The 57,671-nt window shown below is 73.6% G+C and carries 44 protein-coding genes and 1 riboswitch (2 of these 45 running past the window's edge); of the genes, 20 read left to right on the top strand and 24 right to left on the bottom strand.

Annotated features, from left to right (window positions below; translation table 11 throughout):
* From AC07DW_RS01290 to AC07DW_RS01280, 3 genes are all read right to left on the bottom strand, one after another.
* Positions 1-1,687: the 5' portion of a DUF5682 family protein gene (locus AC07DW_RS01290; protein WP_478855525.1), read on the bottom strand. 686 nt of this gene lie to the left of the window's left edge; only the first 1,687 of its 2,373 coding nucleotides appear in the window; it begins with the start codon at positions 1,685-1,687; the stop codon falls past the left edge of the window.
* Complete coding sequence (locus AC07DW_RS01285; protein ID WP_478855713.1) at positions 1,684-2,817, bottom strand: ATP-binding protein; 1,134 nt, start codon at positions 2,815-2,817, stop codon at positions 1,684-1,686. Before AC07DW_RS01285 ends, AC07DW_RS01290 begins: the two co-directional genes overlap by 4 nt.
* A 165-nt stretch (positions 2,818-2,982) precedes the next feature.
* Positions 2,983-3,405, bottom strand: coding sequence for an MmpS family transport accessory protein (locus AC07DW_RS01280; RefSeq protein ID WP_478855524.1), 423 nt, complete (start codon positions 3,403-3,405; stop codon positions 2,983-2,985).
* Positions 3,406-3,536: 131 nt separating this feature from the next.
* On the opposite strand from AC07DW_RS01280, the gene AC07DW_RS01275 reads away from it, so the two are divergent.
* Positions 3,537-4,889 carry an SWIM zinc finger family protein gene (locus AC07DW_RS01275; RefSeq protein ID WP_478855523.1) on the top strand — a complete coding sequence of 451 codons (1,353 nt, stop codon included), beginning with the start codon at positions 3,537-3,539 and terminating at the stop codon, positions 4,887-4,889.
* A 16-nt stretch (positions 4,890-4,905) separates the two neighbouring features.
* Positions 4,906-6,531 carry a DUF5691 domain-containing protein gene (locus tag AC07DW_RS01270; RefSeq protein ID WP_478855522.1) on the top strand — a complete coding sequence of 542 codons (1,626 nt, stop codon included), beginning with the start codon at positions 4,906-4,908 and terminating at the stop codon, positions 6,529-6,531.
* A 379-nt stretch (positions 6,532-6,910) separates the two neighbouring features.
* Here the strand turns inward: AC07DW_RS01270 and AC07DW_RS01265 are convergent, their stop codons facing one another.
* Positions 6,911-7,324: a coenzyme B12-dependent isobutyryl CoA mutase small subunit gene (locus tag AC07DW_RS01265; RefSeq protein ID WP_064069885.1), complete on the bottom strand. Its 414-nt coding sequence runs from the start codon at positions 7,322-7,324 to the stop codon at positions 6,911-6,913.
* Positions 7,325-7,665: 341 nt separating this feature from the next.
* Between AC07DW_RS01265 and AC07DW_RS01260 the strand changes: the two genes are divergently transcribed.
* Both AC07DW_RS01260 and AC07DW_RS01255 read left to right on the top strand, forming a co-directional pair.
* On the top strand, positions 7,666-8,451 hold the full coding sequence (locus tag AC07DW_RS01260) for an esterase/lipase family protein (RefSeq protein ID WP_478855712.1): 786 nt from the start codon (positions 7,666-7,668) through the stop codon (positions 8,449-8,451).
* A 227-nt stretch (positions 8,452-8,678) separates the two neighbouring features.
* Complete coding sequence (locus AC07DW_RS01255) at positions 8,679-10,103, top strand: M23 family metallopeptidase (RefSeq protein ID WP_478855521.1); 1,425 nt, start codon at positions 8,679-8,681, stop codon at positions 10,101-10,103.
* Positions 10,104-10,109: 6 nt separating this feature from the next.
* Here AC07DW_RS01255 and pcrA read toward each other — a convergent pair whose 3' ends face one another.
* Entirely contained in the window at positions 10,110-12,572 is a 2,463-nt protein-coding gene (gene pcrA, locus AC07DW_RS01250) for a DNA helicase PcrA (protein WP_478855520.1), read from the bottom strand.
* A gap of 221 nt (positions 12,573-12,793) precedes the next feature.
* Positions 12,794-12,954: riboswitch (cyclic di-AMP (ydaO/yuaA leader) on the top strand.
* On the opposite strand from pcrA, the gene AC07DW_RS01245 reads away from it, so the two are divergent.
* Positions 12,953-14,098, top strand: a complete 1,146-nt coding sequence (locus AC07DW_RS01245) for a C40 family peptidase (RefSeq protein ID WP_478855519.1) — start codon at positions 12,953-12,955, stop codon at positions 14,096-14,098. It overlaps the preceding riboswitch by 2 nt.
* Positions 14,099-14,153: 55 nt before the next feature.
* Here the strand turns inward: AC07DW_RS01245 and AC07DW_RS01240 are convergent, their stop codons facing one another.
* The gene (locus AC07DW_RS01240) at positions 14,154-14,507 is read right to left on the bottom strand and encodes a hypothetical protein (protein ID WP_478855518.1); all 354 of its coding nucleotides are present in this window, start codon (positions 14,505-14,507) and stop codon (positions 14,154-14,156) included.
* 232 nt (positions 14,508-14,739) lie between these two features.
* Here AC07DW_RS01240 and AC07DW_RS01235 point away from each other — a divergent pair, with 232 nt between their 5' ends.
* Entirely contained in the window at positions 14,740-15,792 is a 1,053-nt protein-coding gene (locus AC07DW_RS01235) for a C40 family peptidase (protein WP_478855517.1), read from the top strand.
* A gap of 173 nt (positions 15,793-15,965) precedes the next feature.
* Here the strand turns inward: AC07DW_RS01235 and AC07DW_RS01230 are convergent, their stop codons facing one another.
* From AC07DW_RS01230 to AC07DW_RS01220, 3 genes are all read right to left on the bottom strand, one after another.
* Complete coding sequence (locus tag AC07DW_RS01230) at positions 15,966-17,273, bottom strand: alpha/beta hydrolase (protein ID WP_478855516.1); 1,308 nt, start codon at positions 17,271-17,273, stop codon at positions 15,966-15,968.
* Positions 17,274-17,483: 210 nt separating this feature from the next.
* On the bottom strand, positions 17,484-18,179 hold the full coding sequence (locus AC07DW_RS01225) for a LuxR C-terminal-related transcriptional regulator (RefSeq protein ID WP_478855515.1): 696 nt from the start codon (positions 18,177-18,179) through the stop codon (positions 17,484-17,486).
* A complete protein-coding gene (locus tag AC07DW_RS01220; protein ID WP_478855514.1) occupies positions 18,176-19,447 on the bottom strand; it encodes a PspC domain-containing protein in 1,272 nt (423 codons plus the stop codon). The genes AC07DW_RS01225 and AC07DW_RS01220 overlap by 4 nt, the downstream gene beginning before the upstream one ends.
* A gap of 150 nt (positions 19,448-19,597) precedes the next feature.
* Between AC07DW_RS01220 and AC07DW_RS01215 the strand changes: the two genes are divergently transcribed.
* Together AC07DW_RS01215 and AC07DW_RS01210 are read left to right on the top strand one after the other, a co-directional pair.
* Positions 19,598-20,902, top strand: a complete 1,305-nt coding sequence (locus tag AC07DW_RS01215; protein WP_478855513.1) for a PspC domain-containing protein — start codon at positions 19,598-19,600, stop codon at positions 20,900-20,902.
* Positions 20,889-21,212, top strand: a complete 324-nt coding sequence (locus AC07DW_RS01210) for a hypothetical protein (RefSeq protein WP_478855512.1) — start codon at positions 20,889-20,891, stop codon at positions 21,210-21,212. The genes AC07DW_RS01215 and AC07DW_RS01210 overlap by 14 nt, the downstream gene beginning before the upstream one ends.
* Here AC07DW_RS01210 and AC07DW_RS01205 read toward each other — a convergent pair.
* Positions 21,119-21,637, bottom strand: a complete 519-nt coding sequence (locus AC07DW_RS01205; RefSeq protein WP_478855511.1) for a DoxX family membrane protein — start codon at positions 21,635-21,637, stop codon at positions 21,119-21,121. The genes AC07DW_RS01210 and AC07DW_RS01205 overlap by 94 nt on opposite strands.
* A 149-nt stretch (positions 21,638-21,786) precedes the next feature.
* On the opposite strand from AC07DW_RS01205, the gene AC07DW_RS01200 reads away from it, so the two are divergent.
* Positions 21,787-22,254, top strand: coding sequence for a cupin domain-containing protein (locus AC07DW_RS01200; RefSeq protein ID WP_478855510.1), 468 nt, complete (start codon positions 21,787-21,789; stop codon positions 22,252-22,254).
* 109 nt (positions 22,255-22,363) lie between these two features.
* On the opposite strand, the gene guaA is transcribed toward AC07DW_RS01200, so the two are convergent.
* Positions 22,364-23,947, bottom strand: a complete 1,584-nt coding sequence (guaA, locus tag AC07DW_RS01195) for a glutamine-hydrolyzing GMP synthase (RefSeq protein ID WP_478855509.1) — start codon at positions 23,945-23,947, stop codon at positions 22,364-22,366.
* Positions 23,948-24,254: 307 nt separating this feature from the next.
* On the opposite strand from guaA, the gene AC07DW_RS01190 reads away from it, so the two are divergent.
* A complete protein-coding gene (locus AC07DW_RS01190; RefSeq protein WP_478855508.1) occupies positions 24,255-24,557 on the top strand; it encodes a chorismate mutase in 303 nt (100 codons plus the stop codon).
* A gap of 487 nt (positions 24,558-25,044) precedes the next feature.
* On the opposite strand, the gene AC07DW_RS01185 is transcribed toward AC07DW_RS01190, so the two are convergent.
* On the bottom strand, positions 25,045-26,739 hold the full coding sequence (locus tag AC07DW_RS01185; protein WP_478855507.1) for a COG1361 family protein: 1,695 nt from the start codon (positions 26,737-26,739) through the stop codon (positions 25,045-25,047).
* A 291-nt stretch (positions 26,740-27,030) separates the two neighbouring features.
* Between AC07DW_RS01185 and AC07DW_RS01180 the strand changes: the two genes are divergently transcribed.
* Positions 27,031-28,170: an LPXTG cell wall anchor domain-containing protein gene (locus AC07DW_RS01180; RefSeq protein WP_478855506.1), complete on the top strand. Its 1,140-nt coding sequence runs from the start codon at positions 27,031-27,033 to the stop codon at positions 28,168-28,170.
* A gap of 78 nt (positions 28,171-28,248) precedes the next feature.
* On the opposite strand, the gene AC07DW_RS01175 is transcribed toward AC07DW_RS01180, so the two are convergent.
* The 6 genes from AC07DW_RS01175 to AC07DW_RS01150 all read right to left on the bottom strand — a co-directional run bounded on the left by AC07DW_RS01175 (position 28,249) and on the right by AC07DW_RS01150 (position 41,310).
* Complete coding sequence (locus tag AC07DW_RS01175; RefSeq protein ID WP_478855505.1) at positions 28,249-30,057, bottom strand: GMC oxidoreductase; 1,809 nt, start codon at positions 30,055-30,057, stop codon at positions 28,249-28,251.
* 48 nt (positions 30,058-30,105) lie between these two features.
* Entirely contained in the window at positions 30,106-31,749 is a 1,644-nt protein-coding gene (locus AC07DW_RS01170) for a succinic semialdehyde dehydrogenase (protein WP_478855504.1), read from the bottom strand.
* Between the two features lie 114 nt (positions 31,750-31,863).
* Positions 31,864-33,837, bottom strand: a complete 1,974-nt coding sequence (locus AC07DW_RS01165) for a serine/threonine-protein kinase (protein ID WP_478855503.1) — start codon at positions 33,835-33,837, stop codon at positions 31,864-31,866.
* A 29-nt stretch (positions 33,838-33,866) separates the two neighbouring features.
* Positions 33,867-35,702, bottom strand: coding sequence for a serine/threonine-protein kinase (locus tag AC07DW_RS01160; RefSeq protein WP_478855502.1), 1,836 nt, complete (start codon positions 35,700-35,702; stop codon positions 33,867-33,869).
* Positions 35,703-35,901: 199 nt separating this feature from the next.
* Positions 35,902-38,523 carry a protein kinase gene (locus AC07DW_RS01155; protein WP_478855501.1) on the bottom strand — a complete coding sequence of 874 codons (2,622 nt, stop codon included), beginning with the start codon at positions 38,521-38,523 and terminating at the stop codon, positions 35,902-35,904.
* A 138-nt stretch (positions 38,524-38,661) separates the two neighbouring features.
* A complete protein-coding gene (locus tag AC07DW_RS01150; protein ID WP_478855500.1) occupies positions 38,662-41,310 on the bottom strand; it encodes a serine/threonine-protein kinase in 2,649 nt (882 codons plus the stop codon).
* A gap of 158 nt (positions 41,311-41,468) precedes the next feature.
* Here AC07DW_RS01150 and AC07DW_RS01145 point away from each other — a divergent pair, with 158 nt between their 5' ends.
* On the top strand, positions 41,469-42,644 hold the full coding sequence (locus AC07DW_RS01145; RefSeq protein ID WP_478855499.1) for a serine hydrolase domain-containing protein: 1,176 nt from the start codon (positions 41,469-41,471) through the stop codon (positions 42,642-42,644).
* 69 nt (positions 42,645-42,713) lie between these two features.
* Here AC07DW_RS01145 and AC07DW_RS01140 read toward each other — a convergent pair whose 3' ends face one another.
* On the bottom strand, positions 42,714-44,420 hold the full coding sequence (locus tag AC07DW_RS01140; protein WP_478855498.1) for a glycerol-3-phosphate dehydrogenase/oxidase: 1,707 nt from the start codon (positions 44,418-44,420) through the stop codon (positions 42,714-42,716).
* A 255-nt stretch (positions 44,421-44,675) separates the two neighbouring features.
* On the opposite strand from AC07DW_RS01140, the gene AC07DW_RS01135 reads away from it, so the two are divergent.
* Positions 44,676-45,917: a nucleotide sugar dehydrogenase gene (locus tag AC07DW_RS01135; protein WP_478855497.1), complete on the top strand. Its 1,242-nt coding sequence runs from the start codon at positions 44,676-44,678 to the stop codon at positions 45,915-45,917.
* A gap of 144 nt (positions 45,918-46,061) precedes the next feature.
* Positions 46,062-46,553: a hypothetical protein gene (locus AC07DW_RS01130; protein ID WP_478855496.1), complete on the top strand. Its 492-nt coding sequence runs from the start codon at positions 46,062-46,064 to the stop codon at positions 46,551-46,553.
* Positions 46,554-46,633: 80 nt separating this feature from the next.
* Here the strand turns inward: AC07DW_RS01130 and AC07DW_RS01125 are convergent, their stop codons facing one another.
* From AC07DW_RS01125 to AC07DW_RS01110, 4 genes are all read right to left on the bottom strand, one after another.
* On the bottom strand, positions 46,634-47,758 hold the full coding sequence (locus tag AC07DW_RS01125) for a GuaB3 family IMP dehydrogenase-related protein (RefSeq protein ID WP_478855495.1): 1,125 nt from the start codon (positions 47,756-47,758) through the stop codon (positions 46,634-46,636).
* 116 nt (positions 47,759-47,874) lie between these two features.
* Complete coding sequence (gene guaB / locus AC07DW_RS01120; protein ID WP_478855494.1) at positions 47,875-49,377, bottom strand: IMP dehydrogenase; 1,503 nt, start codon at positions 49,375-49,377, stop codon at positions 47,875-47,877.
* Between the two features lie 295 nt (positions 49,378-49,672).
* Positions 49,673-50,260 carry a sigma-70 family RNA polymerase sigma factor gene (locus AC07DW_RS01115; RefSeq protein WP_064069910.1) on the bottom strand — a complete coding sequence of 196 codons (588 nt, stop codon included), beginning with the start codon at positions 50,258-50,260 and terminating at the stop codon, positions 49,673-49,675.
* Between the two features lie 232 nt (positions 50,261-50,492).
* Positions 50,493-51,104, bottom strand: a complete 612-nt coding sequence (locus tag AC07DW_RS01110; RefSeq protein ID WP_003948568.1) for a response regulator transcription factor — start codon at positions 51,102-51,104, stop codon at positions 50,493-50,495.
* A gap of 390 nt (positions 51,105-51,494) precedes the next feature.
* Here AC07DW_RS01110 and AC07DW_RS01105 point away from each other — a divergent pair, with 390 nt between their 5' ends.
* Entirely contained in the window at positions 51,495-51,815 is a 321-nt protein-coding gene (locus AC07DW_RS01105; RefSeq protein ID WP_478855493.1) for a WhiB family transcriptional regulator, read from the top strand.
* 144 nt (positions 51,816-51,959) lie between these two features.
* Here AC07DW_RS01105 and AC07DW_RS01100 read toward each other — a convergent pair whose 3' ends face one another.
* On the bottom strand, positions 51,960-52,853 hold the full coding sequence (locus tag AC07DW_RS01100; RefSeq protein WP_478855492.1) for a LysR family transcriptional regulator: 894 nt from the start codon (positions 52,851-52,853) through the stop codon (positions 51,960-51,962).
* A gap of 81 nt (positions 52,854-52,934) precedes the next feature.
* On the opposite strand from AC07DW_RS01100, the gene AC07DW_RS01095 reads away from it, so the two are divergent.
* The 5 genes from AC07DW_RS01095 to AC07DW_RS01075 all read left to right on the top strand — a co-directional run.
* Positions 52,935-53,606, top strand: coding sequence for an MOSC domain-containing protein (locus tag AC07DW_RS01095; protein ID WP_478855491.1), 672 nt, complete (start codon positions 52,935-52,937; stop codon positions 53,604-53,606).
* Positions 53,607-53,760: 154 nt separating this feature from the next.
* A complete protein-coding gene (locus AC07DW_RS01090; protein WP_478855490.1) occupies positions 53,761-54,534 on the top strand; it encodes an SDR family NAD(P)-dependent oxidoreductase in 774 nt (257 codons plus the stop codon).
* A 190-nt stretch (positions 54,535-54,724) separates the two neighbouring features.
* Positions 54,725-55,903 (top strand): substrate-binding domain-containing protein, encoded by a 1,179-nt coding sequence (locus AC07DW_RS01085; protein WP_478855489.1) that lies wholly within the window; start codon positions 54,725-54,727, stop codon positions 55,901-55,903.
* Positions 55,904-56,006: 103 nt separating this feature from the next.
* Entirely contained in the window at positions 56,007-57,356 is a 1,350-nt protein-coding gene (locus AC07DW_RS01080; RefSeq protein ID WP_478855488.1) for an ABC transporter substrate-binding protein, read from the top strand.
* A gap of 5 nt (positions 57,357-57,361) precedes the next feature.
* On the top strand, positions 57,362-57,671 hold the beginning of the coding sequence (locus tag AC07DW_RS01075) for a carbohydrate ABC transporter permease (protein WP_478855487.1). The gene runs 659 nt beyond the window's last position; 310 of the gene's 969 nt are visible here — the first part of the coding sequence; its start codon is at positions 57,362-57,364; the stop codon falls past the right edge of the window.

Raw genomic sequence — 57,671 nt, 5'->3', positions numbered from 1 at the left:
TGGCGACCCCGCCGAGCGCGGCGGTGTCCGTGGACCGCACGTCGCCGTACCGGAGGGACCGGGCCAGGGCCGGCAGGGCCTGGGCGAGGTGACCGACGTCCGCGTCCAGCGCGGCACGGTCGGCGAGGGCCCGCATCACCACGGGCAGGGCGCCGGACAACCCGGCCAGGAGGCACCGCTCCGCGAGGGCCGTGACCTCGGCGAGCGCGGTGGCCGAGCCGGCGTCCGCCTCCGCCCTGGCGGTGGCGGCGGAGAGCACGGTGGTGCCCCACACCCCGGCCTCGGCGACCCGGACGTGCAGCTCCGGCTCCCAGCACAACCGCCAGCTCTCCCGGAAGGTGCCGGTGCCGGCGCGCCCCGCGGCCGGTTCGCCCCAGCCGACGCCGAGGAGCCGCAGCCGGTGCAGCAGCAGGCTGCGCGCCGCGTCGGTCTCCTTGCGCAGGTCCAGGTCGAGGTCCCGCTCGAAGGCCTCGGGCTTGAGACGCAGGGTGCGCTGGAGCCGGGTGAGGTCGCGTTGCAGGGGGACGGCGGGGGCGTCGTCGGGGACTTGGCCGAGCGCGTCACCGATGATCAGGCGGTCCCTGATGAGCCCGAGCGGCACGTCGGAGCCGTCGCACATCACCGCCCGTACGGCGTCGATCGTCTCGGTCAGCCCGGCGAGGGGGCGCCCGCGCATGACGGCGAGCGTGCCGGCGAGCCGTACGGCCTCGATGACATGGGCGGAGGAGACGATCCGGTCCTCGTCGCGCAGCAGTCCGGCGACCTTGGTCAGCCAGCGCTCGACCGGCCGGTCGGGCGCGCCGAACAGGTGCCCGTACCAGCCGGGCGAGTCGACGCCGGCGCCGTAGCCGCTGTGCCGGGCGAGCCTGCGGTGTGTCCAGGGCACCCAGGTGATCTCGGTCTTCACCTTGGGCAGCCCCTTGAGCAGGGCGCGGTCGGCGGTGACGGTGGTCGTGGCGGCGAGGGCGGGCACGTGCCAGGCACCGCAGACGACGGCCACGCCGTCCCCGTGCGCCTTGCGCGCGGCGCGGAGCTGGAGGCGCATGTGGGCCTCGCGGACAAGGTCGCGGTCGTGTCCGCCGTGTCCGTAGGTCTCGCGCAGGGCGGTCATGGCGTCGGCGAGTCCGGCGAAGACCGCGATCGGGTCGTGGCTTGCGCCGGGTGGTGGCCCGTTGGGTGCCGCTCCGGTGCCCCGGTGCTCGATGACGTCCTCCCACCAGCGCTCCGGGTCGTCGTACCCGGCGGTCCCGGCGAGCACGGCGAGGGGGTCGACACGCAGTCCGTGCCGCTGTTCGCCGACGCCGTCGCCGGTCATCCCCTCGCCCTCGCCGTCCCTCCAGGTGGGGTCCCCGGCCATGGCGAGGGTGTGGGCGGCGGGCAGGTCGATGAAGCGGACGTACGCCCCGTGGTCGAGCGCCCAGCGGATGGCGACCCACTCGGGGGAGAACTCGGCCATCGGCCAGAACGACGCGCGCCCGGGGTCGTCGACGGCGTGCGCGAGGAGCGCGACCGGTGGGCGCATCCGCTCGTCGGCCGCCAGCGGCAGCAGGGCGTCCCCCTCGGGCGGGCCCTCGATCAGCACGGCCGGGGGCTTGGCGGCGTCCAGAGCGGCCCGCACCGCACGGGCCGATCCGGGCCCGTGGTGGCGCACTCCGAGCAGCAGGGGTCCGGTGGATCCGGCCGTCATGCGGACACCTCGCGGCACGCCCGGTAGAAGTCCTTCCAGCCGTCCCGCTCGCGCACGACGGTCTCCAGGTACTCCTGCCAGACGACACGGTCGGCCGCCGGGTCGCGGACGACCGCGCCGAGAATGCCGGCGGCCACGTCGCCGGGGCGCAGCACCCCGTCGCCGAAGTGCGCGGCGAGGGCCAGGCCGTTGGTGACGACGGAGATCGCCTCGGCTGTGGACAGCGTCCCGGAGGGGGACTTCAGCTTGGTGCGGCCGTCGGTGGTCACGCCGTCGCGCAGTTCGCGGAAGACGGTGACGACCCTGCGGATCTCGTCGACGCCCTCGGGGGCCGTGGGCAGGTCGAGGGAGCGTCCCAACTGGTCGACGCGCCGGGAGACGATCTCGACCTCGGCGTCCGCCGTGGCGGGCAGCGGGAGGACGACGGTGTTGAAGCGGCGGCGCAGCGCGCTGGACAGGTCGTTGACGCCGCGGTCGCGGTCGTTGGCGGTGGCGATGAGGTTGAAGCCCCGTACCGCCTGCACCTCCTGGCCGAGTTCGGGGATCGGCAGTGTCTTCTCGGAGAGGATCGTGATCAGGGTGTCCTGCACGTCGGCGGGTATGCGGGTGAGCTCCTCGACGCGCGCGGTCATGCCGTCGGACATGGCCCGCATGACCGGGCTGGGCACGAGGGCGTCACGGCTGGGCCCGTGGGCGAGCAGCTGCGCGTAGTTCCACCCGTAGCGGATGGCTTCCTCGGGGGTGCCGGCTGTGCCCTGGACCAGCAGCGTGGAGTCGCCGCTGACGGCGGCGGCGAGGTGCTCCGACACCCAGGTCTTGGCGGTGCCCGGGACGCCGAGCAGCAGCAGGGCGCGGTCGGTGGCGAGGGTGGTGACGGCGACTTCGACGATCCGGCGCGGTCCGACGTACTTCGGCGTGATCACGGTGCCGTCGGGCAGGGTTCCACCGAGCAGGTAGGTGGCGACGGCCCACGGCGACAGGCGCCAACGGGCCGGGCGGGGACGGTCGTCGGCCGCGGCCAGTGCCTTCAGCTCGTGTGCGAACGCGTCCTCGGCGTGCGGGCGCAGGACCTCGGTGCCGGGTGCTCCGACGGCTTCTCGGGTGGCTTCGGTGGGTGCGGGCACGGTGATGGATCCCCCTCCAGATCATGTGCGACCGGGTGTGGGATCCACCGTGCACCATGCCACTGACAATCCACCGTTTCCGCTGATCACGGTGGCCCGAAGGTGCTTCGGGGGCCGCTCGTGGGGCGGAACGCGTGGTGGCCGGGGCGCGGTCGGGGGTCGCCGGGCGGGTCAGCCGGCGACCGGGGAGACCGCGATGCAGCCGGTCGCGGCGGCCATCCCCTTGGCCGTCTGCTCCTTGATGACCTTGCCCTGGTAGATGATCTTGCACGACATCTCGACGCCCGCCGGGTCGACGGCGACCGGGAGCACGCCGGGCGGCAGGAGGCCCCGGAGCTTCACCGTCTTCTTCCACGGCAGCGCGGGCTTCTGCACCGACTCGACCTTGGGGTTCGTCACGTCGCCGCCGTCGACGTGGTAGTCGATCGAGTCGATGCCCTTGCCGGTGATCTCGTACGTCACCTCGTACTGCTCGTTGACTTCCTTGTCGACCTGCTTGGCGGCCTCGTCGGCGATCTCGGAGCAGGCGCCGAGGCCGAGGACGAGTCCACCGGTGACGAGCGCCGACGCGATGGTGCGGGCGGTGCGGTTCATGCGGTCCCCCGGATGAGTTGACGGTGTCACAGGCAGAAAACAGTAAAGGCAAAGCAAAGTCAACTCCTCTCCATCCGGGCGAAATCGCTGGTCAGAGCCGATTGTCAGTGGGGTCACCTACCGTCGTTCCCATGAATCAGCAGGGGGTGCGCTGGACGGCGGAACAGGTGCTGGCTCTGGCTCCTGACGACGCCTCACGCAGGGCGGGCGCCAAGCTCGGCACGGCCGGGCCGTGGTCGGGCGGCGGAAGCGACGGCTCGGGGGCGGTCTGGGGGCTGTGCAAGGGCAGTGGCAGCAAGCCGTACCGGACGATCGTCGACACCACGGGCCCGGCCTACTCGTGCAGTTGCCCGAGCCGGAAGTTCCCGTGCAAACACGCGCTGGCGCTGCTGCTGCTCTGGGCGGCGGACGGGGATGCCGTGCGCGACGGCGACGCGCCGGACTGGGCCGAGCCGTGGCTGGCGGGGCGACGCGCCCGCGCGGCGGGAGGACGAGGACAGGACCCGGGGGACGGCGGGCCCGCGAGGAGCGGCGACCCGGAGGCGGCACGGCGCCGCGCCGAGCAGCGGGCCGCCCGGATCACGGCCGGCGCCGAGGAGCTGGAGCAGCGGCTCGCCGACCTGCTGCGCGGCGGGCTGGCCGCCGCCGACCGGTCGGGGTACGGGCTGTGGGAGGAGACCGCGGCCCGCATGGTCGACGCCCAGGCCCCGGGCCTGGCCGGCCGGGTCAGGGAGCTGGGGGCGATACCGGGCTCGGGGCCGGGCTGGCCGGTGCGGCTGCTGGAGGAATGCGCGCTGACTCACCTGCTCGACCGCGCGTGGCTGGACATCGGACGGCTGCCGGAGCCGCTGGCCGCCACGGTCCGCACGAGAGTCGGCCTCACCGCGTCCGCCGACGGCCCGGCCGTGCGCGACCACTGGTCGGTGCTCGCCCAGTACGACACCTCCGACGGCAAACTGACGACACGTCGCGTCTGGCTGCACGGACGGAGCAGCGGACGGACGGCGCTGCTGCTCTCCTTCGGCGCCGCCGGACGGGCGCCCGCACTCGCCCTGCCCGTGGGGGTGGTCATCGACGCCGAGGTCAGGCCGTACCCGGGCGCCGGGCGGCTCCGGGCCGAACTCGGTGAACAGTTCTCGACACCGGTGCCGGACACCGGACACCCACCGGGCGGGGACGTGGCCGATGCCCTGGCGGCGTACGGCACGGCGCTGCGGGACGACCCGTGGCTGGACTCGTGGCCGGTGACCCTGACCGGCGTGATACCCGCGCCGTCCCAGGACGGCGGCTGGCAACTGGCCGACGCGGACGGCGGCTCCGCGCTGCCGGTCGCGACGGCCGCGCTCGGCGGCCCCGGCCTGTGGCGGCTGGCCGCACTGTCCGGCGGCAGACCGGTCACGGTGTTCGGCGAGTGCGGGCACCGCGGCTTCACCCCGTTGACCGCCTGGTCCTCGGAGACGCCCGAGACGGTCCCGCTGACCTGACGTACGGAGGACACCGATGACCACCACCTGGGAAGACCTCGTCACTTCGGCGTTGCTCGGCACCGACCGCCGCGCCCCGGCCGACGACGTCCTGGCGCGGTCCCCCGGCAAGGACGCGCCGGTCGCGCTGCTGGACGCCGCCGCGCTGCACACCGTGCGGCGCCGGGCGGGACTGCTGCCGGGACCTGCCGCCGGTCTGCCGGAGCCCGCGCCGCACGACGGGCGGCCACCCCTGCCCGATCCGGCCCGGCGCCGGCTCGCCCACCTGCTCGCCGACCGTTCCGGCACCTCCTCCGGCGGCGGCCGCCGGGGCACGGCGCCCGACCTGACGGAGCTGCTGCCGCAGTGGCTGGCCGCCGCGAACGCGCACGGCTACCGGGCGCCGGCGTCCGTGCTGCCCGCGCTGCTGGACGCGGCACGGGCGCGTACCGACCTGCGGCCGGCCGCACTGACGTTCGCCGGACCGCTCGGGCTGTGGCTGGCCCGGCTCAACCCGGAGTGGCGGTTCGCCCTGCGCGGCGCCTCGGGAGGGACCGCGCTGCCGGACCCCGCCGACCCGGACGCCGTGCGGCGCCTGTGGGAGGAGGGCCTGTTCGCCGAGCGGGTCGCGCTGCTCGGTGCCGTACGGGCACACGACCCGGCCGCCGCGGCGGCCCTGCTCGCCTCGACCTGGCCGGCCGAGCGCGCCGAGGACCGGCTGATGTTCCTCGACTCGCTGCGCACCGGACTGTCCGACGCCGACGAGCCGTTCCTGGAGCAAGCGCTCTCCGACCGCAGCCGCAACGTCCGGTCCACCGCCGCCGAACTGCTCTCCGCGCTGCCCCGCTCGGCGCTCGCCCGCCGCATGGCGGTGCGCGCCTCCAGCTGCGTGCACCTGGACCGTACGGGCGCGGAGGCGACGATCACGGTCGAGGCCCCGCACGAGTGCGACGCCGACATGCGGCGGGACGGCGTCCAGCCCGACCCGCCGACAGGCCGGGGCGAACGGTCCTGGTGGCTGGGCCAGCTGGTCGAGTCGGCTCCGCTGACCGTATGGACGGCACGGCTTGGCCGCCGCACACCCACGGAGATCGTCGCCCTGCCGGTCGCCGACGACTGGGCCGACGAGCTGCACGCCGCCTGGTGCCGCGCGGCGGTCCGGCAGCGCGACCCCGCCTGGGCCCGTGCGCTGCTCGGCCCGCCGACGACACCCCCGGCGACCGGCCCGGGCACGTCCTCGCTGGCCGAGCGGTCCAAGCTGCTGACCATCCTCCCCGACGGCGAACGCGGCCTGTGGGTCGCCGACTTCATCGCTGCGCACGGCCTGTCGGAGGCGTTCCAGCTGCTGGGGGTCTGCGCGGTGCCCTGGGCCGGACCCCTCGGCCGCGCGGTGGTCGACGCGCTGGACATCGCCCGTGACGCGGGAAGCTACCCATGGAGCTTCAGCGGGGTGATGGGGCTGGCGGAGCGCTGCCTCGACCCCGGCCAGGCGGACCGCCTGGAGATCCTGACCGCCGTCCCGGACGAACCGGAGGGCGCTTCCCCCGGCGCGGGGGGCTACTGGTCGGAGGCGTTCCAGCGCCTGGTCGCCACGCTGCGGCTGCGCGCGGCGATGCGGGCGGAACTGCTGCCGGTGGCTTCGCCCCCGGGCCCCCGGGGCTGAACCGCTCCGACCCCGCACGGTGGTGCGGTGGCGGGTGCGGGGGTCCCGCCGCCCCGGTGCCGGGGGCCCGCGGCGGCGCGGGGGCGCACGTCGGCTCGCGCCGGTGGTGCGGGGCGGTGGTGCGGGGCGGACGCCGGGGCCCGCGGCGGGGGGCGCTCGGACTGTCGCTTCGCTCCTATTACGTCCCAGCACCCCCGCCTGACCCCGCCACCCTCACGCCGGCGGAACCACCCCGGGCCCGCCTCGAAGGGGGACGCGGAGAGCCCGGGACACCCCTCACGGAGCGGCTCCCAACGGCAACCGGCCACAGGTGGGCAACCCGCATCACGGCAGTCGGCCGCGCGCGGGCCGCCCGCCTGGCCGCGGCCTCGCGCGGGGGCTACGCCTCGGCGGACACGCGGACGTTGGCGTTGACCCAGTCCACGATCGAGGCCGTCGTCGCGCCGGGCGTGAAGATCTCCGCCACGCCCTTCTCCTTCAGCGGCGGGATGTCGGCGTCCGGGATGATCCCGCCGCCGAACACCTTGATGTCCTCCGCGTCGCGCTCCTTCAGCAGCTCGATCACCTTGGCGAACAACGTGTTGTGGGCGCCCGACAGGATCGACAGACCGATCGCGTCCGCGTCCTCCTGGATCGCCGTGTCCACGATCTGTTCCGGCGTCTGGTGCAGGCCCGTGTAGATGACCTCCATACCGGCATCACGAAGCGCCCGCGCGATCACCTTCGCGCCGCGATCGTGGCCGTCGAGACCCGGCTTGGCCACCACCACGCGGATCGGACCGGTCACACCCATCACTGCCTCCACATGCGTCCCCCGTACCTAAATGCCGGGGAGGTGAACGAACGTTATCTACAGCATCCCGCAACCGGCCGTTTCGCGGTGGACAGGGAGGGGGAAATCACACGTGGGACAAGTTCGCCAGGCGTCGTACCCGTATCGGGTGGCCCATCGACCCCAGAGAACCCGGGACGATCGCCAAGGGAGCCGCAGCGAGGTCGCCGTATCACCGCGCCGCCAGCCGCACGGCGCGGGGTACGACCACATCGCACCCCCTCCGGGACGGCACCCCGATTCGGAGGTCGGCCGTGAAGGTCCTGCTGCCCTGGAAACTGCTGCCGCTCATCCCCTTACGGATGTCCACCGCCCTGTTCAGGGCCACCGCCCTCGAACTGGCGATCCTGGCCGGTCACCTGGTCCTCTATCCCACCGGCATCGCGCCCGAACGGCGCCCGCGCCCCGCCGGGCCGCCGCCTGCCCCGTCCCTCCCGTCCGGCGCAGCGCCGCAGCCGCCGACCGTGCTGCTGCACGGCTTCGCGGACAACCGCTCCGTCTTCGTACTGCTGCGGCGGTCCCTCCTGCGGCACGGGCGGCGCCATGTGGAATCCCTCAACCACTCCCTGCTCACCTGCGACATCCGCGCCGCCGCCGAGCTGCTCGGGCGCCACATCGAGGAGATCTGCGAGCGTACGGGCCATCGCGAGGTCGACATCGTCGGGCACAGTCTCGGCGGTCTGATCGCCCGCTACTACGTCCAGCGGCTCGGCGGCGACCGTCGCGTGCGCACCCTGGTCACCCTCGGCACCCCGCACTCCGGGACGGCCGTCGCACCGCTCGCCGGCGCACACCCGCTGGTCCGCCAGATGCGCCCCGGCTCGTCCGTGCTCCGGGAGCTCGCCGAGCCGGCGCCCGGCTGCCGTACGCGCTTCGTCGGCTTCTGGAGCGACCTGGACCAGTGGATGGTTCCGGTGGAGACGGCACGCGTCGAGCATCCGGACCTGATCACGCGGAACGTACGCGTCACCGGAATCGGCCATCTCGCGCTGCCCGTGCACCCCGCGGTCGCCGCCGGCGTCCGCGAGGTGCTGGAGTCCGACGGGGCGGCGACCGCCGGAACATCCGATTCCGCGTCCGTGGCCTGACGTCACCCGGCCGGCTGTCGAACATCTATCGAACGTAGGGCCAAGGCTCTGCCCGCACTCCGCCGAAAGGCGGCCGAATGCCCGTTTCCCCAGGGCCTAAAACCCGCGGAAGATTGTCGGTTGCGCGTACCGCCGGGTACAGTCGCGCCCACTGCTTTCCCTCTGGGGCCCCTGTCACCGGGGGCCACCCCAGACCTGGTCCTGCTGCCGAGGCGAGAGAGAAGTTGGTGAACGACCAGCACCCCCACGCCGGGTACGTCGGAGACGACGCTTATTCCACGGGCAGCCTCGAGTCCGGCAGCCAGGAAACCGGCAGTTTCGCCACCGATCCTCTCTTCGGAGCCCTCCCCGGCACCTACGGGGACACCTACGGAACCCCCTACGAAAGCAGCGACGGCGCCGGCGGTTACTACGCCGACCACAGTGGCCAGTACGACGCCACGCAGTGGACCGCCGCCACCGCCACCCAGCAGTGGGCCACCACGGACACCACCGGGTACGCCGAGCAGTCCGGGCACACCGGACAGTGGGACTCCACCGCCTGGACCGGCGCGGGTACCTACGACGCCACCGGCCAGTGGAACGTGGCCGCCGCCGCGCTCGACACCGGCGCCTACGACGCCACCGCCTGGAACCAGGCCGCCGCGCCGACAGAGACGTTCCCCCTCCCCGAGCAGTACGACTACGCGGCCGCCGACCAACTTGCCACGCCGGAACCGCACATGGAGCCGCACCCGGAGCCCGAGGCGGCGCCCGAGTCCGCGGCCGAACCGGAACCGGAACCGGAAGCGGCGTACGAGCCGGAGCCCGAGGGCCTGCACGAGAGCCTCACCCAGACCGCGATCACCCCCGTCGCCCCCCGGGCCAGCCGCCGCGCGGGCGCGACGGGCGGTGGCGGCGGCCGGGGCCGGCGCCGTACCCCGGCCAAGCGTTCCGCGCTCCTCACCGTCGCTGTCCCCTCGGCCTGCGTGATGGGCGTCGCCGGTATCGCCGCCGCCTCGGTCAGCGGCCTCACGGGCAGTGGCCCGGCCGAGGCGAAGGCCGACGAGAAGGCGGTGACCGCCGCCGACCCCGTCTCGGTGCAGCCGGTCGTCGCCAACAGCGAACTCGACACCCAGCTGGCCGCGCTCAGCGCCGACGCCCGCGACTTCGGCGACCGCGCCAGCCGCACCCAGGAGCGCATCGACCTCAGGGCGCGCCAGGAGGCGGATCGCAAGAAGCGTGAGGAGGAGGCGGCCCGCCGCGAGGCGCTGCGCCCCAAGTTCGCCCTCCCCGTCGCCCTGCACCAGCTCAGCGCGCGGTACGGGCAGGCGGGCGTCAACTGGATGTCCCTGCACACCGGTATCGACTTCCCCGTCCAGTACGGGACCCCGGTCATGGCCGCGACCGACGGCACCGTGCGCACCCAGTGGAACAGCGCGTACGGCAACATGGCGATCGTGACCGCCGAGGACGGCACCGAGACCTGGTACTGCCATCTCAGCAGCACCAAGATCAGGTCCGGCGAGGTCAAGGCCGGCGAAGTGATCGCGTACTCCGGCAACTCGGGCAACTCCACCGGACCGCACCTGCACTTCGAGGTACGGCCCGGCGGCGGCGCCGCGATCGACCCGCTGCCGTGGCTGCGCAGCCACGGCCTCGACCCGACCTAGGTCCCGCTACAGCTTCTCGACCGGCGCGTACCGCAGCAGCAGCCGCTTGGGCTTCTCGTCACCGAAGTCGATCGTCGCCTGCGCGTCCGCGCCCACGCCCGTCACCGCCATCACCGTGCCGAGCCCGAACTGGTCGTGCGTCACCCGGTCACCGACCGCCAGCGAGATCACCGGCTTGTCGGTGGTGCGCCGGGTGGCGAAGCCGGACGGGCCGCCGGACCGCGACCGGGCCGCCAGCGACGAGGACAGCGACGACGCGATCCCGGACGTCGGCCCGGCGGGCTTGGCCATGGCGCCCGTGCGCTTCCACTCCAGGTACGCGCCCGGGATCTCCTCCAGGAACCGCGACGGCGGGTTGTACGAGGGCTGCCCCCACGCGCTGCGCAGCGTCGACCGCGTCAGGTAGAGCCGCTCGCGGGCGCGGGTGATGCCCACGTACGCCAGGCGCCGCTCCTCCTCCAGTTCCTTGGTCTGGCCGAGGGCCCGCATGTGCGGGAAGACGCCGTCCTCCATGCCGGTCAGGAACACCACCGGGAACTCCAGGCCCTTGGCGGTGTGCAGGGTCATCAGCGTGACGACGCCGGAGCCCTCCTGGTCCTCGTCCGGGATCTGGTCGGAGTCGGCGACGAGCGCGACCCGCTCGAGGAACTCCGCCAGCGTGCCGGGCTCCTCGCCGCCGCGCTCCTGCTCGAACTCGAGGGCGACCGCGGCGAGCTCCTGGAGGTTCTCGATCCGGGTCTCGTCCTGCGGGTCGGTGGAGGCCTGGAGCTCGGCGAGGTATCCCGTCCGCTCCAGCACGGCCTCCAGCACCACCGCGGGGCCGGCTCCCGAGTCCACGATGGTGCGGAGCTCCTCCATCAGCGTGTTGAACCGCTTCACGGCGTTCGCCGACCGGGCCGCCATGCCGTACGCCTCGTCGACCCGGCGGAGCGCCTGCGGGAAGGTGATCTTCTCGCGCAGCGCCAGCGCGTCGATCATCGCCTCGGCGCGGTCGCCGATGCCCCGCTTGGGGACATTGAGGATGCGGCGCAGCGGGACGTTGTCCTCGGGGTTGGCCAGCACGCGCAGGTACGCGAGGACGTCGCGGACCTCCTTGCGCTCGTAGAAGCGGACGCCGCCGACGACCTTGTACGGCAGGCCGACGCGGATGAGGATCTCCTCGAAGACACGGGACTGGGCGTTCGTCCGGTAGAAGACGGCGACGTCGCCGGCCTTGGCCTCGCCCGCGTCCGTCAGCCGGTCGATCTCGTCGGCGACGAACTGCGCCTCGTCGTGCTCGGTGTCCGCGACGTACCCGATGATCCGGGCGCCCTCGCCCGCGTTGGTCCACAGGTTCTTGGGGCGGCGGCTCTCGTTGCGCTCGATGACCGCGTTGGCGGCGGACAGGATGGTCTGTGTGGAGCGGTAGTTCTGCTCCAGCAGGATGGTCGTCGCGTCCGGGTAGTCCTCCTCGAACTGGAGGATGTTGCGGATGGTCGCGCCGCGGAAGGCGTAGATCGACTGGTCGGCGTCACCGACGACGCACAGCTCGGCCGGGTCCAGGTCCTCGTATCCGGTGCCCACCAGCTCGCGGACCAGGGTGTACTGGGCGTGGTTGGTGTCCTGGTACTCGTCGACGAGGACGTGGCGGAAGCGGCGGCGGTAGTGCTCGGCGACGTCGGGGAACGCCTGGAGGAGGTGGACCGTCGTCATGATGATGTCGTCGAAGTCCAGGGCGTTGGCCTCGCGCAGCCGCGCCTGGTACATCCGGTACGCCTCGGCCAGGGTCTTCTCGAAGCCGTCGGCGGCCTGGTCGGCGAAGGTCTCCTCGTCGATCAGCTCGTTCTTCAGGTTCGAGATCTTGGCGCTGAACGACTTCGGCGGGAACTTCTTCGGGTCCAGGTCCAGGTCGCGGCAGACCAGCGCCATCAGCCGCTTGGAGTCGGCGGCGTCGTAGATCGAGAACGACGACGTGAAGCCGAGCTTCTTCGACTCGCGGCGCAGGATGCGGACGCACGCGCTGTGGAAGGTCATGACCCACATGGCGTTGGCGCGCGGGCCGACGAGCTGCTCCACGCGCTCCTTCATCTCGCCGGCGGCCTTGTTGGTGAAGGTGATGGCCAGTATCTGACCGGGGTGGACGTGGCGCGTCCCCAGCAGGTGGGCGATGCGGTGGGTCAGCACCCGGGTCTTGCCGGAGCCGGCGCCGGCGACGATGAGCAGCGGCGAGCCAGTATGCACCACGGCGGCGCGCTGCTGGTCGTTCAGCCCCTCCAGCAGCGCGGCGGGGTCGACGACGGTGCGCGGGGCGCCGTCGCGGTGGTAGGCGTCCCGGGCCGGGGGCACGTCGAAGCGGTCGCCGAAGAGGTCGTGCGGGACCTCCTCCGCGGCCGGGGCGTGCCCGGGGCCCTCGGAGTCCTCGGGCGGCGGGGGCTCCTCGGTGTGGTTCCGGAGGTCCGCCAGGAAGCTGTCGTCAAAGAGGCTGCTCATCGCCTATCGAGTCTAGGCCGCCCCACTGACAGCCGTGGACGAACCGGAAACAGGTCCGACTCGTCACCCTCCGTACCGATTCGACGACATCACGCCAAGGTCACGAATACGTATCGGGCATATCGAACATCATCCTTCACAGCACCACCACAGGTTGGCTAGCGTGCTCGCCCAGGCGGTCCGTTCCCGCATCGGCGAACCACGCCGATCGGACCGCCCACGCCGAATCCGTGCCGCCTCCACGGCGGTATGGAACCGGGGACCACACGCACGACCGAGGTGAATCGGCCCGCAGCCCCTGAGGGCGCGCTACGGCCGTAGGGCACCTTCCGTTCCGCCCGAACCCGACGGCTGACCCGGTAGGCGGTCCATGGAAGGAGATGCCGACCTTGGCGTCGCATCGCAAGCCGCGCGCATCGCGCACCTTGCAGACCCTGCATGCCCACTCCCCCGCCGTCGGGGTCACGACGGCAGCCGCCCTGGCCTCGGTCACGCTCCTGTCGTCACAGAGCGCGACCGCCGCGACCGGTGCGTCGGGCGACCAGGAGCGCACGCCGACGGTCGAGGAGGTACAGAGAAAGGTCGACGACCTCTACCGGCAGGCGGGCACGGCGCGTCGGACCCAGCAGTACGGCAAGGCCGGGGAAGCCGCGCCGCAGCGGCGACGCGAGGCCGGCGGGACGGCCGGCGACGCCGCCCGGCGTACGGAGGCCCCGGACGGGCCGCGCCGGGCCCTCGCCGGGCGGGCGGCGGCCCCGTACCGCTCCGAGGGACCGGGCCCGGTCGCGGCGCCGGTGTTCGCGCCCGGCCCCCACGCGCCCGTGGAGCCGGTGCCGCCGGGAGACCTCGCGCCGCTGGGGGACCTCTCGCCGCTGATGGCACCCGAGCCGCTGACGACCCCTGAGCCGCCGGCGGGCCCGTCCACCGGCCGGTCCGGGGGGACGGTCACCGACCTCGGGACGTGGCGGGCGGAGGCGGCGCGCGAGCCGGAGGCGCTCAGCGTCTCGCAGGCCTCCCTCCGCGCCACCAAGCAGACCGTGCAGCGCAAGCTCGGCGGGGCGCGGGTCCTGCTGGAGGACGCCCGCCGCCGGGCGGAGGCGGTGGAGCACCGGCCGCGGGAACACCAGCCGCCGGAGTACGACCCGTACCGGCCGGGCGGCGACGACAGCCGCTCCACCGCCAAGGCCCGAGAGGTCCTGGCCTTCGCCGAGGCCCAGATAGGCAAGCCGTACGTTTGGGGCGCGACCGGCCCGAGCTCGTACGACTGCGCCGGGCTCACCCAGGCGGCGTGGCGGGCGGCGGGGGTCGACCTCCCCCGTACCGCCCGGGAGCAGGCGCACGCCGGCACGCCGGTCGCGACGGAGGACCTGCTCCCGGGCGACCTGGTGTTCTTCCACGGCGACAGCGGTCACGTGGGCATCTACAAGGGCGAGGGGAAGATGATCCACGCGCCCCGGCCCGGCGAGGGCGTCCGTGAGGAGTCCCTCTCGCACCTGTCCGTCCACAGCGGCGTGCGCCCGGCATGACGTGACCGCCGCGCGCGTGGGCCGGGCCGAGCCAGATCGTTCAGGTCAGGTCGGGTCAGGTCCAGAGCGTGGCGATGAAGATGTTCGCCATGGTCAGGCCGCCGACGGCTCCGAAAGCCGCCTTGTCGACCCGCTCCTCGTCCCGCTTGACGTAGACCAGGCCGAGGACGACGACCAGGATCGCCAGCTTCACACCGATCTTGACGTTGTTCACGGTCTGGTCGTCGGCCTGGTTGAGGCCGACCAGGGCCACCCCGGTGACCAGCATGGTCAGCGCGCCGTGCAGCATCGCGGGGCCGAAGCGCGCCGTACCCTCGCCCATCGCCTTCATCTGGGTCAGGAAACCGCCCAGCAGGGCGGCGATACCGATGACGTGCAGGGCGACGAAGACATTGATGAGTACGTCCATGTCGCGGAGCCTAGCCGGGCCGATATCACCGGACGCCGGTCAGGGTCGCCTCATCCGTCGCATCGGTCGCAGCCGCTACGGAATGCGGGATTTCGGGGGCATCACGCTCTCCGAATGCGTTCCGGAACCCTCACCTGCGGCCAATAGCGGTCATGGTGCCGCCCGGCCGTGACCCCCGCGTTTAGCGTCCTGCCCCAGGCCCCACCCCCGCCGAAGGGAAGTGACCGCCCTCGTGGCAGCGCACCGGAAACCCAAGCAGCATCCGCCGAGCGGCCGCGCGGCGCTCACCCTGGCGCTCGCCGGGGCGGCCGCCGCCACCGTCTTGGAGGGTTCCGGGCACGCCGAACCCCGCCGCGGCCCCGCCCAGGTCAGGGCGGAGGCCGACCGGCTGTACCGGGAGGCCGAAGAGGCCACCGAGAAGTACAACGGCGCCAAGGAGGCGGTGCAGGAGGCCCAGGCGGAACTGGACGCGCTGCGCGACGAGGCCGCCCGCCGGACCGCCCGGCTCAACGCCGCCCGCAACGCCCTGGGCGCCGTCGCCACCGACCAGTACCGCAGTGGCGGCTTCGGACCCGCCGCCCGGCTCGCGTTCTCCAGCGACCCCGACGCCTACCTCATGGGGGCCGCCCTGGCGGACCGGGTCGGCGACCGGCAGGCCACGGCGGTGGGCGCCGCCCGGAGCCAGGCCGCCGAACTCGCCCGGCTGCGCGCCGAGGCGGGCGGCCGGCTGCGCGACCTGACGGCCCGGCAGGCGGAGCTGGCCCGCCACAAGGCGGCCGTCCAGGGCCGGATCGCCGCCGCCGAGAAGCTCCTCGCCCGGCTCACCGCCGCCCAGCGCGCCGCGTACGACGGGACCCCGTCCGGCTCGGGCGCCTCCGGGCACGGCGCCGCGGCAGGCGGCCCCGCCCCGGGGGGCGCCTCCGTCGGAGCGCCCGGCCCGCGTGCCGCGCAGGCGGTCGCGTACGCGTACGGGGCCCTGGGCAGGCCGTACGTGTGGGGCGCCACCGGCCCGTCGGCCTTCGACTGCTCGGGGCTCACCCAGGCCGCCTGGCGCTCGGCCGGCGTGTCGCTGCCGCGCACGACGTACACCCAGATCGGCACCGGCCGGCGGGTGTCCCGCTCCGAGCTGGCCCCGGGCGACCTGGTGTTCTTCTACCCGGGCGTCAGCCACGTCGGCCTGTACATCGGCGGCGGCAGGATGATCCACGCCCCGCGGCCGGGCGCCCCGGTACGGATCGCGCCGATCGACGAGATGCCCTGGGCGGGCGCCACGCGCGTGGCGTAGGCGGGTGGCGCCTACCTCGCGGCACGCGCGCGTGGTGGGCGGGTGGCGCCTACCGCGCGGCACACGCGCGTGGTGGGCGGCAGGTGGCACGGGCGCGGGGGCGACCCGTGTGGTGCGGCCCGCGCGCGCGGGCGGGTCCGGCCCGTGGGGCGGGAGCGCCTGCCGCGCGGGCGCTACGGGCGGCCGCCCACGGAGAGGGCTCCGCCGCCCGAACCGGTCGCCGGTTCCCCGCCGCCGGCACCCGCTGCCGTCCCGGCGCCCGAGCCCGCTCCCGGCGGCCCGCCCCGGCCCTGCTCCTGGCCCCTCCCGTGACCCCGGCCCCCGTCGGCGGTGTCCGCCCCCGGTGCCGTGCCCGCGCCGCCCCATCCAGGGCCGTCGGGGGACTGCCCGGCGGCCGCCGCCTCCGCGCGGAACCGCTGCGTGAGCCACCGGAAGACCGACGGCACCTCCCGCACCCACGTGCTGATGCGGTGGCCGCCGTAGACCTGCTGGACGTCGACGCGCGTCGGTGCCCGGGACGCCTCGCGCAGTGCGACGCCCTGCTGGTAGCCGTCGCCCCCGTCGCCGGTGAGGAGCAGCGTGACGCGGGGCGGCACCGCGGCGGCCCTGAGCATGTTGACCGGGTTGTGGGCGCGCCGGAGCTCGGGATCCCGGCCGGTGAGGGAGGTCGGTTCGGCGGCCGGGTCGTTGTAGCCGGACAGGCTGACGCCGAACCGGTAACGGTCGGGATGGGCGATGGCCAGTTTGGTGGCGCAGTGCGCGCCCGAGGAGAAGCCCGCGACCGCCCAGCCGTCGGCCGTGTCCGCGGCCCGGAAGTTGTCGACGACCATCTTGCGTACGTCGACACTGAGCCACGTGTCGGCGTTGATCCTGCCGGGCACGTTGGCGCAGCCCGTGTCGGTGCGGCCCAGGAGGTGGCTGCGCGGCGCGACGAGGATGAACGGCTCGACGGTGCCGTTCCGCATCAGCGGTTCCAGCTGCTGGTTGGCGCGCATGCCGACGAACCAGGACTTCGGCGAGCCGGGGAACCCGGAGAGCAGCTCCACGACCGGGAACCTCTTGTCCTTGTGGGCCGGATCGTCGTACTGCGGCGGCAGCCAGACGTACACCTCGGCCTTCACCCCGGAGATGCCGCCGTGCAGGACGGTCCTGCGGACGCCGGGCCCCATGGTGGGGTCGTCGACGCGCGTGAAGGTCTGCGTGATCCTCGGCAGGTCGGCGACGCGCCTGCCGCCCAGCCCGTCGGGGCCCAGGTCGATGGCGGAGTCGACGTGGTCGCTGGTGCCCAGGAGGTCGTCCCAGCTGTCGTAGAGGCCGTTGACGTTGTTCACCGCGACGAAGACCACGACGATCGCGGTGAGCTGCGCGAAGCCGACCATGCCCAACCGCGTCGCGGCCCGGACGACGGCGGGGCCGCGCACGCGGCTCCACAGCGCCAGCGGCAGCAGGACGGCGATCACGGCCATGACGACCGCGGTCACGAGGAAGGGAGTACCTGTCAGGCTCATCACGGGGAGTAGGAGGGGCCGTTCGCCCTACGGGTTGCCGCGCCTATGTACCGTTTACCTCACAAATACTCCGCCCCGCCCCGACGGACCGCCCCCTCACCGGTCGGGCCGAACCCTCCCCGGTCGGGCCGATCCCCTCCCCGGTCGGGCCGATCCCTCCCCACCGGGTCCGGCCCCTCCGGGTCACACCAGGCGGCGGGCCGTCGCCCAGCGGGTCAGCTCGTGGCGGTTGGAGAGCTGGAGCTTGCGCAGCACCGCCGAGACGTGCGACTCGACGGTCTTCACGGAGATGAACAGCTGCTTGGCGATCTCCTTGTACGCGTATCCGCGCGCGATCAGCCGCAGCACCTCCCGCTCCCGCTGGGTGAGCCGGTCCAGGTCCTCGTCGACCGGCGGGGCGTCCGTCGAGGCGAACGCGTCCAGTACGAAACCCGCCAGTCGGGGCGAGAACACCGCGTCGCCCTCCTGGACCCGGAAGACGGAGTCGACGAGATCCGTCCCGGTGATCGTCTTCGTGACGTAACCGCGCGCCCCGCCCCGGATCACCCCGATGACGTCCTCGGCGGCGTCCGATACGGACAGCGCCAGGAACCGCACCGGGTTCTCCGGGGCCGTCATCAGGCTCGCGCAGCGGCGCAGCACCTCCACGCCGCCGCCACCCGGGAGGTGGACGTCGAGCAGGACCACCTCGGGGCGGGTCGCGGTGATCACCGCGACCGCCTGGTCGACGTCGGCGGCCTCGCCGACCACCTCGACGCCGGTCGTCTCGGTCCGGCCGATCTCGGCCTGCACCCCGGTACGGAACATCCGGTGGTCGTCCACCAGCACGACCCGTACCCGCCGCTCCGTGCCCGCAGCCGCCGTCGTGTCCTCGGTCATCCGTCCGCCCTCTCCATCTCCAGCTCCACCTCGGTGCCGTCGCCCGGCGCCGACCGCAGCCGCGCGGTGCCGCCGTTGCGCTGCATCCGCCCGATGATCGATTCTCGTACGCCCATCCGGTCGGCGGGTACGGCGTCGAGGTCGAAGCCCGGCCCCCGGTCCCGTACGGACACGAAGACCGTGCGGCCCTCCACCTCCGCGTACACCTGCACCGCCCCTCCCCCGCCACCGTACTTGGCGGCGTTGACCATGGCCTCGCGCGCGGCCTGCATCTGGGCGGCCAGTCCTTCGTCGAGCGGGCAGTCCCCGACGACCACCACCTCCAGGGGCACACCGTGCGCGTCCTCGACCTCGGCGGCGGTCTTCTTGACCGCCTCGGCCAGGGTGTCCGGCTCCTGGTCCTCGTCCTTGCCGGTGCCCTCCGGCCGATACAGCCAGTTGCGCAGTTCGCGCTCCTGCGCGCGGGCGAGCCGGCGGACCTCGCCGGGGTCCTCGGCGTGGCGCTGGATCAGGGTGAGGGTGTGCAGGACCGAGTCGTGGACGTGGGCCGCGACCTCGGCCCGCTCCTGGGCGCGGATGCGCATGGTGCGCTCCTCGGAGAGGTCCTGCGACATGCGCACCAGCCACGGCCCGGCCAGCAGGGCCATCCCGGCGAGCACGGCTATCGCGGCGGTGAGCGCGGTACCGAGCTGGGCCGCCGAGCCGCGCACCACCATGAAGACCGTCAGCCCCATGCCGACCAGCGCGACGCCGGCCAGGCCCCGCACGAGCTGGAAGAGCCGCTTGCGGCCTCCCGGCTCCGTCCAGCTGGCCCGCCGCGCGTTGTCCACCTGCCGCCACACCAGGACGACGCCGACGCCCACGAGCAGCGTCGGCCACACGTACCGGTTGGCCTCGCCGCCGAGGTCGACGCTGGTGACGAAGCCGATCGCGCCGAAGGTGAGCGCGATGAGCGCCACGACCTGGCCCTTGTCGGGCTTGCGCAGCCGGCGCCGCCCGTCGGGCGTGGTCGCGAAGACGGAGCGCGGCCCGGAGCGGCCGCCGACGCCCAGGGGGACGACGATCCAGAAAACGGCGTACACCAGCACGCCGAGGCCGTCCGCGACGAAGAGGGCCAGGAAGACCAGCCGCACCCAGATGACGGGGAGCCCGAGGTGCCCCGCCAGGCCGCGCGCGACGCCGCCGAGCATCCGCCCGTCGGCGCTGCGGTAGAGCTTGCGCACGGGCGGATCGTCGATCGTCTCGGGCGGGCGGGCGGCGACTGGCATGCCCCGATCGTCACACGCCGGCCGGCGGCGGACATCAGGGCCGTCCCTCATCCGACCCTGAGTATCGGCGGCACCCCGCGGGGCAATATCAGGGGCGGTCCAGGGTCGCGGAAGGTGCCGCCACGGCTCACGGGCCGTCACCATGGACGTATGACGCGTACGACCCCCGCTCCCGCCGAGGCCGGTGGAGCACCGCCTCGTCCGCCCCTGCGGCGCTCCGCGCGCCGGAAGGTGGTGGCCGGGGTGTGCGGCGGGCTGGGGCGGTACTTCGACCTCGACCCGGTGATCTTCCGGGTCGCGATCGGCGTGCTCTCCGTGACCGGGGGCCTCGGCCTGGTCTTCTACGGCTTCGCCTGGCTCCTCGTCACGGCGGAGGGTGACGACGAGAACGAGGCGCGGCGGCTGGTGTCGGGCCGGGTCGACGGCGCCTCGCTGATCGCGCTGCTGATGGCCCTGGTCGGCTGCGGCCTGTTCCTGTCGATGCTGGGCAACGGCAGCACCGTCTCGTTCTCGCTGCTGCTGATCATCGCCGTCAGCGGTGCCGCCGTCTGGTCGCGGCGGCGCCGGCTGGCCGACGGCCCCGAGGCGGTGGCGGACCCCGTGACGGCGCACACGGTGGCGGAGGCACCGCCGGAGACCAAGGCGCCGCCGCCGCCCGAGTCGCCGTCGTGGTGGCGGGAGCCGATCGTCAAGGACGGCACGACGGGGCCGGTCCCGCTCGGTTACCTGTGGGGCCCGGCGGACGGTGTGGGGGTGGAGGCCGCGCTGCTGGGCCGACCCGAGAGGAGCGCCGGGGCGGGGGCGGCGGCCGTCGCCACGCGCGGCCCGCGGTCCATCGGCGGGATGGTCTTCCCGCTCGCCCTGGTGGCGGGCGGGCTCGGCACGGGCCTGTCGTGGGGTTCGCAGCCGCTCGGCGCGTGCGTGCAGATCGGGCTGGCGTGCGCGCTGGCGGTGTTCGCGCTGGGGCTCGTCGCCGCCGCGTTCCTGGGGCGGACGGGCGCGGGCACGGTGTTCATGACGGTGCTCACGGCCCTGCTGCTGGCGGGCGCGGCGCTGATACCCCGGCAGATCGACACGGAGTGGATACGTACGGACTGGCGGCCGGCGACCGCCGCGGAGCTGCGGCCCCGCTACGAGCTGGGCACCGGTGTCGGCACCCTGGACCTGTCCCGGCTGACCGTCCCGCCCGGGGGCAGGGCGCGCACCGCCGCCGAGGTCGGGGCGGGCCGTCTCCACGTCGTCGTGCCGAGGGACGTGACCGTGAAGGTGCGCGCCGAGGTGGGGCTGGGCGACCTGCGCCTGCCGGCCGACCCGCCCGACGACATCGACGTCGCCCCGGACCGCGAGGCGACCCGCACGATCGCCCCGCCCAAGGGCACCGCCCCGGCGGGCACGCTCGACCTCACGCTGGAGGTCGCGCTCGGACAGGTGGAGGTCACCCGTGCCGCGTCCTGACCCGTACGCGTACGAGCACGGCCACGAGCCGGAGCGCGGAGACGGCGTATGGCGCCACGAGTTCTGGCCGGGCCGGCTGGTCCTGGGCCTCACCGGCCTGGGCATCGCGGCCCTCTACGCGGGCGACGCGACCGGCGCCTGGATCACGCCCTGGTACGCGGTACTGCCCCTGCTGGGCGCCGGGCTGGTGCTGGCGGGCGTCACCGGCCGGCTCGGTCACCGCGCCCGGCGCCGCCGCGCCGCCAGGGCCGCGTCGAGCGACAGCAGCGGGGCACCGGCCAGCACCAGCGGCAGCCAGGCCATCAGGTAGGCGAGGTCGTTGCCGTAGTAGTAGGGGTCGGACTGCCAGCTGACGGTGAGCCACAGGCTCAGGGAGATCAGCGCGCCGCCCAGCGCGGCGAGCCGCGCCAGCAGCCCGGCCAGGGTGCCGATCCCGACGGCCAGCTCGCCGAGGGCGATGCCGTACCCGAACGCCTCCGGATTGTTCAGGGCCAGGTCGACGAGCCAGGGCACCGCGGAGGAGTCCCGGACGGCGCGCATCGTGTCGCCGATCGACCCGGTCCCGGACGCCGCCAGGAACCGGTCGTCGGTGATCTTGTCGAGTCCGGCGTAGACGAAGGTGACGCCGAGGAAGATGCGCAGCGGCAGCAGCGCGTACCGTCCCGCGGTCGCCCTGAGGCCGGGCGGTCCGCCGCCGTTCCCGTAGGTCGTTGTCGTCCGGTGGCTGTGCGTCATGCGCCGGCCTGCCTCTCCACACGGCTGTCACCGAAGCCGATTCTCCTCGGCGTTCCCGCCCTTGGATACGCGACGGACGGCACGCCGGTTCAGGGGCGGCGCGGCCGTCACACCCTCCACCGGCCGCCCACTGGAGCACAATGCACCGCATGACCGACGACGACACCTCCGCCCCGCCGTCCCCCCTGGTCGGTCTGCTGGAACTGGAGCCCCACATCGAGGGCGGCTGGTTCCGGGAGACCTGGAGGACGACCGGCACGACCGCGCCCGACGGGTATCCCGGCCTCCGCACCTACGCGACCGGCATCTACTTCCTGCTGCATCCGGGCGAACGGTCGCGCTGGCACCGCGTGCGCTCCGACGAGCTGTGGCTCTGGCACCGCGGCGGGCCGCTCCGCCTCTCCCTGGGCGGCGAGGGCGACAGCCCGTCCGAGCCCTGGGACCTGGTGCTGGGCCCGTCCGTCGAGACCGGGGAGCAGCCGCAGCTCCTCGTCCCGGCGGGCACCTGGCAGGCGGCCGAGCCGGCGGGCGACGAGCCGGTCCTCGTCACCTGCGTGGTCGCGCCGGGCTTCCACTTCGACGACTTCACGCTCGAAGCCGCCGCCCACAGGAAGTAGGCGACGGCTCCGGCCGGGCGCGAAAGCGGCGTCGGTCCCGCTCGGGAGACGCATGGGCGGGGCGCCCCGGTCCGGGGCTGCCCGGTCCGGGGGACTCAGCCCGCGGGGATCACTCCCACTCGATGGTGCCCGGCGGCTTCGACGTCACGTCGAGAACGACCCGGTTGACGTCCTTCACCTCGTTGGTGATCCGCGTCGAGATCTTCGCCAGCACGTCGTACGGCATCCGCGTCCAGTCCGCCGTCATGGCGTCCTCGGACGAGACGGGCCGCAGCACGATCGGGTGCCCGTACGTACGGCCGTCACCCTGCACGCCCACCGACCGGACGTCGGCGAGCAGGACGACCGGGCACTGCCAGATGTCGCGGTCGAGACCGGCGGCCGTCAGTTCCTCGCGGGCGATCGCGTCGGCCTCCCGCAGCAGGTCCAGGCGCTCCTTGGTGACCTCGCCGACGATGCGGATGCCGAGGCCGGGGCCCGGGAACGGCTGGCGCTGGACGATCTCCTCGGGCAGGCCCAGCTCGGCGCCGACCATCCGGACCTCGTCCTTGAACAACTGGCGCAGCGGCTCGATCAACTTGAACTCGAGGTCCTCGGGCAGCCCGCCCACGTTGTGGTGCGACTTGATGTTGGCCGTGCCCGTACCGCCGCCGGACTCGACGACGTCCGGGTAGAGGGTGCCCTGGACCAGGAACTCGACCGGGTGGTCGTCCGGCGCCTCGGCGACGATCTCGGCCTGGGCCTGCTCGAAGACCCGGATGAACTCACGGCCGATGATCTTCCGCTTCTCCTCGGGGTCGGAGACCCCGGCGAGCGCCTTCAGGAACCGCTCCTGCGCGTCGACGACCTTCAGCCGGACGCCGGTGGCGGCCACGAAGTCCTTCTCGACCTGCTCGGTCTCGCCCTTGCGCATCAGGCCGTGGTCGACGTACACGCAGGTCAGCTGGGAGCCGATGGCCTTCTGCACGAGGGCAGCGGCCACCGCCGAGTCCACGCCGCCGGACAGGCCGCAGATGGCGCGCTTCTCGCCGACCTGCGCGCGGATCGCCTCGATCTGCTCCTCGATGACGTTGCCGGTGGTCCAGTCGGGACGCAGGCCGGCGCCGCGGTAGAGGAAGTGCTCCAGGATCTGCTGGCCGTGCGTGGAGTGCATCACCTCGGGGTGGTACTGCACGCCGTACAGCTTCTTCTCGTCGTTCTCGAAGGCCGCGACCGGCACGACGTCCGTGGACGCGGTGACGGTGAACCCGTCCGGCGCGGCGGAGCAGGCGTCGCCGTGCGACATCCACACCGGCTGCTCGGCCGGGGTGCCCTCGAAGAGCGTGGAGGAGGTCCGGGAGACGTGCAGCGGCGTACGGCCGTACTCGCGCGCGCCGGTGTTGTCGACGGTGCCGCCGAGGGCGGTGGCCATCAGCTGGAAGCCGTAGCACATACCGAAGACGGGGACGCCGGCCTCGAAGATCTCGCGGTCGAGCTGGGGGGCGCCCTCCTCGTACACGGAGGACGGGCCGCCGGACAGGATGATCGCCTTGGGGTTCTTGGCCAGCATCTCGGCCACCGGCATGGTGGACGGGACGATCTCGCTGTAGACCCGGGCCTCACGGACGCGGCGGGCGATGAGCTGGGCGTACTGCGCGCCGAAGTCGACGACCAGTACGGCGTCGGGCGCGGCAGCGGGATTCGCTGATGACACTACGGCGGCCTTCCGGCGGGGAGGAGTCTGTATGTCGATTCTACCGGCGTGGCCGGAGGAGCCTTTGTCTCACCATCCGAACCCGCACCCTCCCGCTCGGCCGATGGTCCATACTGGCGGCATGCGCAAGCTCTCGACCTTCGTCTTTACCTATGGCACCGGGCCCGTCCGGCTGCCATGGTCGTGCTGCTTGAGCCACTGACAAGCGACTTCCCCAGGCGCCCCGGGCCGACAAGGTCCGGGGCGTCTGTCGTTCGTCCGGACCCCGTCACCGCCCGGGCGCCCCTTCATCCGAGGAGCCCCCGCCATGACCGCAGTGCACACCGGCCGTCCGCACACCGACCGGACCGGCGCCCGCACCGACGAGGCCGCGCACGTGATCACGGGCGCGCGTGAACGCATCGACGCGCTCGACGACCGGATCATCGGTCTCATCCAGGAACGGATGGCCGTCTCGGCCGTCATCCAGGAGGCCCGCCTCTCCTCCGGCGGCCGGCGTGTGAACCTGGCCCGCGAGATGGAGGTGCTCGCCCACTACCGCGACGCCCTGGGCAAGCCGGGCACGTCACTGGCGATGACCATGCTGGAGCTGTGCCGCGGCCGGATCTGAGTTCGGTCGCGCTCTCACCCGTACGGCGCGTGACCGCTTCCGTACGGCTTCGTTGGTCCCGGTGTCCGTGCCAGCCAGGGGCGGGCCGAAGAAACCACGCGTGGCTCCGCCGGGGCGTGTGGCGTTCCCCGTGGGGGCGCCATGGGACCTCGCTCCGGCGCGCGTGACCGGACGGCAGGGGACAGCAGCCCGGTCACCCGAAAAGGCGGTCGGCTCCGGGGACGCCCGGAGCCGACCGCATCCGGTCCCGACGGTCGCGTCGCCCACGGCCGTCCGCACGAGGCACCACGAGTCCGGTCCCCCGCACCCGTACACCTCCGCCCCGGACCGCCGAAGGTCCGCCCCCCGTCCAGGCCCCTCCCACGACCACTGACCAGCGGCGTCACCCCCGGCGCCGCCTCCTTCGGCACCGACGCCGCCCTGACGCCGGTGCCGAGGCCGAGGGCCCCGCGGAAGCGATTCCGACGGGGCCCTCGGTCCGTGCGTGTCACGAGGCGTCGGCGCGCCGCCGGGCGACGGTGAAGGTCGCGGCGCCCGCCGCGATGAGCGCCGCGGCGCCGGCGGCCACCGGGAGGGCGAGCGCGCCGGTGCTCGCGAGGCCGCCGGCGGTGCCGGTGGTGGTGGTCGAGCCGCCCGTGGTGCCGCCCGCCGTCGTGCCGGTGGTGGTCGTGCCGCCCGTGGTTGCCGGCCCGGTGGTCGTACCGCCCGTGGCGGTGGCGCCATCGGTCGTCGTACCGCCGGTCGTCGTACCGCCCGTGGTGGTCGAGCCGCCGGTGGTGGTGGTACCGCCCGTGGTGCCGGTGTCCTCGGGGTTCAGCACCAGCCAGGCCGTGTTGTCCGCGGCATCCGGGTCGAAGGCGAGGTCCGGGTGGGCCGGGGCCTGGCCGCGCACGGTCACGGTTCCCTCGGCGCCCGGGACGACCCGGTCGATCCTCAGCGCGAAGGGCAGCGCGAAGTCCTCGTCCTCGAACACCCGGATCGGCGTGTCGCAGAAGTAGCGGGGCGCGCCGAGGGGTTCCTCGCGGTACCCGCCCGTGGCGGTGCGCGGCTCGCAGCGGGCCGGCTTCCCGGTGACGGTGGCACCCGCCGGGACGGTCACGTCCACGGTGGCGACGGGGTCGCCGGAGCGGAGGTTCGCGATCCAGGCCGGGCCGCTGTTGCGGAAGCCGACCGTCGCCTCCACCGTCCGGCCCGCCGCCGCGACGAGCGTGTCGCCGTACGCGGCGAAGCCGGCGGTGTTCGCGGCGCGGAGGTCGAACTCCTGCTGGTTGTCCAGCGGGTCGAGGTCGGCCGCGCGTGGCGTGGTCGGCGCCTTCTTCAGGGTGAGCTCCGGGCCGGCGCCCTTCGGCGCCTTGCGGACGCCGCCGCGCTCCTCGACGCGGTGCGTGAAGATCTCGCGGTAGGCGTGGCCGGTGGCCTTCAGCCCGATCGGCTCGGCCAGTGTGTAGGTGCCACCGGCCTCGAACGTGCCGGGGAAGTCGCAGACCGCCCGGGTCCGGTCCCTGGTCCCGGTGTAGTCGCAGTTGGCGTACCGCCGCGTGTAGGCGAGCCCGTGCGAGGTGGTGAGCGTGAGGCGTACGCCGTCGGCGTCGGCCGTCCCGGCGTTGGTGAAGGTGAGCGGGGCGTCCTGCACCCGGCCCGGTTCGACCTCGTGCTTCAGGGCGAGGGGGTGCATCACGAGGTCGGGACCGCCGACGGTCACCCCGGCCGTGTACGAGGTGAAGGTAGCGCCCTCGGCCCTGCCGGTGACCTCGATCTCTCCGGTGGCGCCGGGCGCGCTGCCCTCGGCGGCGGTGATCACCAGTTCGGCGACGCCGTCGCCGCCGGGCGGGATGCCGAACGCGTCGGTGCAGATGCCCGTCGTACCGGTGATCGCGCAGTGCGAGCTGCCGGTCTCGCCGAAGCGGACGTCGGCGACGCCCGCGACGCCGCTCAGGTCGAAGGTGACGGTGTACGTGCCGTCGAAGCCGCCGCTCCCCCGGCCCACGCCCGGGTTGTGGACCGTGACGCCGATCGTGGCGCTCCGCGGCTCACCGGTGGCCGGGTGGGGGCGCAGGCCGACCTCGGCCGGGCCGTCGATGGTGAAGACCGGTTCCCCGACGGCGTACGCGCCGGGCGCGGCGCTCAGGGCGGCGCCGGCGAGCAGCAGCCCGGCGGTGACGGAGGAGGAAAGGCGTCTCATCAAGGAACCCCTGCGTGCGGCGTGCGACATGGATGCTCGGGCACGGGTTCGACCGGGTGGCGCACCGGATGGTTGCGCCGCCGAAGATCACGGAACGGCCACGGGGAGGAACACCAGCGGAACCTGTGATGCAGCACACATAAGTTTTCTGTCAGGTGGCGTGCAACCATCCCCGCCGGTCGCGGGTCATGCATGCGAAACAACGGCCACATCCGTGACACCCCACACCGGGTCGGCCCCCACGACACCGTGCCGCGACGTGCGGCACGCCTGGACTTCCCTGAGGTCTTCATGAAGCTTCGCCGCGCCATGGCGGTCGCCGCCGCGACCGCCGTCATAGCCCCTGCCGCTTTCCTGGCGGCTCCGGCCGCGTACGCGACGGACGGCACCACCAGCACGACCTCCGGCACCACGGGCGGTACGGAGACCGGCACCACCGACGGCGCCACGGCGACCGACGAGGGCACCAAGACCGACGACGCGGCCACCACCGAAGACGGCACGAAGACCGAGGACGGTACGAAGACGGACGACGGCGCCGCGTCGACCGAGGACGGCACGAAGACGGACGACGGCGCCACGACGGACGAGGGCTCGAAGACCGAGGACGACACGGTCACGGGCGGCACGGAGACCGGCACCGACAAGCCGGGCACCGAGCCGGGCGCCGGCAAGCCGGGCGCCGAGACCGGCAAGGACGAGGAAGAGGCCGGCGAGGACGAGATCGGCGAGGACGAGGAGATCATCGAGGAGGAGGTCTGCGCGCAGGCCGCCGTCGACGTCTCCCTCTCCAACCTCCCGGGCACGATCGTCGCGGGCAGCGGCTGGAAGAACTTCCAGCTGAACGTGAAGAACAACAGCAAGGAAGCCCTCGACGAGGTAGTCGTGGGCGCCTGGGCCTCCTACGCCAAGGACCTGGAGGAGGACGCCGACACCGACCGCCTGGTCGAGAAGTACGCCAAGATCGAGTACAAGCTGCCCAACGGGCAGTGGGACAGCGGCGCCAACCTCTCCGGCCAGAACATCGGCTTCTTCTTCGACGTCGTCAAGCTGAAGAAGGACGAGAACCGCACCATCCAGCTGCGCATCTCGATCGACAAGTCCGCGCCCGCCGGTGCCGCCCTCGGCTTCGCCGCCACGGGCTACGACAAGAACGACGAGTGCTACGAGGACTACGCGTCCTACGAGTTCCAGGTCCTGGCCGCCGGCAGCAACGGTGGTGGCGGTGGCGAGGCCAAGCCGTCCGACCAGAAGCCGGCCGACCTGAAGCCGCAGGGCGGCTCGACCCCGATCACGGTCGAGGGTGAGCTCGCCGAGACCGGTTCCTCCTCGATGCTGCCGGCCATCGGTATCGCCGGTGGCATCACCGTCGTCGCCGGTGCCGGTGTCGTCTTCGCACTGCGCCGTCGCAACGGTGGCGCCGCCGCGTAACGGGCGCACCACGGAGCAAGAGAGGCGCTGCACTCGGAGGGGGGTGCAGCGCCTCTCTCATGTCCGCTTCCGGCCGCCCTACCGCTTCGGCGGGACCGCCGGCATGCCGAGGAACGGGAGTCTGAGGGCGCCGAACGCGTCCGCCGGGACCACCGGGGACGCGGGGGCGACCGGGGCGAGGCGTGCATAGGGCACGTCCTGCGCCGGGCGCGGGTCCTCCTCGCCCTTGTTGGGCCAGAAGGACATGGCGCGCTCCGCCTGGGCGGTGATGGTGAGCGACGGGTTGACGCCGAGGTTCGCGGAGACCGCGGCGCCGTCGACGACCGAGATGCCCGGGTGGCCGTGGAGGCGGTGGTACGGGTCGATGACGCCGTCGTCCGCCGTCGCGCCGATCACGCAGCCGCCCAGGAAGTGGGCGGTGAGGGGGGTGCCCATCAGTTCGCCGACGTTGGAGCCGGCGAAGCCGTTGATCTCCTCCGCGAGGAGGGACGCCGCGCGCGTGCCCTCGGCGATCTGCTTGGGGTTGGGGGAGCCGTGTCCCTGACGGGCGGTGAGGAGTCCCTTGCCGACGCCGTCGCGCTTGCGGTAGGTGGTCAGGGAGTTGTCCAGGGACTGCATGACGAGTCCGATGATGGTCCGCTCCGACCAGCGGCGGTTGGACAGTGACCGCATCGCCAGCAGCGGGTGGCGGGCCACGTTGCCGAGCCAGGCCCGCACCCGGCGTTCGGCGTAGGGGACCTGGAGGATGGAGAGGGACCCCATGGCGTTGGAGCCCTTGCCGTAGCGGACCGGCTCGATGTGGGTGTTGGCGTCGGGGTGGATGGACGAGGTGATGGCGACGCCCCGGGTGAAGTCCACGCGTCCGTGGCCGTGCCGCTTGCGGTAGCGGCGGTCGGTGGTCTGGGAGCCCACCAGGGCCTCGGAGTTGGTGCGGGTCAGTTCGCCGAGGCGGTCGGAGACGCGGGGCAGCTTCCCCTCGTCCTTCATGCGGTGCAGCAGCGTCTGGGTGCCGTAGGTGCCGGCCGCGACGACGACGTACCGGCAGCGCAGGGCCCGCGGGGCGGCCCTGCGGCGGCGGTGGGTGGGTACGGTCGAGACGACGTAGCCCTCGCCCGCCGGGGCCTCGGTGACGGCGGTGACCGTGGTCATCGGGTGGATGACGGCCCCGGCCTTCTCGGCGAGGTACAGGTAGTTCTCGGTGAGGTTGTTCTTCGCGCCGTGCCGGCAGCCCGTCATGCACTCCCCGCACTCGGTGCACGCGCGGCGGGCCGGGCCCGCGCCTCCGAAGTACGGGTCGTCGACCTGCTGGCCCGGCTTCGCCTTCGCCGAGCCGCCGGCGTCCCGGCCGTCCCCGAAGAAGACGCCGACGGGCGCGAGGTGGAAGGTGTCGCCGACGCCCATCGCCTGCGCCGCAGCCTTGAGGTGCACGTCGGAGGGGGTCATCGTCGGGTTGAGCCGTACGCCCAGCATGCGCTTGGCCTGGTCGTAGTACGGGGCCAGCTCCTCCTGCCAGTCGGTTATCGACGCCCACTGCCTGTCCCGGAAGAACGGCTCCGGCGGCACGTACAGGATGTTGGCGTAGTTGAGGGAACCGCCGCCCACCCCGGCGCCCGCCAGCACCATGACGTTGCCGAGGAGGTGGATGCGCTGGAGGCCGAAGAGACCCAGGGCCGGAGCCCAGAGGTAGTTCTTCACGTCCCAGGAGCTCTTGGGCAGCGTGCTGGGGGTGAAGCGGCGGCCCGCTTCCAGCACGCCGACCCGGTAGCCCTTCTCCGTCAGGCGGAGGGCCGAGACCGAGCCGCCGAAGCCGGAACCGACGACAATGACGTCATAGTCGTACCCATCGGGCGAATCGCCCTGATGACGGGCAGCGGGGACCTGGGGCATGGGCTCTCCTCGTACCAAAGCTCGTACCGGATCTCGTACCGAAGGGGTCTAGCGGAAGCGGAACGCCTTCATCAGACGCAGGCTGCGGCTCATGAACGCCGCGTACTGCTCGTCGTCCATGCCGAACACCGGCGCGAGCGGGATGACGCGCTGCTGCGCCACCGTCTGGGCCTCGGTGTACTTGAGGATGCCCTCGGAGCCGTGCCTGCGGCCGAGCCCGGAGTCCTTCATGCCGCCCATGGGCGACTGGACGCTGCCGTACGCCGGCGCGTAGCCCTCGTTGATGTTGACGGTGCCGGTGCGGAGCTTCGCGGCGACGGCGTGGCCGCGGCGGCCGTCCGTGGTCCAGACGCTGGCGTTGAGGCCGTACGCGGTGGCGTTGGCGCGCTCGACGACCTCGTCCTCGTCGGAGAAGCGGTAGATCGAGACGACGGGACCGAAGGTCTCCTCGGCGCACACGGCCATCGGCTCCTGGACGTTCTCCAGGATGGTCGGCTCGTAGAAGAGGGGGCCGATGTCGGGGCGGGCGACGCCGCCCGCGACGACCGTGGCGCCCTTGGCGACGGCCTCCTCGACGTGCCGGGTGACGGTCTCCAACTGCCGCTCGCCCACCAGGCACCCCATGTCGGCGCCGTACGCCAGGGAGCCGCCGAGCCGCATGGCCTTCGTGCGGGCGGCGAAGCGCTCCGTGAACGCGTCGGCGATCGACTCGTGGACGTACAGGCGCTCGATGGAGATGCAGAGCTGGCCGGCCGAGGAGAAGCAGGCGCGCACGGCGCCCGCGGCGGCCTTCTCGACGTCCGCGTCGCGCAGCACCAGCATGGCGTTCTTGCCACCCAGTTCGAGGGAGACGCCGACGAGGCGGGCGGCCGCCCCCCGGGCGACCTCGCGGCCGGTGCGGGTGGAGCCGGTGAACGACACGTAGTCGGCGTGCCTGACGACCTCGGGACCGACCACCGGGCCTTCGCCCAGGACGACCTGGAACACCTCGGCGGGCAGACCCGCCTCGACGAGGAGGTCCCGGGCCCACAGGGCGGTGAGCGCGGTCTCGGTGTCGGGCTTCATCACGACCGCGTTGCCGGAGACGAAGGCGGGCAGCGCGTCGCCCACGGACAGTTCCAGGGGATAGTTCCACGGCGCGATCTGGCCGACCACGCCGCGCGGCTGGCGCAGCTCGGTGACCTTGGTGAGGCCCGGTACGACTCCGGTGTGGCGCTTCGGCCTCAGGTACGCGGCGGCGCGGCGGCCGTAGTGGCGGGCGGCGACGGCGACGGCCTGGACCTCTTCGTGAGCGTGCAGCCTGGCCTTGCCCGTCTCCAGCTGGATGAGGTCGAGTACCTCGGCCTGCCGCTCCAGGACCAGGTCGTGGAAGCGGAGGAGGACGGCGGCACGCGCGCGTACGGGAGTGGCGGCCCAGACGGGCTGCGCGGCGCGGGCCCGGGCGAACGCCTCGGCGACGTCCTCGGGCGTGGACTCGGGCAGCTCGGCCAGCCGTTCCCCGGTGAACGGGGTGTGGTTGGCGGTCCGGCCGGACCCGACGACGCAACGGGTGAGCTGGGCGACGACTTCGGGCGTGACCACGTCGGCGGCGGTACGGGCGCCGGCCGGGGCGGGGGCGGTCGGGTTCGTGCCGAGAGGCGCGGCGGGGGCGGCCTGCGCGTCCGTCGCCTGCGTGTCCGTCGTGTCCGTCATGGGGGCGAGGGTATGCCGGATGGGGCCCGGGCGGTACCCGCCGGTAACACCTTTTCCGGAGCCGCTCCCACCGTGCCAGTGTTCGCTGGCAAATAAGCCCTGATCAGGGGCTCGTCAGGAGTGCCGCACCCGGAAGGAATCGAGAACGGTGTCGAAGTGCCGCTTCAGCTCGTCGAACCGGGCCACCGGTGCCGAGACCCACACGTCGTACATCCGCCCGCTCTCGTCCCAGCAGATGTCGTACGTGCGCCGGGCCCCCTCGGGGGCCGGGAAACCGTTCCAGGTGAACTCCCGGAGCGCGGCCGCCAGTCCGTTGTGCGTCGTCGGCGTGACCCGGGCGGCACGGTAACCGGGATACGTGCCGGGGCCGTTCGCGTGGGCGCGGCGCATGTACCCGAGGGGGCCGCCGGGGGCCGGCGCCTGGACCCGGACGCCGATCCGCATGGACCTGTCGGACGACATGTAGAGGACGCGCCGGTCGTCGGTGGACCGGACGTACCCGACGGGAACGGTGAGCGAGAAGCCCCGCGGGTCGGAAGCGGAGCGGTATCCGCTGGGCACGCGGGCGTGGGCGGTCCCGGTGGCCGGCGGTGCCGTCGGAGCCGATGACGTCGAGGGGGACATGGCGCCGGGGGACGCGCCGGGGGTCCGGCCGGCGGTTTCGCCGGGGGTGGCTCCCGGGCCGGCGCCGGTGCCCGCCGCAGCGCCCGGCGTGTTCGGTACGCCGGACCCGCCCGGCGGCGGCGAGGCGGTGGCCGTCCGGTGGTCGTCGCCCCCGCCGCGGCCCCCGCCGTCGTCGCGCAGGAGCAGGACGCCGGCCGCGCCCGCCGCGGCGAGGGCCACCAGGAGCGCGGCGGCCACCACCGGCGTACGGAACCAGGGCCGGGGCGGGCGGCCGGCGTGCGGGGGCACGGCGTCCTGGTACGGGAAGGCGGCGCCGGCGCCGGGCCGGTCGCGGAGGCGGGCACGGGCGCGGGCGCCGACGCCGCCCGCACGGACCGGACGGGCGTCGGAGGGCGCGGGGCGGGAGCCGTCGGCGGGGGACGGGCCGGCACCGGCGCCCGGTGGGACGGCGTCGGCGTAAGGGCCCGCGTACGGGCCGGAGTAGGGACCGGAGCGGGGACCGGCGTAGGGGCTGTCCGCGCCGGTCGCCGTGCCCGTGTACGGCACCGGGGTGTCGCCGTCTCCCCCGGACCCGCGCCGCCCGTGCCGGCGTCCCCCGTGGCCGCCCTGCTCGCCGGCCCGCCGCCCGGGGGCCCCCGGCTGGTACTGCCGTGGCCCGGTGGCCTCGGCGTACGCCCGCAGCAGCCGTTCCGCCTCCGCCGCGCCCATCCGCCGCGCCGGGTCCCGCCGCAGCAGGCCGCGTACGACGGGCAGCAGGGGCCCCGCGGCGGCGGGCGGCCTGAAGTCCTCCTCCACGACCGCGTGCAGCACGCCGCCCAGGGAGTCGCGGTGGAACGGCGACTGGCCGGTCAGCGTCGCGCAGAGCAGCGCCCCCAGCGACCACAGGTCCGTCTCGGGACCGGCCTGCGAGCCCTGCATCCGCTCGGGCGCGGTGTACTCGGGCGAGCCGACGAACATCCCCGCCTCGGTGATCGTCGTGGACCCGGCCAGCTGGGCGATCCCGAAGTCGGTGAGCACGACCCGCCCGGTGCCCTCCTCGATCAGGACGTTGGCCGGCTTGAGGTCCCGGTGCAGCACCCCCAGCGCGTGGGCCGCGCGCAGGGCGCTCAGCAGCGCGAGGCCCACGCGGGCCGCCTCGCGCGCGTCGAGCGGGCCGTGGGCCGCGATCCGCTCGGCCAGCGTGCCGCCCTCGATCAGCTCCATCACGATGTACGGGACGTCGTCCTCCTCGACGACGTCGTGGACGCACACGATGTGCGGATGGTGCACGCGCGCGATGGCACGCGCTTCGCGGAGGGTGGGATGGACGGCGGTCCCCACGTCCACGTGGAGTTCCTTGACGGCCACCCGGCGGCCGAGCAGCTCGTCGTACGCCCGCCAGACCGTACCCATGCCTCCGCGCCCGAGCCGGGCCTCCAGCCGGTAGCGTCCGACGATCCGCCGCTGCTGCCCCGATCCGGACACGGCACATCCCCTCTGCTCGCGCCGAGGACTCAGCCCCCGGCGGGACGCCAGCCGCGCAGCACGATGTCGAACTGCTCCCGGGTCACCGGCCAGTCGGCCGCGGGAGCGGACATGAACAGCGCGTACTCGGTTCCGTCGTCCGCGTAGTACACCTGGTCGATCGCGTGCCGCTCGCCCGCGTTGGCGTTCTTCTCGACCCAGGTGAACTCCCACAGACAGGATTCCAGTTGATCACGGAACGTGTTCGTGCGCAGCTCCTTCCGCTCATACCGGGGAAGCCGCTTCTTCAGCCCTTTCTCGATATCGAGCATGTGCAGGCAGGGATTTTCGAAGTCCGGTGAGGTGTCGGCGCTGATACGGATGAGGTGACGGCCGTTGTCGGGCGTGTAGTCGATCTGACCGCCTTCCGTCCGGCGCTTCCAGCCCTGCGGTACGAGAAGGCTGAAACCCGACGGGTCCTCGACCCGCTCCCAGCCGTCCGGAACGGTGTTCACCGGCCCGTTCCGGTCGGTCGAGTCGTTGCGGGCCGTGTCGTCGTTCCCGTACCGCATCACGGCGAAACCCGCGGCGCTGCCCACCGCGGCGGCGAGGACGGTCACGAGGACGGCCGTACGCCACGGCCTGCGGCGCCGCTCCGGGTCGCCGTCCGCCCGGCTGTCCGCCCGGCTGTCCGTCCGGCTGTCCGTCCGGCCGTCCGTCCGGCCGTCCGTCCGGCCGTCCTGGGCGTTTCCGCCCGTGCGGTTCCGGTCGCCGCTCGCGCGGTCCGTGGCCGGACGGTCCGGGCCCGGACGGTCGGTGGCCGGGCGGTCCGGGGACGGGTGACCGGTGGTGGCGTGCCGCGTGGTCGGGCGTTCCCCGGCCGGGTGGTCCGGGGTGGGGTGGCTCGGCGTCCCGACGGCCGTCCGGCGCGTGGTGTCCCCGTCCGCGGCCGCGCGGCCGGTACGCTCGGCCGGCCGCCCGGACGGCAGCGTCGCGGTCGCCCCCGGCAGGTCGTCCCGGCTCATCGTCCGCGTCGGGACGTACGCCTGCGCGGCGGCCGGGGTACGGCCCTCCATCGCCTCCAGCAGCATGCGTTCCGCCTCCGCGGCGCCGGGCCGGTCCGCCGGGTCCTTGCGCAGCAGGGCGATGATGACGGGCGCGAGCGCGCCGGCGTACCGGGCGGGCGGCGGTTCCTCGGTCACCACGGCCTGCATGACGCTCAGCGGTGACGTGTGGTGGAAGGGCGAGGTGCCCTCGACCGCCCTGTACAGCGTGACGCCCAGCGACCAGAGGTCGGAGGCGGGGCCCGGATCGCCGCCGCGTACCCGCTCGGGTGCCAGGTACTCGATGGACCCGACGAGTTCCCCGGTACGGGTGATGGTCGAGTCGCCCTCGATGGCCGCGATGCCGAAGTCCGTGAGCAGGACACGGCCGTCGCGGGCGAGCAGGACGTTGCCCGGCTTGACGTCCCGGTGCAGCACCCCGGCGGCGTGCGCGGCGCGCAACGCGCCCAGGACGTGCAGCCCGATGCGGGCCGCCTCCCGCGCCTCGATACGGCGATTTTCGGCCGCCTTGGCCGCGTCGGCGAGCGAGCACCCGTCGACATACTGCATCACGATCCAGGGGCGGTCGTCGTGTTCCAGCACGTCGTGGACGGTGACGACGCCGGGGTGCGTGATGCGGGCGGCGGCCCGCGCCTCCTTCTGCGTACGCGCGTGGAGTACGGCCCGGTCGGCCTCGGAGACGTACTTACCGGCCGTCAGCTCCTTGACGGCGACGGTGCGGTGCAGCAGCTCGTCGTGGGCGCGCCAGACCTTGCCCATGCCACCGCGGCCGATGGTCTCGCTCAGCCGGTAGCGCCCGGCGAGCACGAGTCCCGCGCCCATGCCTTGAGAGTGTTCCACTGTCCCCCGCCCGTTCCTTCGGGGTCCAGGTTACGGAGGGTGGCGCCATGGCCGAAACCTCGGGGTTGTCAAGGAGACCGCTCTGTGATGAGTACCCGGGGTTACGGACACATTTGAGGGATGTGCGCAGCAGTTGACGAACATCGAGGAGCACTCGCGGGGGCCGTCAAAGGCCCTTTCCTCAGCGGGTCGAGCGATAGGCGGAGACGGCCTGCTGGTAGATCTCGGACACCTTGTCACGCTGTGTTTCCGGACCGATGACCTGAACGACGTGGTAGCGGTCGCCCACGACCAGGGCGAGGTTGCGGACGTACACCTCACGGCCGTTGGCGTCCGACCAGGTGAACTGCCCCTCCGCCATGACCTGCCGGCCCACGTCTATCCGGCGCAGCCCGGCGGCCGTCGCCCAGCTGCTGTCCCGCCAGGGCTGGAGCTCGCGCTCCTTGGTGCGCTGGTACTCCAGCGGGTCGCTGCCCGCCGCCTGGACGGTGTCCCGGCCGGGGACGACGATCAGGGTGAAGTCCCCGCCGGTGTAGCGGACCTGTCCCACGTCGTTGATGGGGCTGCGCCGCCAGCTCTTGTCGACGCCGACGCGGAAGCCCTCGGGGTCGTCGCGCACCGTGTACCCGGCCGCCATGGCGGGCGCGTCGGGTGCGTCGGGCGCTCCGGGGGTGACGGTGTTCGTCGAAGGCGCGGGACCGCTGGGCGCCGGCTGCTCCGCCGGGGTGCCGGAGGGCTGTTGCTGCGACGGCTGTTGAGGTTCCCGGGGCTGCTGCGACGGCTGCGGGGCCTGTCCCTGGGGCCGCGTGTCCGCCTTGGGCATGAACATCACGGCGTACGCGACGGCGGCGGCGAGCACGAGCAGTATCACGACCAGCAGGACGCGCCCGAGGGCGCGGGCCTCGCGGGGCGCGCGGGTCTCGCGGGCCTCGCGGGGCGCGCGGGCCTCGCGGGTCTCGCGGGGCGCGCGGGTCTCGCGGCCGGCGTCGGCGGTGGCCGTCACGGGCCGGGTGCCCCGGCTGTTGCGGTGGCGCCCGTGGGCCGCACCGGAGGCGCGGAAGCGGCGCCGCCGCACCAGTTCGCCCCGGCGGCGCACGATCGGCAGTCGGGTGGCGTCGACGGACGGCATCGGTACCACCCCGGCGCCGGCGCCGGGCTCCGGTGCCGACCGGATGAGTGAGCGCAGCCAGCCGCGCAGTTCCTCGAAGTCGGGGCGCTCGGTCGGGTCCTGGCGCAGCAGCGACTCGACGACCGGGCGCAGCGGGCCGCACTCCTCGGCGAACGCGGGCGGCTCGGAACACACCAGCTGGACCAGTTCGCCGGCGCTCTCCTCGGGGTACGGGGCGTGGCCCTGGACCGCGCGGTAGAGGAGCGCGCCGAGCGCCCACAGGTCGGTGGAGGGGCCGATGGGCGGCGCCAGCTGCCAGGTGTCGTGGACCGGCCCGGCCTGTTCGGGCGCCCACCGCTCGGTCACGGCCCCGACGACGGCGATCCGGGCCTGGCGGGCGCGCTCGGCGGCGAGGGGCGTGGTCGGACCGCGGTAGGCGGGCGCGGCGGCCCGGCCGCCCTCGGCGGCGGCCTCCCACCGGCCGGGCGGCTCGGCGGCCGGGCCGGCGTGCGGCTCGGCGCCCTCCGCGCCGGGCGTGCGGGCCTCGCGCCGGGCGTCGGCGCGCAGCGCGTCCCTGCCGCCGTACGGGGAGACGCCCCCGCCCGCCGGGAGGGAGCCGCCCCCGGAGGCCGGGCCGTCGCTCCAGGTGCCGGCCAGCAGGGCGCGGCGCGGGGTGCCGTCGCCGGCCCCGCCGGTGTCGTCGTCCTCGTCGTCGTCGAGGTCGGCGGTGTGCGACCACCACTGCGGTTCGTAGTCCGCCGGGGTGCCGCCCGCGGGGGCGGCGGGGCCCTTCGGCGGGGGCGGCAGGGAGAGGGCGGCGCCCGCCTCCTCCGCGCGTGCGGCGGCGCGCGCTCCGGCCCGGTACGCGGCGATGGCGCCCGCCCGCGAGGCCCGGCCGTCCGGCGCGGACGGGTCCGGCGGCCCGGCCGGCCCCGGCAGTGCGGGCGGCTCGTGGTGTACCGGCCCGGGCGGGGACGGTGCGGCCGGCTCGTACCCGGGGGCGAGCGCGGGCAGGGACACCGGGGCGGGGCCGGAGGGGACCGGAGCGAGCGGCGGTTCGTCGTCGGCGTCCGGGTCCGGGACCGGGGCGTAGCCGCACAGCGCCTCTTCCGCGGCGCCCGCCGCGAGCCCCGTCAGCACGACCCGCCCGTCGTCGCAGACCAGTACCGTACGTGCGGTGATGTTCCGGTGGACCCAGCCGTGCGCGTGCAGCGCGCGCAGCGCGGTGAGCACGTCCGAGCCGATCTCGGCCGCCCGGTAGGGGCTCAGCGGCTCCTCCGCGAGCAGGGCCGCCAGGGGCCTGGCCGCGACCAGTTCACTCACTATCCACAACGACCCGGCCTCGGCGAAGACGTCGAACACCTGGTCGAGCCTGGGGTGGTCCGGGATCTGGGCGGCGGCCTGCGCGGCCTCGATGGCCCGCCGTACCGCCGGGTCGCCGGAGCGCCGGACCGCCCGGCCCGGGGCCGGCATGCGCGGCGGCACCCGCCCTCCGGCCGGCACGGCGTACCCGCCAGGACGCTCCGGTTCCACCACCTCGGCGTCGACGACCTCCGGCAACGGCACCTGCCGGAGCAGCACTTCCTGCCCGCTGTAGGTGTCGAAGGCGCGCGTCTCGACGAGTTCGTACTCGTCGGACGGCGGCAACGGCAGGCGGTAGCGGTCCGCCAGCACCCTCCCCGCGTAATCGTCCACGACGCCGCCTCCCCACGAGCGCGCTGTCCCCCGGCTTCACAGACCGTACGAAACCGTCAATGTCGGTCGTCCGGCGCGCAGTTATCCGCTCGTTCCGGCTGCGTACGGCTCACGAGCTCTCACGATACGTGGCCCCGGTCAGTCCTTGGGGCTGAATGTCGCGAACGCCGTGTCACGCAGCGTCCGGCACTCCGGGCCGTCCCACTCGGCGGCCTTGCAGGTGATCATGATCGCGTAGCCGTGCCCGGCGTCGACCTTGAAGCCCCGGTTGAGCACCCGTACCCGCTCCCCGTTCTGCTCACGCTCGAACTGCCAGTCGGCGACCGTCGGATAACCCTTGTAGTCCACCTTGTCGATCCCATGGTGCCGGTAGCCACTGACACTGGCCCTCAGACCGCCCAGCGCGGCCGTCCACGCGGCGACGGCATCGTCCTTCGGGCTGTCGGTGAAGTCCACCTGCACGCGGGGGAATCCCCCACTGCGGCTGTATATCGCGCCCGAGCCCTGTCCCGCCACGCCGCTCATCCGGAAGGTGGACGGCATGGCCATGGTGAAGTGGAACCGGTCGTCGGTGACCACGGTGTACCCGGCCGGCGGCTGCGCCCCTCCGGCACCCTTCGAGGGCCCGCCGGACGGCGTCGTGCCGCCCCCGGTGCCCGCGCCACCGGTGGTGGGCTGCCGGCCGCCCTGGTCCTGCCCCTTGCCCTGCTCCTCGCCCTGTTCGCCGTCGGGGCGGCCGTTGTTGCCGCCGGTGGCGCCCTGCGCGGCCGCGGTACCGGCCGAGGCCGTCCGGTCGGTCGCCGGCGTGCCCTGGCCCTTGGCACCCGGCTCGTCGTCACCGCTCAGCACGACGGCGAGCACGGTGGCGAGCACCGCGAGCACGACGACGGCCGCGATGATCACGAGCGTACGACGCGGCACCACGTCCGTGAGCGGTGCCCGCGCGGGGGCCACCGGCGCGGAACGCTCGGCGGTCTGCGGGCCGGACGCCGGCTCGGCCTTGGCGAACGCCGCCGCGTTGCGCACCGCGCGCAGCGCGCCGCGCATCCGCTCCGCCGCGACGTCGTCCGCCTCCTTGGGCCTGGCGGTCGCCTCCTCGCCGGGCAGCGGCAGCAGCGGCACGATGCGCGTGGTCTCCGGCGACGGCTCGGCCGCCGGCGCCTCGGGCGCGTGGATCACGTCGTTCAGCAGCACCCTGGCGCCCGCGTCGTCGAGGCGCTTGGCCGGGTCCTTGTGGAGCAGGCCGTAGATGACCTCCTCCAGCGGGCCGGCGTTCTTCGGCGGGTCGAGCTGCTCGGTCATCACGGCGGTGAGCGTCGCGATGGCGGAGCCCTTGTCGTACGGCGGGCAGCCCTCCACGCACGCGTACAGCAGGCCGCCGAGCGACCACATGTCCGCCGCCGGGCCGGGCTTGTGGCCCCGGGCCCGCTCGGGCGAGATGTAAGAGGGCGCGCCGACGAGCATGCCCGTCGACGTGATGGACGGGTCGCCCTCGACCTGGGCGATGCCGAAGTCGGTGAGCACGACCCGGCCGTCGTCCGCGATGAGGACGTTGGACGGCTTCACGTCCCGGTGCAGGATGCCCTCGCGGTGCGCGGAGCGCAGGACGTCGAGGATGGCGAGGCCGACCTCGGCCGCGCGCCTGGGCGTGAGGACGCCGTCCTCCCGGATGGCGTCGGCGAGCGACTTGCCCTCGATCAGCTCCATGACGATCCAGGGGCGGTCGTCCTCGTCGACGACGTCGTAGACGGTCACGGCGCCGTTGTTGCGGATCCGGGCGATGGCCTTGGCCTCGCGGAGGGTACGCGTGATGAGGCGGCGCTTCTCGTCCTCGTCGATGCTGCTGGGGAAGCGCAGTTCCTTGACGGCGACGGTGCGTCCGAGCGTCTCGTCCACGGCCCGCCAGACGGTGCCCATGCCGCCGCGGCCCAGGACGCCGCCGAGCCGGTACCGTCCCGCGAGCAGCCGCCCCTCGGTGGCCGACCGCGCCGCCGACGGCGCGTCGGCCCGGCCGGCGCCACGCCCACCGGCCGGCGCCGCCTTGCCGCCCTTCGGCTCCCTGGGACCCCTGGGCTCCGCGCCGGCGGCCCCGGCCGCCGACGGCTCCGCGGGCTTCTTCGGCCGCGGCTCCTGGGGCTGTTCGGCCGTCCTGGAGTCACGGGCGGTCTCCGGCGCCTTCGCCTTCTCCGGGGCTTCCGGCCCCTTGGGGCCACGCGGCTCTCCGGCGTCGTCGGCCGCGCCGGTGCGCGCCGCCGGGACCGAACGGCCGGCGCCCGCCGACGACGGCACCCCACCCGACGCCTCGTCACCGGCGTTCACCCCGGACCGCCCGTCCGCGCCCCGATCCGCACCGTGGTCCGCGCCGAGGTTCGCCCCCCGGTCCGCGGTCCGCTTCCCGCCCCCGCTCGTGCTCAAGCGGTCACCACCACCGCTGGCCTCCGTCCCCCTGCCCGGACGGTCGGCGGACCCGGCGGCCTCGGCGCCCTCGTCCTGACGGTCCGGCCGGTCCGGCCGGGGTGCGGGAACGGAACCACCCGCCCCCGCCAGGGGCGTTGCGCCCGCCTCGTTGTCCGAGGGGTCGCCGGACCCGTCGGCCGCCGCCCTGGGCCGGCCCGCGCCCAGCTTCATGGTCGCGTCCTTGGCCGGCCCGGTGCCCGACGTGGCGGGTGCGTCCTCGGCCGATTCGGCGCGCCGTTCCGTGTCCGGCCCGTCCGCCCCGACGCCCGGCTTCGCCGCGTCCCGCTGAGGTTCCCGAGCCGCGTTCCGCGACTGCTCCGCTCCCGACATGCGTCCCCTCTGCGATCCCTGATCCTCGCCCGCGCCTGCCGCTTCCGCGCGATGCGGTAACCCGCCCTGGAAGAGCGTCCATTGTCTCTCACTCCGGGACCGGTGACTCTCCCGGGTCCTCCGTCCGTCAGGATGGCCCCGGAAGAAGGGACCCCACAATGCCACCGCTCCGTGCCCGGCTGGTTGTTCCGCTGGTCACCGCCCTGCTCGGGCTGGGCGCCGGCCCGTTGCCGGGGGGACCCTCCCCCGCCCCTCCCCCCGCCCCTCCCTCCCCCGTCCTGCCCCGGCTCGTCACCGAGGGCCGGGCCCCGGCCGCGGCGATGCTGTCCGCTTCGCCCGCCGCGTCGCGGTTCCAGGCGGCGGGTCCCGGTATCCGGCGCGCCGACCGGTTCCGCGCGGGCAGCGTCACGAAGACGTTCGTCGCGACGGTCGTGCTCCAACTCGCCGCCGAGGGCAGGCTCCGCCTCGACGACCCCGTCGACCGCCACCTGCCCGGCGTGGTCCCCGGCGCGGCGGGCCGGCGTGTCACGCTGCGCGCGCTGCTCACCCACACCAGCGGCCTGCCGGAGTACACCGACGCCGGCGGCGCCCCGTCCTCCCCGGCACATGTGTCGTCCCCCGCGCGCCCGTCTGCCCCGGCGCGCACCACCGCGCGGGAGGCGGTCCGCCGCGCTCTGGCCCGCCCGCCGGGTCCCCTCGGCCGCTACGCGTACGCGAACACCAACTACGTCCTGCTCGGCCTGGTCATCGAGCGGGTGACCGACCGCTCCTACGCGGCCGAGGCGCGTCGGCGCATCATCAGACCCCTTCACCTGCGCGGCACTTCGTTCCCAGGGGCCCGCACCACGCTGCCCTCGCCGCACGGCCGGGCGTACGACGCGATCGGCCGGGACGTCACCGCGCTCGATCCGCGAGGCGCCGACGCCGCGGGCGAACTGATCAGCACCCTCGACGATCTGAACCGCTTCTACACCGGCCTCCTCTCCGGGCGTCTCCTCCCCGCGCCCCAGCTCCGGGAGCTGCTCGACACCCGCACCGCGAACGGTGTCTACGGCATAGGCATCTACCCGGCCCGGCTCTCCTGCGGTACCACGGTGTGGGGCCACAACGGCCGCATCACCGGCAGTTACGTCCGCTCCGCCACGACCGGCGACGGCCGGCGCACCCTCACTTTCCGCGTCAATACGGATGGCACCGCCGGCCGGTCCCTGCGCGTTCTCGAACCGGCGATGCTGGAGGCCGAGTTCTGCGGCGCCGCCGATTCCCGCGAGGACCCGTCCGGTGGCACCCGCGCCGGCCAGGAGCGCCGTGGGCCCTCCGCCCCGGTCACGTAGTCCCCTGGCACCCCGCCGGTGCCGCCGGCCCCCGCCCGCAGGAGGGGGCCCATCGCGGTTCGCGCGCGCCTACAGCGGCACGATGTCCGGCGCGCCCAGCCGCGCCGCGTCCGCCGTCAGGTCGTCCGGCTGCCGCTGCGACTCCCGCTCCGCCTCGACCCGCTTCTCGTAGTGCTCCACCTCCCGCTCGACCTGCCCCTCGTCCCAGCCGAGCACCGGCGCCATGAGCTCCGCGCACTCCCGGGCGCTGCGCGTCCCCCGGTCGAAGGTCTCGATGGAGATCCGGGTCCGCCGGGTGAGCACGTCGTCCAGGTGCCGGGCCCCCTCGTGCGACGCGGCGTAGACGACCTCCGCCCGCAGGTAGTCCTCGGCGCCGCCCAGCGGTTCGCCCAGCTTCGGGTCGGCGGCGATCAGCTCCAGCACCTCCTCCACCATGGAGCCGTACCGGTTCAGCAGGTGCTCCACGCGCGCCACGTGGAGTCCCGTCCGGGCGGCCGTCCTCGCGCGCGCGTTCCACAGTGCCCGGTATCCCTCGGCGCCCAGCAGCGGGACGTCCTCGGTGACGCAGGCCGCCACCCGCATGTCGAGGCCGTGCACCGCCTCGTCCACCGCGTCCTTGGCCATCACCCGGTACGTCGTGTACTTGCCGCCCGCCACGACGACGAGGCCCGGCACCGGGTGAGCCACCGTGTGCTCGCGCGACAACTTGCTCGTCGCGTCGGACTCACCGGCCAGCAGGGGCCTCAGCCCGGCGTAGACGCCCTGCACGTCGTCCCGGGTGAGCGGGACCGCGAGCACGCTGTTCACATGTCGCAGGAGGTAGTCGATGTCGGCGCTGGACGCCGCCGGGTGGGCCTTGTCCAGGTCCCAGTCGGTGTCGGTGGTGCCCACGATCCAGTGGCGGCCCCACGGGATGACGAACAGGACCGACTTCTCGGTGCGCAGGATGAGGCCGGTGGTCGAGTGGATCCGGTCCTTGGGCACGACCAGGTGGATGCCCTTGGACGCCCGGACGTGGAACTGCCCCCTCTCCCCGATCAGCGCCTGGGTGTCGTCCGTCCACACTCCGGTGGCGTTGACGATCTGCTTGGCGCGGACCTCGTACTCACCGCCGGCATCCACGTCCTGAACCCGGGCGCCGACCACCCGCTCGCCCTCCCGCAGGAAGCCGATCACGCGGGCCCGGCTGGCGACGTGCGCGCCGTAGCTCGCGGCGGTGCGGACCAGGGTGGCCACGAAACGCGCGTCGTCCATCTGCGCGTCGTAGTACTGCAGCGCCCCGACCAGCGCGTCCTTCTTCAGCGCGGGCGCCACTCGCAGCGCCCGGCGCCGTGACAGGTGCCGGTGCACGGGGAGGCCGCGCCCGTGCCCGGACGAGATGGACATGGCGTCGTACAGCGCCACGCCGGAGCCGGCGTAGAACCGCTCCCAGCCCTTGTGCTGGAGCGGGTAGAGGAACGGCACCGGTTTCACCAGGTGCGGGGCGAGGCGCTCCAGCAGCAGTCCGCGCTCCTTCAGCGCTTCCCGTACGAGCGCGAAGTCCAGCATCTCGAGATAGCGCAGCCCGCCGTGGATGAGCTTGCTCGACCGGCTGGAGGTGCCCGACGCCCAGTCGCGCGCCTCCACCAGCCCGGTCGCCAGTCCGCGTGTCGCCGCGTCGAGAGCCGTCCCGGCGCCGACCACTCCGGCGCCCACCACCAGCACGTCCAGTTCACGATCGGCCATGGCCGCCAGCGCCTGTGCGCGCTCCGCGGGTCCCAGTGTCGCTGTCCTCACCGCTGCCTCCCGTCGCCCCCGTGTGGTCCGCGTGTGGTCCGCGTGTGGCCCCGTGTGGTCGGGCTCACAGACTCGATTCTGTCCCGGCCCCCCGACTTCAGCCACCGCCTGTGGACAACACTCGGCCGAACCACGGCCCACAATGCCGCATAACGGTCATATTTACGCCTAGTCTGACATTGCGTTGCGCTCGTTCTGTCCACAGGACTTGCGTCTCTCGTCCACACCGGCTACTGGGAAGGACGGCATCACCCCATGCCCGCAGACCTCGCCGTCATCGGCCTCGGCCACCTCGGACTGCCCCTCGCCCAAGCCGCCACAGCCGCCGGGGTCGACACCATCGGCTACGACACCGACCCGCGCCCCGTGGCGGAACTGGCGGCCGGCCGTCCCCCGGTCGACGGCTCGCTCACCGCCTCGGAGATCCGCCGGATGCTCTCGGGGGGCTTCCGGCCGACCACCAACCCCACCGAACTCGGCCGGGTCCGCACCGCCGTCATCTGCGCGCCCACCCCCCTCGGCGCCGACCGCACACCGGACCTGGCCGCCGTGACCGGGGCGGCGCGGGCGCTGGCCGCCCGGCTGCGGCCCAACACCACGGTCCTGCTCGAATCACCCGTCCACCCCGGCACCACCGAGGACGTCCTGCGCCCGCTGCTGGAAGCGGGCTCGGGGCTCACGGCCGGCCGCGACTTCCACCTCGCGTACTCCCCCGGCCGCCTCGACCCGGGCAACCGCGCCCACGGCTTCGCCCACACGCCCCGGGTCATCGGCGGCCTCACTCCCGCCTGCACGGAATCGGCCGCCGCCTTCTACGGCCGCCTCACCGACAAGGTCGTACGCGCCCGGGGCACCCGCGAGGCCGAGACCGTGAAGGTGCTGGAAACCAACTTCCGCCACGTCAACATCGCGCTGGTCAACGAGATGGCGGTGCTCTGCCACGACCTCGGCGTCGACCTGTGGGACGTCATCCGGTGCGCCGAGACCAAGCCCTTCGGCTTCCAGGCCTTCCGCCCCGGCCCCGGAGTCGGCGGCCACGGCGTCCCCGTCGACACCATCGGTCCGCACCGCCCGCTGCGCCTGGTCGAACTGGCCGGCCAGGTCAACGAACGCATGCCGCAGTACGTCATCCAGCGCTGCGCCACGCTCCTCAACGAGCACGGCAAGTCCGCGCGCGGCGCACGCGTGCTGCTGCTCGGGGTCACCTACAAGCCGGATCTGGCCGATCAGGAGGGCTCCCCCGCGGCCGAGATCGGCCGCCGCCTGATGGACATGGGCGCGGTGGTCAGCTACCACGACCCCTACGTCGCCGACTGGCGCGTCCGCGACCTGCCGGTCCCCCGGGCGGACTCCTTGTACGAGGCGGCGGCCGCGGCCGATCTGACGGTCCTGCTCCAGCACCACCGCACGTACGACCTCCAGGGGCTGGCCGTGAAGGCCCAGCTCCTGCTGGACACCCGGGGGGTCACCCCGGCGGGCGCCGCCCACCGTCTGTGACCTCCTCCGGCCGACCGCCGGGGCAGCGGAAAGGGAGGGGCGGTTGTCGGACGGGCCTGTTAGTCTCCGGGCCTCTACTTAACACAGTCCTTATGTGCCCAGGTGCGCAGAGGCGCTGTGCCGTTTCAGGGGGGATTTCCCAGCATGAGCCAGCCCGTTCCGCCGCCGCCCGGCAACCCCTTCGCCGGTGGCCCCGCCGCCCCGTTCCCGCCCGCGCCGGCTCCGGCCCCCGCGCGGGACAACGTCGCGCTCGGCATGGCGGCCGCGCTCGTGGCCGCGCTGGTCGCCGCCGTCGCCTACGGCGCGATAGGCGGCGCCATCGAGCGGGAGATCGGCTACGCCGCGATCGGCGTCGGCTTCCTCGTCGGCTTCGCCGCCGCCAAGGTGGGCGGCCGCAACCCGGCCCTGCCCGTGATCGCGGCGATCCTGTCGATCGGCGCCGTCTACCTCGGCCAGCTGGTCGCGGTCGCGGTCGTCATCAGCAACACCCTCGGCGGGTCCGCACCCGAGATCCTCCTGGAGGACTTCGGTTCGCTGACCGACCTGTGGAAGGAGACCGCCGACGCCATGTCGTACGTCTTCCTCGCCATCGGCGCCGTCGCGGCCTTCGGTGGCGCCAAGAAGGCCAACGCCTGAACCCGCCGCCACGCACGCGTGAGGGCCCGCACCGTCAGCCGGTGCGGGCCCTCACGCGTATCGGGAACCGAAGGGCCGCGTCAGCGCTTGTGCTGGGCGTCCGCGACCGTGACCTCGACGCGCTGGAACTCCTTGAGCTCGCTGTAGCCCGTCGTCGCCATCGCACGGCGCAGCGCGCCGAAGAAGTTCATCGAACCGTCGGGCGAGTGCGAGGGTCCGGACAGGATCTCCTCCGTAGTGCCGACGATGCCGAGGTCGACCAGCTTGCCTCGCGGCACGTCCTCGTGGACGGCCTCCATGCCCCAGTGGTGGCCCTTGCCCGGCGCGTCGGTCGCCCGCGCGAGCGGGGAGCCGATCATCACCGAGTCGGCGCCGCAGGCGATGGCCTTGGGCAGGTCGCCGGACCAGCCCACGCCGCCGTCCGCGATGACGTGGACGTACCGGCCGCCGGACTCGTCCATGTAGTCCCGGCGCGCGGCCGCGACGTCCGCGACGGCGGTCGCCATGGGGACCTGGATGCCCAGCACGTTGCGGGTGGTGTGCGCGGCACCGCCGCCGAAGCCGACCAGGACACCCGCCGCACCGGTGCGCATCAGGTGCAGGGCGGCGGTGTACGTGGCGCAGCCGCCGACGATGACGGGGACGTCGAGCTCGTAGATGAACTGCTTGAGGTTCAGCGGCTCGGCGGCGCCCGAGACGTGCTCGGCGGAGACGGTCGTGCCGCGGATGACGAAGATGTCCACACCGGCGTCGACGACGGCCTTGGAGAACTGGGCGGTGCGCTGCGGGGAGAGCGCGGCCGCGGTGACCACGCCCGAGTCGCGCACCTCCTTGATGCGCTGCCCGATCAGCTCCTCCTGGATCGGGGCCTCGTAGATCTCCTGAAGGCGGCGGGTGGCGTTCGCCTCGTCCAGCTCGGCGATCTCGTCGAGCAGCGGCTGCGGGTCCTCGTAGCGGGTCCACAGGCCCTCGAGGTTCAGCACGCCGAGGCCGCCCAGCTGGCCGATGCGGATCGCGGTCTGCGGCGACACCACCGAGTCCATGGGAGCGGCCAGGAACGGCAGCTCGAAGCGGTAGGCGTCGATCTGCCAGGCGATCGAGACCTCCTTCGGGTCCCGGGTGCGCCGGCTCGGTACGACGGCGATGTCGTCGAACGCGTACGCCCTGCGGCCGCGCTTGCCGCGCCCGATCTCGATCTCAGTCACGATGTGTGGCCTTTCCCTCTACGTCTGCGCCTACCAGTATCCCCGACACGCGCGCGGGGGGCGGTTCCGGCCGCATGCCGGGACCGCCCCCCACGGGTGCGTGAACCGCTCTCTCGCTACTTCCTGCTGTAGTTCGGCGCCTCGACCGTCATTTGGATGTCGTGCGGGTGGCTCTCCTTGAGGCCCGCGGAGGTGATCCGGACGAACCGGCCGCGCTCCTGCAGCTCCGGGACGGTGCGCCCGCCGACGTAGAACATCGACTGGCGCAGACCGCCGACGAGCTGGTGGACGACCGCGGAGAGCGGGCCGCGGAAGGGCACCTGGCCCTCGATGCCCTCGGGAACCAGCTTCTCGTCGGAGGCGACGCCCTCCTGGAAGTACCGGTCCTTGGAGAAGGACCGCTGCTCGCCGCGGGACTGCATGGCGCCGAGGGAGCCCATGCCGCGGTACGACTTGAACTGCTTGCCGTTGATGAACATCAGCTCGCCCGGCGACTCCTCGCAGCCCGCGAGCAGCGAGCCGAGCATCACCGTGTCGGCGCCGGCGACCAGGGCCTTGGCGATGTCGCCGGAGTACTGCAGGCCGCCGTCGCCGATGACCGGGACACCGGCCGCCTTGGCGGCGAGGGAGGCCTCGTAGATCGCGGTGACCTGCGGGACGCCGATGCCGGCGACCACGCGGGTGGTGCAGATGGAGCCGGGGCCCACGCCGACCTTGATCCCGTCGACACCGGCGTCGATCAGGGCCTGGGCGCCGTCGCGGGTGGCGACGTTGCCGCCGATGACGTCCACCGAGGAGTTCGACTTGATCTTGGCGACCATCTCGCCGACGAGCCGGGAGTGGCCGTGCGCGGTGTCGACGACGATGAAGTCGACGCCCGCCTCGATCAGCGCCTGGGCGCGCTCGAAGGCGTCACCCGCGACACCGACCGCGGCGCCGACGAGGAGGCGGCCCTCCTTGTCCTTCGCCGCGGTCGGGTACTTCTCCGCCTTGACGAAGTCCTTGACGGTGATGAGGCCCTTGAGGATGCCCGCGTCGTCGACGAGCGGCAGCTTCTCGATCTTGTGACGGCGCAGCAGCTCCATCGCGTCGACGCCGGAGATGCCGACCTTGCCGGTGACGAGCGGCATGGGCGTCATGACGTCGCGCACCTGCTGGGCGCGGTCCGTCTCGAAGGCCATGTCCCGGTTGGTGACGATGCCGAGGAGCTTGCCCGCCTGGTCGGTGACGGGGACGCCGCTGATGCGGAACTTGCCGCAGATGGCGTCGGCCTCGGCGAGCGTCGCGTCGGGGTGGACGGTGATCGGGTCGGTCACCATGCCGGACTCGGAGCGCTTGACCAGGTCGACCTGGTTGGCCTGGTCGGCGATGGACAGGTTGCGGTGCAGCACGCCGACGCCGCCCTGCCGGGCCATGGCGATCGCCATCCGGGCCTCGGTGACCTTGTCCATGGCGGCGGACAGCAGCGGGATGTTCACCCGTACGTTCTTGGAGATGTACGAGGAAGTGTCGATCTGGTCGGGCGCCATGTCGGACGCGCCCGGCAGCAGCAGCACGTCGTCGTAGGTCAGCCCGAGTGTCGCGAATTTCTCGGGCACTCCGTCGACGTTGGCAGTCATGACACCTTCCCCAAATGGCCTTGATCGGTGCGGATGTCCATGCTAACGGCCTGCGGCCGTGTCTCATTCCACGAGCAAGATCACCCGGAAGGTTTGGACGTTCACACGTACGGACGCACGGACACCTGGTCGCGCGGACGCACGGACACCTGGTCGCACGGACGCACGCACGCGTGGCCGCGGCGGACGGACCGGGTGCACGGCCCCGGTCGTCGCCCTGGCGTCGCTCGGCGTCGCCACGCCGCGCGGCTCGGGGTCGCTCCGGCGCGCGGCTCGGGCCTGCCTCGGGTGCGGCTCACTGCTCGGCGAGTGCCCGCAGCCGGCTGAGCGCCCGGTGCTGCGCCACGCGCACGGCTCCCGGGGACATGCCCAGCATCTGGCCGGTCTCCTCGGCGGTCAGACCCACCGCGACCCGCAGCACCAGCAGCTCGCGCTGGTTCTCGGGGAGGTTGGCGAGCAGGCGCTTGGCCCACTCCGCGTCGTCGCTGAGCAGTGCCCGCTCCTCGGGGCCGAGGGAGTCGTCGGGCCGCTCGGGCATCTCGTCGGAGGGCACGGCGGTGGAGCCGGGGTGCCGCATGGCGGCGCGCTGGAGGTCGGCGACCTTGTGGCCGGCGATGGCGAAGACGAACGCCTCGAAGGGCCGCCCGGTGTCCTTGTAGCGCGGCAGCGCCATGAGGACCGCGACGCAGACCTCCTGGGCGAGGTCCTCGACGAAGTGGCGCGCGTCGCCGGGCAGGCGGTTCAGCCGCGTACGGCAGTAGCGCAGGGCCAGCGGGTGGACGTGGGCGAGGAGGTCGTGGGTGGCCTGCTCGTCGCCGTCCACCGCACGGTGTACGAGTGCACCGATGGCCCCGTGGGCATGGGCCGCCTCGTCGTCGCGCATCGGTCCATGGTGCCTTGGCGGTGGCTCGTCCGCGGCACCGCGTCCACTGTTGTGCACCGAAGCGTTATGAGCAGGTGCGCCGGACGTCATCTCCTGCGCCCTCCCCTCCCGCTCGATCGACTCGTCCCCGAGGAACTCCACCCTTCAAGGATGCGGCATCGGGCCGGAAACGGATATCGGGCCTGCGCCGCCCCGTCCGCCGGGTGGCGGACGGGGATCGGTAGGCCACGCGCTAGCGCACCAGGCCCCAGCGGAAACCGAGCGCGACCGCGTGCGCCCGGTCCGACGCACCCAGCTTCTTGAAGAGCCTCCTGGCGTGTGTCTTGACCGTGTCCTCGGAGAGGAAGAGCTCCCGGCCGATCTCCGCGTTGGAGCGGCCGTGGCTCATGCCCTCCAGCACCTGGATCTCACGCGCCGTGAGGGTGGGGGCGGCGCCCATCTCGGCCGAGCGCAGCCGGCGCGGGGCGAGCCGCCAGGTCGGGTCGGCGAGGGCCTGGGTGACCGTGGCCCGCAGCTCGGCGCGCGAGGCGTCCTTGTGCAGGTAGCCACGGGCACCGGCGGCGACGGCGAGCGCCACGCCGTCCAGGTCCTCGGCGACGGTGAGCATGATGATGCGGGCGCCGGGGTCCGCGGAGAGCAGCCGGCGGACGGTCTCCACGCCGCCCAGACCGGGCATGCGTACGTCCATCAGAATCAGGTCCGAGCGGTCCGCGCCCCAGCGGCGGAGGACTTCCTCGCCGTTGGCCGCGGTCGTCACACGCTCGACGCCGGGCACCGTGGCGACGGCGCGGCGGAGCGCTTCTCGGGCAAGCGGGGAGTCGTCGCAGACGAGGACGGATGTCATGGCCGTCCTCCGCAGCTGATGCGCGTCACCTTGAGCCTCCAGGCTGGTTACGAATCGTCACCTGTGCGGTTGACGCCCCCGGGCACCTGCCCGAGCGCTTGTTCCTTCAACCGCCTCCGCACTCTCAACGATGGTCACTCGAAAGAGTTACGGGTACGCCCCACCCCTTCGGCACTCTACGTGAGGGAGCGCGCACGGAGCAGAGCGACGCAGGTCACCGTTGCTTCACCCAGAGCTATGCCCCATTTAGCGGCTTTTCCTTCACTTTGTCGATGTCTGTAGCTAGATTCGCAATGAGTCATATTTACATCTACTTAGACAGTAGTTGTACGGTCGTGGCTGTATCAGCTCACTCACCCGCTCAGTACCGGAACCAAGGGGACATGCGCCATGGCAGATTTCTCCCGCCTTCCCGGACCAAACGCCGACCTGTGGGACTGGCAGCTGCTCGCGGCCTGCCGGGGGGTCGACAGTTCGCTCTTCTTCCACCCCGAGGGGGAGCGCGGCGCGGCGCGGAGTGCGCGCGAGAACTCGGCGAAGGAGGTCTGCATGCGGTGCCCGGTCCGCGCGCAGTGCGCGGCCCACGCACTGGCCGTGCGGGAGCCCTACGGCGTATGGGGCGGCCTCACCGAGGACGAGCGCGAGGAACTCATGGGGCGAGCCCGCAACCGTCTCGTCACGGCGTCGTCGGGAACTCCGGCCCGCGCCTGAAGGAACGATTCTGCACCGACCCCCCGCGCCCGGCACGGCCCGCGGCGCACGGGTGGCGAGGCGTACGCGCACGGGAGTGCGTACGGGTAGGGAGCGGCGACCGGCACGGGAGACGACCCCGCCGGTCCGCGTACCGCCGGCGTCCTACGCCAGGGCCGCAGCGCGCGTGAGCTGGTCGAGGGTGGCGGCGACCGCCGGGACCTTGGCCAGGTCCGGGAGGGTGAGGGCGACGATCTCCCGCTCGACGGCCGGCTCCACGACCACGGTCCTGGCGCCCCGGGGGCGCACCGAGCGGATCGCGAGCTCGGGCAGCACCGCGACCCCGAGGCCCGCACCCACCAGGCCGATCACCGCCGGGTAGTCGTCGGTGGCGAAGTCGATGCGGGGGGTGAACCCGGCGCCCTCGCAGACGTCCACCAGCTGGCGGCGGCAGCGGGGGCAGCCCGCGATCCAGGACTCCTCGGCCAGCTCCCCGATGGCCACGGCCTCCGCGTCCGCGAGGCGGTGGCCCTCGGGGACGAGGCCGACCAGGCGGTCGGCGAGCAGCGGGCGGACCACCAGGTCGTCCCACTCGGCGACGGCCGGGCGGTAGCGGAAGGCGAGGGCCACGTCGCAGTCGCCGTCGCGCAGCATCTCCACCGAGCGGGGCGGCTCGGCCTCGACGAGCGACACCCGGGTGCCGGGGTGGGCGGCGCGCAGTGCGGCGAGGGCGTTGGGGACCAGGGTGGAGCTGCCGCTGGGGAACGAGACCAGCCGGACGCGGCCGGCCCGCAGGCCCGCGATGGCGGCGATCTCCTCCTCGGCGGCGGTGAGGCCCGCGAGGATGCCGGAGGCGTGGCGTACGAGGGCCTCCCCGGCCTGCGTCAGCCGCATCTCCCGGCCCGTGCGCACCAGCAGGGGCGTGCCCGCGGAGGATTCGAGGGCCTTCATCTGCTGGCTGACGGCGGGCTGGGTGCAGCCCAGTTCCCGTGCGGCCGCCGAGAAGGATCCGGTGGTGGCGACGGCGCGCAGGACGCGCAGGTGGCGGGCTTCGATCACCCTCCTCAATATAAGCCTCGCTTGGGCCGGGGGCGAATTATTGCCTGGCCGCTTTGAGTGGGTGGGGTCTAGCGTGTCGCCATGCGAGTTCTCACCGTCAATCTGGGGCGGCCGAAGGCCGTGGAGTACACCGACGCGCCGAGCGGCACGACGGGCATCGACAAGCGGCCGGCCGATGGCCCGGTCCGGGTGGCCGATCCGGGCCGCAAGGGCGAGGGCGCGAGCGGCCTGGCCGGGGACACGGTGTGCGACCTGCGCCACCACGGCGGGACGCACCAGGCGGTGTACGCGTACGCCCGCGAGGACCTGGACCACTGGGAGGCCGAGCTGGGGCGACCGCTGGCCAACGGCGCCTTCGGGGAGAACCTCACCACCACGGGCCTGGACGTCAACGCCGCCCTCATCGGCGAGCGCTGGCGGATCGGGGGGTCGGTGGTCCTGGAGGTGGCGTCCGGGCGCGTTCCGTGCCGCACGTTCGCGAGCTGGCTTGGCGAGAGGGGCTGGGTGAAGCGGTTCACCGAGCGGGCCGCGCCGGGGCCGTACCTCCGGGTCGTCGAGCCCGGGGAGATCCGCGCGGGCGACGCCATAGAGGTGGTGCACCGTCCGGACCACGACGTGACGGTCGGGCTGGCCTTCCGGGCGTTCATGGGCCGGCGGGAGCTGCTGCCGCGCACACTCGCGGCGGGCGACGCGCTGGACCCGGAGCTGCGCGAGGCGGCGCTGAAGTACGCGGCGGGCCGGCGCTCCCAGTGAGCGCCCGCGCCGGGCCGTAGGCGAGGGGGCGGGCGGCGGGCGTCCGGTGGTGGCGGGTGGCGGATCCCGATACTCCGGTACATGTACGGCGGTTGCCGGCGGCCCCGTGGGACCGCGCGTCCCGCCGTCCGCGCGGGGCACTAACGTGCCGCTCATGACGACTGCACTGATTACGGGCGCGACGGCGGGAATCGGGGCCGCCTTCGCGCGGCGGCTGGCGGCGGACGGCCGGGACGTGGTGCTGGTGGCCCGGGACGGGAAGCGGCTCCGGGAACAGGCGACCGAGCTGCACGACCGGCACGGGATCGAGGCCGAGGTCCTGGTGGCCGACCTGGCGGAGGAGGCGGGCATCGCGGCCGTGGAGGCGCGGTTGTCGGACCGCAGGCGACCGGTGGACCTGCTGATCAACAACGCGGGGTTCGGCAACAAGGGCCGGTTCCTGGACGTGTCCATGGCCGACGAGCTGCGGATGCTGAAGGTGCACTGCGAGGCGGTGCTGCGGCTGACGTCGGCCGCGACGGCGTCGATGCGGGACCGCGGCCGGGGCGGGGTGGTGAACGTCGCCTCCGTGGCCGCCTTCGTGCCCCGCGGGACGTACGGGGCGTCGAAGGCGTGGGTCGTGCAGTTCACCCAGGGCGCGGCGCGCGACCTGGCGGGCAGCGGGGTGCGGCTGATGGCGCTGTGCCCGGGGTTCGTGCGGACGGAGTTCCACGAGCGGGCCGGCATGGGCACGGACAACATCCCCGGCTGGATGTGGCTGGACGCCGACAAGCTGGTGACCACGGCCCTGGCCGACCTGGCGCGGGGCAGGACGCTGTCGGTGCCGGACCCGCGCTACAAGGCCCTGATGGGCGTGGTGAAGCTGGCGCCGCGCAGCCTGCTCGGAGGCGTCAGCTCCCGCGCGGGCCGCAAGTACGGGCCGCAGTAGTCCCCCGGGGCCACTGCGGCCGGTACCGCGGCGTTCCGGATTCATGAACCCCGGATGATCGAACGTCAATACGCGGCGGAGGACTGATCGAAGCGATCGTCGTTCGATCACTCGCAACGTCGCCGTGGCTTAGGGTCTGACGACGGGCACCGCTCGACCGGGCCATCACACCTCGAGGGGGATCTCCGCCGTGCGCGAGAGTGCTGTTGAACGTCATGACCGTCTGCTGGCCCTGGTGCGGGAGCGCGGTACGGCGCGGGTCTCGGACCTCGCAGCGCAGCTGGGGGTCTCTCCGGTGACCGCGCGCCGGGACGTCGAGGCCCTGGCGGCCCGCGGCCTGCTCGACCGGGTGCACGGCCAGGTCTCGTGGCCCGCCGGGCAGGGCGGTGGCGAGCGGCGCCCGGCCGGCGGGGCGGCGGCCGCGGCGCCCGGCAGCGGTCCGGTGCTGGGCCTGCTCGCGCCCTCGGCGACGTACTACTTCGCGGAGGTCATCCGCGGGGCGCGCGAGGCGGCGGCCCGGGCGGGGGCGCGGCTGGTCCTGCGCATCTCCGACTACCGGCCGGAGGAGGACCGGGCGCGCACCGAGGGCCTGCTCGCCGCGGGCGCGCAGGGGCTGCTGGTGGCGCCGGGCTGGCGGGCCCCCGGCGACCAGGACCGGTACGGCGACTGGATCGCCGGGCTGCCGGTGCCGACCGTGCTCCTGGAGCGGCGCGCCACGCCGGGTTCGGCGCTGGACGGGCTGGACCGGGTGTCGTCCGACCACCGGCACGGGGTCGTCCTCGCCGTGCGCCACCTGGTCGGGCTGGGGCACCGGGCGCCGCTGCTGGTGGCCCGCGCGGACAGCCCGACCGCGCTGGCGGTGCGGTCGGGGTACGCCGAGGCGCTGGGGGCGCTGGGTCTGGCCGAGCCGGGGCCGGTGATCGACTCGGTGCCGTCCGAGCTGGACCCTGAGGGGTTCGAGGACGCTGTCCGGGCGCTGAGTTCGGCGGTGTCGTCGGGCGCGGCGACGGCGGCGCTGGTCCACAACGACGTGGACGCCATCCAGATCGTGCAGCGCCTCGCCGAGCTGGGCGTGCGGGTGCCCGGGGACCTGGCATTGGTCGCGTACGACGACGAGGTCGCCGCGCTGGCCGACACCCCGCTGACCGCGGTCGCCCCACCCAAGCGGCAGGTGGGCCGGCTGGGCACGGAGCTGCTGGTCGAGCGGCTCTCCCGGGCGGCGGGGGCCGCGGCCGAGGGGGTCGGGGGCGGCCGTGGCGAGGGACGCGGCGGGCCGGCCGGCGAGGAGGACCCCCGGCGGCATGTGGCGCTGCTGCCGCGCCTGCGGGTGCGGGCGTCGTGCGGGGCCGATCGCACGGAAGCAATCTGATCCTTTTTCGATCAATCAATCTTTCGCTCTTGACTTCGCTCATGGGGGGGCTCGATCATCACGGCCACACCTTCCGTGTCGCCGTTCGTCCAGGAGCCCCGCCATGAGCCGCAGCCCGAACCGCCGTGGGAACCGCCGCCGGACCAGAACGTCCCCCGTCCTCACCGGCACCGCCGCACTCGCCGCCCTCGCCGCCCTCACGGCCTGCGGCGGCGGTGACGACCCGTCGGGCCCGCCGGCCGCCGGCAAGCCGGTGACGATCACCTTCTGGGGCTGGGCCAAGGGGTCCCGGGAAGTCGTCGACGCGTTCAACGCCTCGCACCGGGACATCCAGGTCAGGTTCGAGGAGATCCCCTCCGGGAACGCCGGCGGCTACGCCAAGATCTCCAACGCCGTGAAGGCGGGCAACGCCCCCGACCTGGTCTCCGTCGAATACCCCTCCCTGCCCGAATTCGTCAGCCAGGGCTCGCTCCAGGACATCGGTGCCCACCTGCCCGAGGACGTCAGGAGCAAGCTGCTGCCGCAGGCGCTGGAGCTCACCACCCTCGGCGGCAGGAACTGGGCCGTCCCCTTCGACGCCGCGCCGCAGGCGTTCTACTACCGCAAGGACCTGTTCGCGAAGTACGGCGTCGCGGTCCCGAGGACATGGGACCAGTTCACGGCGGCGGCCGAGAAGGTGAAGAAGGCCGACGCCAAGGCCCGTATCGCCACCTTCTTCCCCGACGACCCCACCAGCTTCGAGGCGATGGCCTGGCAGGCCGGCGCCCAGTGGTTCAAGGCCGAGGGCGACACCTGGAAGGTCGACACCACCGACGCCGCCACCCGGAAGGTCACCGCCTACTGGCAGGGCCTCCTCGACGCCGGTCTCGTCCACAACAACGCCTCGTTCAGCCCGGAGTGGACCGGCTCCCTGAAGAACGGCACCACCATCGGCTACCTGGGGGCCTCCTGGGGAGCGGGCGTGCTCAAGGGCACCCTGCCGGAACAGAGCGGCAAGTGGGCGGTCGCCCCGGTGCCCACCTGGGACGGCGAGCCGGCCAGCGGCATGCTCGGCGGCTCCACCTTCGCCGTGCCCAGGGGAAGCGACAAGGCCGGGGCGGCGGTCGAGTTCGCCACCTGGATGGCGACCACCGAGGAGGGCGTCACGGCGCGGATATCCTCCGGCACCTCCAGCGCCTTCCCCGCGGCCACCGCACTGCGGCCCATCGCCAGGAAGGCCTTCGACGCGGGCTTCTACGGCGGCCAGGACATCTACCGGCTCTTCGAGGAGGCCGGCGCCTCCATCAACCCGAACTGGGCGTGGGGCCCGGCCACCGGCACCACCAACCTCGCCATCAAGGACCGGCTCGGCAAGGTCGCGACCGGCGGCACCACCCTCGCCGACGCGGTGAGGACCGGGCACGACGCCACCGTCGCCGAGCTGAAGAAGCGCGGGCTGAAGGTGCGGGGCTGACACCGATGAAGGCGCCCGCCGCCCCGACCGGCTCCACCGCCCCCGCCGGATCCGCGCCTGCCCGTACCGGCGCCCGCGCCCGTGCCGGCGCCGCCGCCGTCCTCCTGACCCCCTTCTTCGTCCTGTTCACCGCGGTGATGGTGGTGCCGATCGGATACGCGGTCTGGCTCAGCCTGTTCACCGAGAAACAGTCCGGACTGGGCTTCGGCTCCACCGAGACCGTCTTCAGCGGCCTCGGCAACTACCTGGCGGCGCTGGGCGACCCGGCCTTCCTCGAAGGCTTCGGCGTCCTGCTCGGATACTGCCTCCTCTACA

The sequence above is a fragment of the Streptomyces sp. NPDC045701 genome, assembly GCF_056432045.1.
Note: the sequence above shows the minus strand (reverse complement) of the source record. Positions and strands in the feature narration are given on the sequence as shown.

Bases quoted from the DNA above. Each gene is read 5' to 3' on its own strand.
- AC07DW_RS01280 (WP_478855524.1), bottom strand. From the start codon at position 3,405: ATGAACCGCACCGCCCGCACCATCGCGTCGGCGCTCGTCACCGGTGGA.
- AC07DW_RS01275 (WP_478855523.1), top strand. From the start codon at position 3,537: ATGAATCAGCAGGGGGTGCGCTGGACGGCGGAACAGGTGCTGGCTCTG.
- AC07DW_RS01270 (WP_478855522.1), top strand. From the start codon at position 4,906: ATGACCACCACCTGGGAAGACCTCGTCACTTCGGCGTTGCTCGGCACC.
- AC07DW_RS01265 (WP_064069885.1), bottom strand. From the start codon at position 7,324: ATGGGTGTGACCGGTCCGATCCGCGTGGTGGTGGCCAAGCCGGGTCTC.
- AC07DW_RS01260 (WP_478855712.1), top strand. From the start codon at position 7,666: ATGTCCACCGCCCTGTTCAGGGCCACCGCCCTCGAACTGGCGATCCTG.
- pcrA (WP_478855520.1), bottom strand. From the start codon at position 12,572: ATGAGCAGCCTCTTTGACGACAGCTTCCTGGCGGACCTCCGGAACCAC.
- AC07DW_RS01245 (WP_478855519.1), top strand. From the start codon at position 12,953: ATGCCGACCTTGGCGTCGCATCGCAAGCCGCGCGCATCGCGCACCTTG.
- AC07DW_RS01240 (WP_478855518.1), bottom strand. From the start codon at position 14,507: ATGGACGTACTCATCAATGTCTTCGTCGCCCTGCACGTCATCGGTATC.
- AC07DW_RS01225 (WP_478855515.1), bottom strand. From the start codon at position 18,179: ATGACCGAGGACACGACGGCGGCTGCGGGCACGGAGCGGCGGGTACGG.
- AC07DW_RS01220 (WP_478855514.1), bottom strand. From the start codon at position 19,447: ATGCCAGTCGCCGCCCGCCCGCCCGAGACGATCGACGATCCGCCCGTG.
- AC07DW_RS01215 (WP_478855513.1), top strand. From the start codon at position 19,598: ATGACGCGTACGACCCCCGCTCCCGCCGAGGCCGGTGGAGCACCGCCT.
- AC07DW_RS01205 (WP_478855511.1), bottom strand. From the start codon at position 21,637: ATGACGCACAGCCACCGGACGACAACGACCTACGGGAACGGCGGCGGA.
- AC07DW_RS01200 (WP_478855510.1), top strand. From the start codon at position 21,787: ATGACCGACGACGACACCTCCGCCCCGCCGTCCCCCCTGGTCGGTCTG.
- AC07DW_RS01190 (WP_478855508.1), top strand. From the start codon at position 24,255: ATGACCGCAGTGCACACCGGCCGTCCGCACACCGACCGGACCGGCGCC.
- AC07DW_RS01185 (WP_478855507.1), bottom strand. From the start codon at position 26,739: ATGAGACGCCTTTCCTCCTCCGTCACCGCCGGGCTGCTGCTCGCCGGC.
- AC07DW_RS01180 (WP_478855506.1), top strand. From the start codon at position 27,031: ATGAAGCTTCGCCGCGCCATGGCGGTCGCCGCCGCGACCGCCGTCATA.
- AC07DW_RS01175 (WP_478855505.1), bottom strand. From the start codon at position 30,057: ATGCCCCAGGTCCCCGCTGCCCGTCATCAGGGCGATTCGCCCGATGGG.
- AC07DW_RS01170 (WP_478855504.1), bottom strand. From the start codon at position 31,749: ATGACGGACACGACGGACACGCAGGCGACGGACGCGCAGGCCGCCCCC.
- AC07DW_RS01160 (WP_478855502.1), bottom strand. From the start codon at position 35,702: ATGGGCGCGGGACTCGTGCTCGCCGGGCGCTACCGGCTGAGCGAGACC.
- AC07DW_RS01150 (WP_478855500.1), bottom strand. From the start codon at position 41,310: ATGTCGGGAGCGGAGCAGTCGCGGAACGCGGCTCGGGAACCTCAGCGG.
- AC07DW_RS01145 (WP_478855499.1), top strand. From the start codon at position 41,469: ATGCCACCGCTCCGTGCCCGGCTGGTTGTTCCGCTGGTCACCGCCCTG.
- AC07DW_RS01135 (WP_478855497.1), top strand. From the start codon at position 44,676: ATGCCCGCAGACCTCGCCGTCATCGGCCTCGGCCACCTCGGACTGCCC.
- AC07DW_RS01130 (WP_478855496.1), top strand. From the start codon at position 46,062: ATGAGCCAGCCCGTTCCGCCGCCGCCCGGCAACCCCTTCGCCGGTGGC.
- guaB (WP_478855494.1), bottom strand. From the start codon at position 49,377: ATGACTGCCAACGTCGACGGAGTGCCCGAGAAATTCGCGACACTCGGG.
- AC07DW_RS01115 (WP_064069910.1), bottom strand. From the start codon at position 50,260: ATGCGCGACGACGAGGCGGCCCATGCCCACGGGGCCATCGGTGCACTC.
- AC07DW_RS01110 (WP_003948568.1), bottom strand. From the start codon at position 51,104: ATGACATCCGTCCTCGTCTGCGACGACTCCCCGCTTGCCCGAGAAGCG.
- AC07DW_RS01105 (WP_478855493.1), top strand. From the start codon at position 51,495: ATGGCAGATTTCTCCCGCCTTCCCGGACCAAACGCCGACCTGTGGGAC.
- AC07DW_RS01095 (WP_478855491.1), top strand. From the start codon at position 52,935: ATGCGAGTTCTCACCGTCAATCTGGGGCGGCCGAAGGCCGTGGAGTAC.
- AC07DW_RS01090 (WP_478855490.1), top strand. From the start codon at position 53,761: ATGACGACTGCACTGATTACGGGCGCGACGGCGGGAATCGGGGCCGCC.
- AC07DW_RS01080 (WP_478855488.1), top strand. From the start codon at position 56,007: ATGAGCCGCAGCCCGAACCGCCGTGGGAACCGCCGCCGGACCAGAACG.